This is a genomic window from Deinococcus sp. YIM 134068 (assembly GCF_036543075.1).
Classification (GTDB): Bacteria; Deinococcota; Deinococci; order Deinococcales; family Deinococcaceae; genus Deinococcus; species Deinococcus lichenicola.
Genome location: NZ_JAZHPF010000026.1, coordinates 1 through 44446 on the forward strand (window position 1 = coordinate 1; position 44446 = coordinate 44446).

Below are 44446 nucleotides of genomic sequence, written 5' to 3' on the forward strand. Positions count from 1 at the left end.
TCAGGAAGGGCGCAAACCAAGTGGGGAAGTGTCGGGTCCAGCGAGGAAGAGGACGAGCCATAGCACAGAGACCAGCATCTCGGATGCTGGCCTCTCCGTCCCCTCCCTGAATATCCCCGAAGTACAGTTAGAGGCTGGCGGCTGGTCGCTGGAAGCTGGCCGCTCCTCAAAACGGCAGAATCGCCGCCTGCTGCCACACCCCCTGCGCCAGCGTGTACGGCCCGAAGGTGGGCCGCCCCAGCACGCCGAGGTCGGCGGTGAAGGTCCCGTCCACCCGGTAGGCCACCTGCGTGCCGCGCGCCACCTTGAGGAAGGCCCCGGCGGTGCCCAGCGTGACGGGAATGGCGAGGTTCGCGTCCTGAAGCGTGCTGCCCCGCGCGGGCAGGCTCACGTTCGGCAGGTCGAGGCGGCCCACGTCCGCCCCGTCGATCAACAGCCGGGCGGCGAAGTTGGCGAGGCGCACGGGCACCGCGTTGGGATTGCCCACCCGCAGCCGCAGCGTCAGGTTCGCCACGGCGGGACTTGCACCGCTGGGAAGTGTGAGGCTCGTCAGCCGCACCTGCTCCACCTCGAAGGTGGGCACCTGAACGGCCTGCCGGGGGGCACACGCGCCGAAGCCGAGAGCGAGCAGCGGAACGAGCAGGAGACGCCTCATGCGGCCCACGTTACCCGCTTTGCGCCGGGGAGGTCGAAAGCCGGAGCAAGACACGAGGACCGCACCAACTCCTAACCCCTCCCCCCAAACCGGCTACGCTGCCCCCATGAAAGCCTTGTTGACGACCCTCGCCCTCGTGAGCGGCGGGACGGCGGGTGCCGTGAATCTGGAATTTGGCGTGACGTACCGCAGCGGCGGCGTGTCGCTCCGTGACGGCGGAATGGTGCGCTTCGGCGTGAGCGACGTGACGCTGGGACGGGGGAGCCTCGCCGCGAGCGTGTCGAACCGGGCGCTGGAGGTCGGGGTCACGCAGGGCCTCGCCGTTCCCCTTGCTGGGGCCGTGAGCGCGGGTGCCGACGCCGCCGTGACGTGGCGGGGAGGAGTGCGGGTCGCCTCGCGCGTGAGCGGCACCCTCGGCCCGGTCGCCCTCAACGTGGGCGGCACCCTCTTCACCACGGACGCGACGGCGGTGGACCCCCTCGCCGCGTGGACGCTCGCCCCGACCGACCTGCGGGCACACGGCGCGAACGCGGACCTGACGGCGCGGTATCGGGTCAGTCGTACGCTCGTCGCCGTGGCGGGCAGCGAACTCGGCGCGCAGCCCCACGCGCGGGCGGGGGTGGAGTGGCGGCGCGACCTCACCCGCGTCCTGCCCCCCGCCGAGGGCGACGACCCGGAGGCCGACCCCGCCACCGAGCGCACCGGGGCCGTCACCCTGCGGCTGGGGGCGCGGGCGGGCCGGGACATCCTCGGCGTGACGGGCGGCGTCACCTACGCGGCGGAGTCGGGCCTCACGCTGGGGCTGGACGCGCTGGCCGGACTGGGAACGTGGGGCGCGGTGGGCAGTGTCCAGGCCCCCGACCTCCTCGGGGAGGGCAGCCTCGCCCAGGTCTACGTCGCCTACGAGCCGTGGCGCACGGCGAGCGCGCCCCTGCGCGTCGGCACCGAGGTCCGCGTTCCCACCGGCAGCGGCACCCTCAGCGTGGACGTGCGGGGCGGAAGGCTGCAAGGTGGGGCAACCGGCTTCGGGGCGCGGGTGGGCTACACCTTCCCGCTCGGCGGCCCGCCCGAGGAGGGGCCGGGTGACGGGCCAATCGGCGGCCCAGCGGGGCCGTGAACCCCTCGTCAGCGTCCGCCCGCCCTTCTCATGAGAGGCGGTGGGAGACTGCGAACGTGAAGAAGACCCTCCCCCTCCTGACCGTGGCCCTCCTCGCGTCAGGTGCCCATGCACAGACCGCCCAGGACATCCTCAGCCGCGTGGAGGCCGCGCAGAAGGCCGCCCGCGACGTGACTTTCCGCCTCAGCGGCAGCGCCACGCTGGAGACCGCCGCCCAGAGGATCGATCTCACCGTCAAGAGCATCCCCGCGCAGAACGTCGCCCGCATCCAGTTCACGGCCCCCGACGCCCTCGCGGACAACGTGGTGGTGGCCGACCGGAACGAGGTGCGCCAGTACCTCTTCCTGACCAACCAGATCACCGTCACGCCGACCAAGACGGCCACCGCGAGCGCGGGTCTGGGCGGGCTGGACTTCACGGGCCTGACGAACGCCGCGACGCTGCTCAGCACCTACAACGTCAGGTTGCTCGGCACCACGACCGTGGCGGGCCGCAAGGTCTACCAGTTGGAGGCCACGCCCAAGAGCGGAGCCAGCACCGACCGCGCCCGCGTCTGGATCACCGAGGCGGGCTGGCGTCCCACCCGCGTGCAACTCGTGGGGAGCGGCAACCGGGTCCTCGCCGATCTCAACGTCACGAACTACCGCGTCAACAGCGGCCTGACCGTCTCCGCCCTCAAAGCCCTCCCGAAAGACGCCGAGATCATCAGACAGTAGGTCAAAGCGAAGGAAGGGGAGGAAGCCGACTCGGTGGCTCCTCCCCTTCCCCTTTGACGGTTAGACCGTTGGACGGTTAGACGGTCCGCCCGTCAGACCCTCAGCTCAGAATCCGCCGCGCCCCGACGTAGCGGTTGGCCCAGTACGCATTGCCGAACAGCGGCTCGATGACCGTGCGGCCCCGGTAGGAGTTGGCGTTCGCCATCAGGCCGTCGCCGAGGTAGATGCCGACGTGGCTGGCGACGCGCCCGGTCGTGTTGAAGAACACGAGGTCGCCCGCCCGCAGGTCGCGGCGGCTCACGCCCACGCCCGCTCTCCACTGGGCGGCGGCGGTGCGCGGCAGCCTCACCCCGAGTTGGCCGAAGACGCGCATGGTGAAGCCCGAGCAGTCCAGCCCGCCCGCACTCCCCAGCGCGTAGCGGATGCCGAGGAACCGGGTCGCCGCCGTTCGGATGAACGCGCTGCCCCCACGGGGAGCGGCGGCCTGCGGGGCGGGCGTGGGCGTGGCCTTCGGCAGCGTGGCGGTCGGGGCCGCCGGGCGTGGGGCGGGACGCGTAGCAGCCGGGGCCGTGGTCGCCGTCACTGGAGCCGCCGCCTCCGCGCCGCCCACTTCCAGCGTCTGACCGACCTGAAGGGTGGGGCTGGGCAGCCCGTTGAGCTGCATCACCTGCACCGGCTCCATGCCGAACTTCTGCGCGACGCTGTAGAGCGTGTCACCGGCCTTCACGGTGTAGGGAGCGGCCACGGAAGCCCCGCTCGTCAGGGCCGTGAGGGTCAGGAGGATTCGGAGCGCATTCATCGTCGGGGAGAAGTTTAACCCGTCTTTATTTTATTTGCCCTTCATACTTGAGAGAAGTGACATTATTTATGCAGCTATACGTTGTTTATGCTTCCTGATGGGGGCGTCAGAAAAGCGTGGAATTTGTCTCAGACTCAATTTTCTCAAAAACGACCTCACACGATGTCGTGGGACGAGGGCAGCGTCTCACACGCCTAAAAAGGTGTTCCAGAGGGGGTTACAGATCTCATCCTACTCATGAAGGTGGAGCGTGGGGAAGGGCCATGCCCGGCCACCTATACTCAGCGGCATTACCGGGTCGCGCCGCGTCACCTGTGCCGGAGGAGCCATGAGGGAACCGATGACCACCGACCAAATCCTGCAAGGTCTCAAGCACTACCGCCGCATCGCCCGCCAGGACATGCTGCGCGCGCCGGAAACGCCCCACCCGGACGCCTTCCTCCTGCACGCGGAGAGCCGCCGCGAGGTGTACGCCGAGCTGAGCGCCCACGCCGGGGAGCACGCGCCGGACGAGGTCATCGAGTACGCGCTGGACCTGTACCGCCGCCTGCCCTTCGTGACGGGCACGCCCGAGCCGGACCACGCCGACGTGAAGGGCCGCGAGAACGCGCTGGAGAACTTCTTCCTCCTCGTCGGCCTCGACCCCAAGACCCGGCGGGAGGCCCGGAGCAAACGGCCCCGGCTGGACGCGGCGGGCACGGCGGCGGCGAACTAGTTCCCACGTCAGGAGGCGATCCCGTGACCGTGGCGGACATGGCGGCCCTACGCGCGCTGGAGGCCCGCGCCAGAGCCTGCACGGCCTGCAAGCTGCGCCCCGGTGCCACACAGGTCGTCGTGTCGGACGGCAATCCGGCGGCGCGGCTCCTCATCGTCGGGGAGGGACCGGGTGGGGAGGAGGACCGGGTGGGCCTGCCCTTCGTGGGCCGGGCAGGGCAACTCCTCGACCGCATCCTCGCTGCCGTGGGCCTGACCCGGCAGGACGCCTACCTCACCCACGTCGTCCAGTGCCGCCCGCCCGGCGACCGCACGCCGCACGCCGACGAGACGGCCACCTGTACCCGGCTGTGGCTCGAACCGCAACTCTCACTCCTGCGCCCGCGCGTCATCCTCAGCCTGGGCAACACGCCGACCGGGTATCTCCTCGGCACCCGTCCCGGCATCACGGGGGTGCGCGGCCTCTGGCACCCCTACCGCCACGACGACGGGCAGGGCGGCACTTACGAGGCCCTGCTGATGCCGATGTTCCACCCCGCCTACCTGCTCCACCACGACACCCGCGCTCCCGGCGGCCCCAGGAGCCTGACATGGCGCGACATCCGCGAGGCCGCCGCCGTGTTGAGGGGCGAGAAGGAGCCGGAGGGGCTGGCCGCGTCTGCCCTGCCGGAGGGCGATCAGCCGACTTTGTTCTAGGGTGCGGGGAATGGCCACGCAGATCACGCGAATCATCGACCGGGCACACGAGGGGCGCGTTCGGGAGCTGGAGTCCGAATATTTTGCCTGGGTCAACGCGCAGCTTCAGGGCGAGTTCCAGATCAGGCTGGACGTGGAGAGGATGATCGCCGGCGACATGGAGCATCTGAACATCTACTTTCCCCCGGACGGGGGCCTCTTCCTCGCCGAGGCGGATGGCGGGTTGGCGGGCATGATCTTTCTGACCCGGCTGCGGGGGGACGCCGGACAGATCAGACGGATGTACGTGCGGGACGAGTACCGCAGGCGGGGCGTCGCGCGGGCCTTGTTCGGGGCGGCCATCCGGGAGGCCCGCGCCATCGGCTATGCCCGACTTCTGCTGGAAAGCCCAGTGTCGTGGAGGGGCGCGCACGCCCTGTACCGCGAAATGGGCTTCGGGAAAGTCGTCATGTACCCCGAAAGCGAGGTGCCGGAGCCTCTGCGCGGGTACTGGGTTTTTATGGAGAAGACGTTGTAGGCGTTGGGGAATGGGGACAGAGGCCCAGGCCCGACACGCCTTCGCCCCTCGCGGCAGAGGCGGTCAGGCAGATTCCCCCACCCGGCTCCACGGCCTACACTGCCCCCCATGCCCAACCAGGAACTCGTCGGACTCATCAACTCGCTCCAGGCGACCGCCGAGGCCGCGCTGGGGGACCTCAACGCCGCCACCGCCAGCGCCTCGCGCGACGGCCTGCTCGACAGCAATCGGGCGCGGCAGACCGCCGAACGCTCACTGCGGCTGCTGACCATGCTCGCCGAGAAGACGCGCGGCAACCTCGACTTCACCGAGGCGGAACTCCTGACCGACGCCATCGGCAGCCTGCGCGCCCGGCTGGGTAACTGAGTGAGGGGGACTTGAATGCGGGCGGTGCTCCAGCGGGTGACGCGGGCGAGCTGCACGGTGGAGGGCCGCGTGACGGGCGAGACCGGCCCCGGCTTCCTCGTCCTGCTGGGGGTGGCCCCGGACGACACGGCGGACACGGCCCGGCGACTTGCCGCCCAGATCGTGAAGCTCCGCATCTTCGGCGACGAGGCGGGCAGGATGAACCTCAGCCTGCTCGACATCGGCGGTGGGGTCCTCAGCGTCAGCCAATTCACCCTGTACGCCGACACCCGGCGGGGCAACCGTCCGGGCTTCACGGGGGCCGCCCCGCCCGAACAGGCCCGCGCCCTCTACGCCGAGTTCAACGCGGCCCTGCGCGCCCACGGCGTCCCGGTGGGGGAGGGCGTCTTCGGGGCGCATATGACCCTCGACCTGACGAACGACGGCCCGGTGACGTTGGTGCTCGATACGGGGCAGGGATAAATCCAGCACCCACATTTGCGCGTGTGGGCGCACGCCGCTGGGCCAGCGCCACGGTAGACCTTGCCTCCCCGATGCGGCTATTCTGCTCCTTATGCCCCCCCGTTCCCTCCTGCTCGCCGCCGCACTCCTGCTGGGTGTGGCGGGCGCGTACACCGTCAAACCCGGCGATACCCTCTACAGCATCGCGCGCCGAAACGGCACGACCGTGGAGGAACTCGTGCGCCTCAATGGGTTGAAGAACACCTCGCTGGAGGTGGGGCAAACGCTGAAACTGCCGGGTGCGGCGGCTCCAACGGTTCCAACGCCCACCCAGTCCCCCACGACGGCCACCCCCGCCCCGGCTCCCGGCTCGGCCCCGCTGCCCGGCCCGGTGCCCGTGGGGACGGCGCAGGTCGCGGGCGTGACGGTGGTCGCGCCCACCTCGCTGCGGATGGGCGACGCCTTCGTGCTGCGCCTGAGCGGGCCGCGTGCGGGGCAGGCGACGGTCCGGTTCCCCAGCGAGGTCGGCGAGGATGTGCGCCGCCCCGAGGAGTGGCTGACGCCCACGGGCGCGGCGGGGGAGTTCGTCGTGCTGGGGCGCGTGGTGCTGGGCAAGACCACGCCCGTCGTGTACGAGATTCGGGTGGGGGGCGATCAGGTGCGCGGCAGCATTCCCGTCACGGGCCTGACCCAGACCATCCAGTACCTCAACCTGCCTCCCGCCATCAGCAACAAGCTTCAGGACCCCGGACGCAAGGCCGAGGACGCCGCCGTGGAGCGGGCCTACAGCCGCCGCACCCCCCAGGTCTGGTCGCGGCCCTTCCAGCCCGCCGTCGCCGTGCGGGCGCAGAGCAGCGCCTTCGGGCAGCCGCGCACCTACGTCGCGGGCGGCCCCGTCCAGTACCACTACGGCACCGACTACCCCGCCCCCGTCGGCACGCCCGTCACCGCCATCAACGACGGCACCGTGGTCATCGCGGGCCGCTACCCGGTGCGCGGCGGCCTCGTCGTTATCGATCACGGTGCGGGCCTGACCAGCCTGTACTTCCACCAGAGCCGGGTCATTGCCAAAGTCGGCCAGAGGGTCCGGCGCGGCGACAAGATCGGTGAGGTCGGTTCCACGGGCCTGAGCGCCGGGCCGCACCTGCACCTCGAAATGCGCGTGCGCGGAGAGGGCACCAATCCGCTGGGATGGATCAACCGGGTGTGGCCGAGGTAGAGCGGCCAGCTTCCAGCGACCAGCAGCCAGCAAGGGAAACGCGAGAGCCGGAGCCTTCACCTCTCAGGGCTGACGGCTGACGGCTGACGGCTGACGGCTGACGGCTGACGGCTGATAGCTTACCCACCATGCCCGACCTTCCCACCCTTCAGGAACTCGACGCCTTCGGTGAGGGCCTGTTGCCCGGCCTCATCGGTATCCGCTTTACCCACGCGGAGCGGGGCCTGCTCCGGAGTGAGTTCACCGTGCGCCGGGAACTCCTCGCCCCCAACTCCTTCCTCCACGCGGCGTCCGTCGTCGCGCTGGCGGACACGACCTGCGGCTACGGCACGCGGATGCTGCTGCCCGAGGGCGCGAGCGGCTTCACCACCATCGAACTCAAGAGCAACCACCTCTCCACCGCCCGCGAGGGGGTCGTCACCTGCGAGGCTCGCGTCGTCCACGCCGGGCGCACCACCCAGGTCTGGGACGCCGAGGTGAGGAGCGAGGCGGGACGGGTGATGGCGCTGTTCCGGTGTACGCAGGCGGTGTTGTACCCGAGGTAGCCCGTGGCGTGTAGCTTGTGGCCCGTAGAGGCTCCTCCTCTCCTCCACAAGCGACGAGCCACATGCCACAGGCCTCTTTCTTCCTCCACCACCCCGACCCCCTGACCCGTGAGGTCGCGCGGGGGTATGTGGGGGGCGCTTTCCTGATGGACAACGGCGGCGGCGTGGAGTGGTACACGGTGGAGCGGCGGGCGCTCGTGCCGCTCACCGAAGCGGAGGGATTGCACGTGGCGCGGCGGCTGCGGCGGGAGCTGGGCCGCTTCGAGGTGCGGGTGGACACCGCCTTTCCCGACGTGGTGGAGGGGTGCCGGGGCCTCCTGCCCGGCTCGCCGGGGCGCGACGGCGAGTGGATCAGCCCGCCGCTCGCGCACCTGTACACGCACCTTCATGGGACGGGGCTGGCCCACTCTTTCGAGGTCTGGCGGGACGGGGAGCTGGCGGGAGGCGTTCTCGGCATGGCGCTCGGCGGCGCGTTCATCGCGGAGAGCAAGTTCCACCGCCTTCCGAACGCGAGCAAGGCGGCCCTCGTCCACCTCGCGGCGCACCTGTACGCGCGGGGCTTCTCGCTGCTGGACGCGCAGATTCAGAATCCGCACCTCGCCCGTCTGGGGATCTATGAGGTGGGCGGGGCCGAGTACCGGAGACGCTTGCGGGAGGCGCTGGAACGGGACGTGAGCCTGTAGGGAGCCGTCAGTTCAACTCGTTCGGATCGCGGGAGCGGAAGAGTCGAGGGTCGGCGTCCGGGTCCCCGTCCTCGGGCGTCCACCCAATCGGCGGTTCCAGGCCGTATCCGTCCAGCTCGGGCATCTGGTGGTGAATCAGGATGTCCGTCGCCGCCTGCTGCCGGGTATGCTCGTCGGTCCAGTCCGGCCAGCGGCCAGTCTCCAGCACGCTCACTGTCACGTGGCCCGTGTCGTCCTCCCGGTGGTCGGCCCCGGCGACGATTTCCAGCACGAGGCGGCGGGTGCCGGAGCGGGTGGCCCGCTGCCAGATGCCCGGCACCTCGGAGGGAAAGAGCCGCCCCCACGCCAGGCCGGGCGAGACGGGGCGGCACAGGTGGGCGGCCTGCACGGCGAGGGCGTGTGCCCGCTCGGTCGGCAGGCCGGATTCCTCCAGCAATTCGGCAATTCCGGCGGCCACCGGGTCCAGGTCGGTCACGCTGCCGCCTCTTCGGGAGAGGGAAGGATGGCGCGATACTTGCCGCCCTTCATGCGAGTGGGCGGCTCTTCCTCGATCAGCAGACCGGCGTCCACGAGGGCATTCAGAGCACGGGCCGGATAAACGCCCAGCGCCTTGTCCAGGCTGGCGACGCTGTGCTGTCCGGGGTACTGCCTCACATACAACCAAACGAGTTTCTCGACCGGCGTTCGTTCGCGCACGGCTTCAGGGAGGCGGCGTTCCATCCCTGCACTGTGGCAGCTCACCTGCCCCGTGGTGAACGCAAATGACGACTCCCCCCGACGCCTCCCCCCGTCGTCTACCCGAAGAATGCCCCCCACAGCAGATACCCGTTCAGCCCGATGATGAGCAGGGCGAAGGTCCAGCCCAGGAAGGTGACGACCGGGCGGCTGACGAGGACGCCCATCACGTCGCGGCGGGCGGTGAAGAGCAGCAGCGGCACGAGCGCGAAGGGCACGCCGAAGCTGAGGATGACCTGCGAGAGGATAAGCGTCTGGGTGGGGTCCAGCCCCGCGAGGATGACGGCGAAGGCGGGCAGCATGGTGATGGTGCGCCGCAGCCACAGCGGAATGCTGAAGTTCACGAAGCCCTGCATGATGACCTGCCCGGCCATCGTGCCGACCGCGCTGCTGCTCAGACCCGAGGCGAGCAGGGCGATGGCGAAGGCGACGGCGGCGGCGGACCCCAGCAGCGGCGTCAGCGTCTGGTACGCCACCGTCAGGTCCCCGGCGTTCTCCACGCCCTTGCCGAAGAAGGTCGCCGCGCTCACCGCGAGCATGCTCATGTTGATGAGACCCGCGAAGCCCATCGCCGCCACCACGTCCACCCGGTTCAGGCGCGACAATCGCAGCTTTTCCTCGTCCGTGCGGGTGGGCACGCGGCCCTGCGTCAGCGCCGAGTGCAGGTAGATCACGTGCGGCATGACCGTCGCGCCGATGATGCCGACCGCGAGATACACGCTGTCCACGCCCTGAAAGGAGGGGACGAAGCCGCGCAACGCCTCCGCGCCGGGCCGCGCGATGATGAACTGCACGAGGTACGCCATCCCGATGATCAGGACGAACGCGCCGATGGCGATCTCCAGAGGGCGGAAGCCCCGGCGCTGGAGGGTCAGCAGCCAGAAGGTGATGACGCCCGTGATGGCCGCGCCCCAGATCAGCGACAGCCCCGTCAGCAGGTGGATGGCGAGCGCCGCCCCCAGGAACTCCGCGAGGTCGGTCGCCATCGCCACGATCTCGGCCTGCACCCAGTAGAACCACACGAGGGGCCGGGGCCAGCGTTCGCGGATGACCTCCGGCAGATTCCTTCCCGACGCGATGCCCAGCTTCGAGCTGAGGTTCTGAATCAGCATCGCCATCAGGTTGGCCGCCAGGATCACCCACAGCAGCGTGTACCCGAACTGTGCCCCACCCTGAATGTTCGTGGCGAAGTTGCCGGGGTCCATGTACGCGATGCTCGCCACCACCGCCGGGCCGACGAACGGCAGCACGCGCGCCAGCCCCCGCCGTTGGGCGGGCCGGGCGAGGATTTCCGTGGCCCGCTGGGTCATGCGGGCGTCGAAGCTCTGCGCCGGGTCTGGGGGCAGGGCAACCGAGTCGGAAGAGGGGGGCGGGACAGACATGCCATATTTTAGGCATGCCTAAAAATAAAATCCAGTCCCCCGAAGAGGGGGAGGCAGCTTGGGGCCGATATGTCCCAGTCAGTTTTAAGAAACAGCCGTCACGCTGGCGTGTCTTGCAGGGAAGAGGAGGGAGGGCGTCTCCAGCGCAGGGGCTGTGGCGGTGCCAACCATCTCGTTTGCTTCATCTGTATTCGGTTGCTCGACGCTGAGTGGCTGATCGAGTGCAATCCCATGCTGCTTATATGATCAAAGATGATCGCTCCGGCGAGCAGCCCCACCGTGGCGCTCCCGTCGTCCCATTCGGTGAGGCGGTAGCCGAAGCCCCGCGTATGGAGAAGGGTGCGGAAGCGGCTGTAACTCCACGTTGATACCTTCCATGCCCACGGTGCCGCAAAAACGCCGGGCAGCCGCAGGTGCCTATGTCGCCATCGCTGCCACTTGTACCGCAGGCTGAGGTACTCCAGGATGCCATCGTTGAAGGTGAGTTCCAGCCAAGGCCCATACCCAAGGACTTCAAAGGGTGGAAGCACTGCTCGCGGATTACTCGTGTCTGTCGATTGGCCGAGAACATCAACCACCTGGCTACGCGTCATACCTGGTCTGACGGGACCGAGTTCGCCCCGTTCGAGGAACGCCAGGAGTGTGGCGAAGTCCCGTTCGTTCACAGCATTTGGTCGTGTTCTACGAGGAGCGGGGACATTCATGCCTCAAGGTACGATGTCTTGCGTCCTCACTGAACCGACCTTCTTCCACCTCGTTACTCAGTCCGCCCCCGCCCGTTGCCCTAGCCAATTCCCGCCCGCACGCGCCCGGCGGGCTTACCCTGACCGCATGACCGCCTCCCTCCCCGCCCACAGTGAAGCGGTGGCCGACCAACGCCCCGCCTTGCGCGTCCTGATCTGCGACGAGATGAACCCCGGAGAGCTGACCCATGCCGGATTCGAGATCGACTACGAGGGCAACCTCCCCCGCGAGGAGACGTTGCGCCGATTGCCGGGCTACGACGCCCTCATCACCCGCAGCCGGACGCGGGTGGACCGTGAGTTGCTGGAGGCGGCGGGCGAGCGCCTGAAGGTGATCGGGCGCGGCGGCGTCGGCGTGGACAACATCGACCTGGAGGCGTGCAGTCGGCGGGGCATCCTCGTCCTGAACGCGCCCGAGAGCAACAACGTCTCGGCGGCGGAACTCGCGCTGGCGCACCTGCTCGCCGCCGCGCGGGGCCTGACGCGCTCGGACCGCCTGACCCGCGCGGGCGAGTGGGACCGCAAGTTCCTGGGCGTGGAACTCAAGGACAAGACGCTCGGCATCGTCGGCCTGGGGCGCATCGGCTCCATCGTGGCGGACCGGGCGCAGGGGCTGCGGCTGAACGTGGTTGCCTACGACCCCTACGTTCCCGAGAGCAAGTTCGAGCGCCTGGGCGTGGCCCGCGCCGCTGGCTTGGACGAGCTGCTGGCCGGAGTGGATTTCCTCAGCGTCCACACGCCGCTCACCGAGGAGACGAACGGCATGATCGGCGCGCGGGAACTCGCGCTGCTGCGGCCCGGTGCCATTGTCGTCAACGCGGCGCGCGGCGGCATCGTGGAGGAGGGGGCGCTCGTGGAGGCGCTGCGGAGCGGCCACCTCTTCGGGGCGGGGGTGGACGTGTTCGTGGCGGAGCCGCCCGCGCCGGGTCACGTCTTCCTTGATGCTCCTAATCTCGGCATCACCGCGCACCTGGGCGCGAATACCCGCGAGGCGCAGGAGCGGGTGGGGGCGGAGATCGTGGGGCGGGTGCTCGCCGCCCTCCACGGCGACGTGAGCCGGGGCGCGGTGAATGCCCCGGCGCTCGACGCCAAGACGCTCGAAGCCCTGGGCGGCTACCTCGACCTCGGCGAGAAGCTGGGGCGCATCCTCGCGCAACTGCTGCCCGGCGCGAACGACCTGGAGGTGACGTTCCGGGGCGAGTTCCCCGCCGACCCCGCGCCCGTGGTGACGGCGGTGCTCGTGGGCTACCTCAGCGGCAGCACCGACGAGCGCCCCAACCTGATCAACGCCCGCGCGCTGGCGAAGGAGCGCGGCCTGAACCTCGCCGTGCGCGAGGAGACCGACAGCCCCGACTACCAGACGGAGGTCATCGTCAAGGTCACGAGCGGCGTCCCCGGTGAGAAGCAGCGCACCCGCACGGTCGGCGGCACCGTCTTTGGCCGCAGCCCGCGCCTCACCCGGCTTCGGAACTTCCGGGTGGAACTCGCGCCGGAGGGCTTCATCCTCATCGCCTCCAACGAGGACCGACCCGGCGCGGTCGCCAAGCTCTCCAACCTGCTGGGCACGTGGGGCGTCAACATCGCGGGCATGGCGCTGGGCCGCGCGGAGAAGGGTGGGCAGGCCCTCTTCACCCTCACGCTGGACGACGGCCTGACGCCCGAGCAGCTTCAGGCGATCCGCGACCTCGACGTGATCGAGTCGGCCTTCCTCGTGCGGGTGTAGGGGGAGTCAAGACGAAGAACGAGGGCAAGCTTCGCTTGTCACCCCCCACCCGGCCTCCCCCGCAAGGGGGGAGGAGGAACAACGCCTCACACGCTCAACTGCACGACCAGCCGTTCCAGCGTCGCGGAGGGGTCCAGCCCGCGTTTCATCGCCACGTCCGCGTCGAGGATGCGGGCGAGGTGGCCGCGCACCCGGTCCTCCGAGAGGCGGCGGGCCACGTCGAGCGCCTTCTTCGCCGGATAGGGCTTGACGCCGAGGCGACTGGCGGCGGCGGCCTCGGTCACGCGCCCCTCCTCCTGAATCAGCGCCACGCAGCGCGCGACGAGGCTGTATTGCCACACCACGGCCCCGAGGAGCTTGAAGGGGTCCTCGCCCCCGGCGAGCAGGCGGCGCAGTTGGGTCACGGCCTCGCCGGGGTGCCCGGTCGTCGCGGCCCCGAGCAGGGCGAAGGAGTCGCCGGGCGGCTCGCGGCCCACCACCCGGCGCACGAGGTCGGCGGTGTGGGGCGGGTCGAGCAGCGTGAGCTTGTTCAGCTCCCCCGCGATGCCCGTCAGGTCGGGGCCGAACACTTCAGCGAGGTAGGCGGCGGCGTCCCGGTCAAGCTTCAGGCCCAACTTCCGCGCCCTCTGCGTCACCCATCCGGCGACCTCCCCGGCCTTCTGCGGCGCGGGCGAGGGGTGGAGTTCGCCGCGCGACTCGTACAGCTTGAGGCGGGTGGCGGGCGGGGCCTCGTCCAGCACGGCGACGGTGACGGGGGCGGAAGCGAGCAGTTCCAGCAAAGCCTTATCCGGCTTGACGCCCGCGAGGTCCACGATCACCCCGCCGTCCCCGAAGAGGCCGGGGGCGAGGAGGGGGGCCAGCGCCTGCGCCGTCACCTCCTCGCCCGCGAGCCGGGGCAGGTCGCGCACGCTCAGGCCGCGTGCCGTGAGGGTCCCCCGCATCGTCTCCTCCGCGAGGAAGCGGTGGCCGCTGAAGGCGAGCAGGGTCATGTGAGGGGCGGGCAGGGGTCGGGCGGCCTCAGCGCGTCCTCGGCGTTCTTCAGCGCGGCGAGCATCTCCCCGGCAGAGGCGGGGCGGTCCTCCGGGTCGCGTTGCAGGGCGGCGCGCATGATGGGATGGACTTCGGGCGGACCGGGCAGGGGCGCGAGGTCGTCGCTCAGGCCGACGAGCCAGCCCAGCGCGTCCTCGTAGGGGGGGTGGCCCGCCAGACAGTCGAAGAGGAGCACGCCCACCGAGTACAGGTCGCTGCGGGGGTCGCCGCGCACGCCCCGGAACTGCTCGGGGGCCATGAAGTGCGGGGTGCCCATGCGGGTGCCGTCGTGGATGTCACTGGGCAGCGCCCGCGAATGGCTCATCCCGAAGTCCACCAGCCGCACGGCCTCGCCCCGCGCCCGGTCGTCCCGGAGCAGCACGTTCTCCGGCTTGAGGTCGTGGTGGGTCACGCCCCGCGCGTGGAGATGTCCCACCGCCCGCAGGACGCCGCTCACCACGCACAGCGCCGCGTCGGTGGAGAGGGGGCCGTCCTCGATCACCTCGCGCAGGGTCCGGCCCGGCACGAACGGGAAGATCAGTTGCCGGGGCGTGCGCGCCAGCAGCGGCACGACGAGCGGGTGGTCGAGTGAGGCGGCAATCTCGCCCTCGTGGCCGAAGCGGAGGGTCGCCTCCGGGGTGCCCGCCAGCAGGGTCTTGACGAACACCTCCTGCCCCCGCCACTCCCCGACCACGCTCTGAACCCCACCCCGCGCGGTGAGCACGCGGGGACGCGCGATGGGTTGGGAGGCACGAAGTTCCTGCACGCCCCGTATTCTAACCCGGCAGTGGCGCGCGTCCGTCACGCCCGCCGGGTTTTGATGCAAATTGGTGCGGGAAGAGGACCGCTCCACACAGTTCGAAAAGCCCGTCTGGGAAAAGTTTTTGGGTGAGACACGCTGTATGCCGACGGTGTGCCCGTTCCCCCGTCCCCGCCCCCGCAATGAGGAAGGGCCGGGGAGACTCTGGTCCTTTCCCTGCCGAAACCATCGAGACGACTGTTCAATCACGCTTCGGGCCGAGACGAGCGGGTCAGACCCGTTCGAGCGGATGATGCGGTTCGGGCGGGAACTCGACCTCGATTCCGTCCCCGGCCTTGACCTCTCCGCCGTGCAGGACGACGCCCATGATGCCCGCCTTGCGGACGAGCTGGCCCCCCTCGTCGCGGTCCAGCACCGCCGTGAGGAGTCCGGGCCGGAAGGCGTCCAGTTGGGCGCAGGGATTCCGCAGCCCCGTCACCTCCACCACCGCCCCCGTCCCGAGGTGCAGCCGCGTCCCCCGTGGCAGGGCGAGGAGGTCCAGCCCCCGCGTGGTGACGTTCTCGCCCATCTGCCCGGCAGACACCTCCAGTCCCCGCGCCCAAAGGTCGTCGTGCAACTCGGCGTGGAGGAGGTGGACCTGCCGCAGGTTGGGCTGGGTGGGGTCCGCCGCCACCCGCGAGCGATGCCGAACGGTCGTGCCCGCGTGCGCGTCGCCCTCCACCCCGAGTCCCGCGAGCAGCCGGATGCTCGGGCGGTTGGCCTTGCTGAAGCTGTGGGTCACGCTCACGCTCACCGCCGTCACGGTCGCCGTCATGGGGGCAGCTTAAGGGTCCAGCGTCCAGACATGCGCCTTGAGGTGAGTCGCGCCTGGGTAGTCCTCGCCGGGGGAGAGCTGCGTGTCCAGCCGGGCCGACCGACCCGCCCGCGCCAGCCCCGCCACAACCTGACGTTCGAACGCGCCCGCTGTCAGCCCCGCGTGGTTCGTCATGGCGAGGAGGCGACCGCCCGGCGTGGTCACGTTTGCCGCTGCAACTGCCAACTCCGCGTAATCCCGCTCCGCCCGCCAGACTCCGGCCTTCCCCCGCGCGAAGGACGGCGGGTCGAGAATCACGAGGTCGAAGGTGTCCCCGCGTTTCGCCAGCCGCGCGAGCCAGTCGAACACGTCGCCGTACAGGAAGTCGGTATCGGGCGCTGAAAGGCCGCTCAGCGCGTAATTCTCCTGCCCCCACGCGAGGACCTTGCGCGAGAGGTCCACGTTCTTGACCACGCCAGCGCCTCCTAACGTCGCGTTCAGCCCAAAGCCGCAGGTGTAGGCGAAGGTGTTCAACACCCGGCCTCCCGGCGGTGTGTTCTCCCGCACCCATGCGCGGGCCGGGCGGGCGTCCGTGAACAGGCCGATGCTCAGGTCCGCGCCGGGCCGGATCAGGAAGGGGACGCCGTTCTCCAGCCCCACGACCTCGGGCCGAGCCTCACCCCAAATGGACTCCGATGGCGAGAGCCACTCCCGCGCCACATTCGCCGCGTGCCGGGCCTCCACCGGGCGGCGCTTGAGGTAGACGCCCGCCAAGCCGCCCGCCTCCGCACAGGCTGCTGCTAACTCCTTCTCTTCCTCTGGAGAACGCTCCACATACAGGCTGAGCACCCCCACATCCCCCGCCACGTCCAGCGTGAACCGCCCGCCCGTCTCGGTCGTGTGCGCGGCCCGGTAGACGGTCGTTCCCTCGCTGGGCAGATGGGCGCGGCGGGCGAGGAGGGAGGGGAGACTGAGGAACACGGGAGGAGTGTATGGGATCGGTGGGGAGTAGAAAGAGGAAAGAGAAGGGAGACAGAAGCTCGGGCCTAACTCACTAGCTCTACGGTTGCTCATTTGGCGGTTTGAACGTGTCGTCCCACTGGTAGAGTAGTGCTGTAGTCATTTAACGGCATCAGAAAGGCGGCTATGAGTCGAATTGTTTTCAGAAAGACCTTCGAGAACGCGTTGAGTCTTCTGGAGGAAGACGAGTCTGTTGTGGCTCAGAACGTTTGGTTCAACGAATTTGATTCAGGTGCGCCAAAATACATGTTGCTTGAAATTAACTATACGAGCGTCGAACTATATAACGCCACTGCTGAGGAATTTACAGCATAGGGCTATGTCGAGGCCATGCCCTTTGGCGAGCTGGCCTACTACTTCAAAGTTCTCCATCCGTCACCGACAAACGAGGAGGTAGATCAAGTCGTCCGTTTCTACTTGGAGAATGACAGTTGGCCTGACTGAAATGATCTCTTCAACGCGTCCATGACAAGACAACATCCAACCGCCGTGTTCCTCCGCTACGGTCTTCCCCCCAGCACCCACCACACCGCCGCCGTCGCCACCGCCGTCACCACCCAGAAACGCAGCGTCACGTGGGTCTCCGGCCAGCCGCTCAGCTCGAAATGGTGCTGAATGGGACTCATCTTGAAGATGCGCTTGCCCCGCGTGCGGAAGGACACGACCTGAAGGACGACGCTCAGCACCGCCACCACCGGGATGATCGCCGCGAGGGGCAGCAGCCACACGTCCGCGTACAGCACGTAAGCGCCCGCCGCAATCGCCCCGATGGCGTGACTCCCCATGTCGCCCATGAACACCCGCGCCGGGTGCGCGTTGAACCACAGGAAGCCCAGCAGCGCGGCCACGAGCAGCGCCGAGACGGGCGAGAGCGCCAGCAGCGGCAGCAGCACGATCATGGCGACGCCCGCGAGCAGTCCGTCCAGCCCGTCCGTGAAGTTGAAGGCATTCACCGAGCCGACCATCACGAGCGTCAGCAGCACGATGTCGGGCACCAGGCCGAAATTTGGCAGGACCTCGTGGCTGGCGAGCGGCGCGGCGAAGAAGGCGAAGGCGAGCGCCACGAGGATTTGCAGCGGGAACTTCTCGCGGGCCAGCAACTCCTTCTTGCCGCGCCCCAGCATCCGCGAGCGAATCTTGAGCAGGTCGTCGATCCCGCCGATCAACCCCATCACCAACGCGGTGAGCATCAGCAGCAGCTCGCGCCCGTCACCCGCCCGGCCCGTGAGGTACAGGGGGAAGAACACCACGGCGAGCGCCAGCACGAAGGCCACGCCGCCCGCCGTGGGCGTCCCCTCCTTGACGAGGTGCGTCTGCGGACCGTCGCGCCGCACGGGCTGGCCCCACCCGCGCGCCCGGCTCAGCCGAATGAACAGGCCCACCAAGAACCACGACAGCAGCGCGCAGAGGACCGTCACGCGCGGCTCCGGGACTTGAGGGGATATTGGTCCGTCAAAATACGGCTGGGAACCGTTTCCCATTCTCCAGCGAGGTTGAGCGGCGGCAAGACGGGAGTTCCTGTCTTCCTCGACCGCTTGACGAACAGGGGCTGACTTCCCCCCGCCCCTTCCGGCGACTGGCGACTGGCGACTGGCGACTTCCCAAACGCTCCCAGGAAACTTCCCAACCACGCCCTGAAGACAACTGTGAAGGAGGCCCGCATCTCAAGCGGGGAGCCTACCACGCCCTTCCCGCACGGGCGGGGCGAGGCGGGCGGCGTTCGCCCGGTCCGCCAGCCTCCCGAACACCTCCCGCAGCTCCGGCGGCTCCCGCACGACGACCGCGCACCCCTGGCCGAGCAGCAGCGCCGCGAACTCTTCCAGATACTCCCGCGTGCAGCGCAGCCACGTTCCCCCGCCCTCTCCGCCGGGGTCCAGGGTCACGCGCCACGGGGCGAAGCGCCGCGCGGCCTCCTCCGGCGCGAGGTCCAGCCACACCTCCACCGCGTGGGGCGCGTGGACGAAGGGGAGGGTGGAACGCAGGTAAGCCCGCGCGTCGAAGCCGGGCGGACGGGTGAAGGTGGCCTCCCCCTCGGTGGGGTCTAGGATGCGGTCGAGGCGGAAGCTCCGCAGCGCCTCCCGCCAGCGGCAGCGGCCCACGGCGTACCAGCGGCCCTCCAGGTGGACGACCCCGTAGACCTCCACCTCCCGCCGGGTGTCGGCCCCCGTGCGCGAGCGGTAGGCGAAGGCCACGACCCGCTCGGCCTGCATCGCCCCCAGCAGGCAGGCGAGGACCGCCGCGTCGGTGGGCACGGTCCACGGCAGGGTATCCAGTTGCACGGCGTCCTCCAGCGCCCCCACCCGGTCGCGCAGGGCGTGGGGCAGCGTGCGGGCGAGCTTGGCCCCTGCCCCCGCCACCGCCGGGGCCAGCGCGGTCAGCCCCAGGTGGTGCAGCGCCCGCAGCCCCAGCGCGAGGGCCAGCGCCTCCTCCGGCGCGAACATCAGGGGCGGGAGACGGAAGCCGGGTTTCAGGCGGTACGCGCCCCCGACGCCCCGCGTAGACTCCACCGGAATCCCCAAATCCTGCAAGCGGGCCACGTACCGCTGCACCGTGCGAGGGCTGACCTCCAGCCGCCGCGCCAGCTCCGCGCCCGTCACCCGCTCGTGGGCCTGGAGCAGTTCGAGGACGGTGAGCACCCGCATGGAGGGGTCGTACATGGGGCCAGTGTGCCACGGGAAAGCGACAGGTCCTGACGGGAATTGCCCCTACCCTGGAGGTGGGAAGCCCGAGGCTCCCGACGGAGGAACCATGACCCAGGCCACCGCGACCGCCCAGCCCGCCGCCCTGCTGACGCCCGAGCACCTCCTCACCCACTGGCAGGGCCACCGCCGCCTGACCCGGCGCATGATCGAGGCGTTCCCGGAGGATCAGCTCTTCACCTTCACGGCGGCCCCGCCCATGCGGAGTTTCGGGGCGCTGGCGTGGGAGCTATACAACGTGTCGGCCTACATGCTGGATGGTCTGGTCAGCGACGAGTGGCCGAACCCCGACTCGTCCGCCCCGGAACCGCAGGACCGGGCGGCCCTCCTCGCCGCATGGGACGAGTTGACGGCGAAGATAGACGAGGGCCTGCCCACTATTCCGCCCGCCCGCTACGGCGAGGAGAAAACCCTCTTCTGGGGCGTTATGCTCGCGCTCGACGCGGCCCTGTACGCCATCGACAACGAGATTCACCACCGGGGGCAGGGGTACGTGTATCTGCGGGCGCTGGGCATCGAGCCGCCACCGTTCTGGGAGCGTTGAGCGGGAGAGTCGAGGAGTCGAGAGGTCGAGGAGCAAGGGGAAGGGACCGGACAGCCTGCCTCCGGTCCCTTTCTTTTAGCTCCTCCCCCTTGAGGGGGGAGGCTGGGAGGGGGTGAACGGGCCTGGCAATCAAGAAAACTCGCTGGTCGCTCCCCCTGCCCCTCAAAGCTTGGCGATCACCGCGTCCGTGAACTCCTTCGTCCCCGCCGTGCCGCCGAGGTCGCGGGTGCGCGGCCCCTCGGTGAGCACCGTGTTCACGGCGTTGTCGATGCGGCGGGCCACGTCGCTCTCTCCGATGTGGTCGAGCATCAGCACCGAGGCGAGGATGGTCGCCGTCGGGTTGCTGATGCCCTGCCCGGCGATGTCGGGGGCCGAGCCGTGGACGCTCTCGAAGATGCCGAACTGGTCGCCGATGTTACCGCTCGCCGCGATGCCCAGCCCCCCCACCAGCCCGGCGGCGAGGTCGGAGAGGATGTCTCCGAACATGTTCGTCATCACCATCACGTCGAATTGACCGGGGTTGCGGACGAGCTGCATCGCCGCGTTGTCCACGATCATCGTGTTCGTGTTCAGGCCCTCCACGGTCCCGGTGTGTTCGAGGATGGTGTTCAGGAAGAGGCCCTGCGTGACGGGCAGGACGTTGGCCTTGTGGACGACCGTGAGCTTCTGCCGCCGCTTGAGGGCGAGGGTGGCGGCGTAGCGTCCGATGCGGTCGCTGGCCCCCCGCGTGATCACCGTGTCGGCGATGGCGGTGTCCCCGTACAGCCGCTCCTGCTCGACGTACAGGCCCTGCGTGTTCTCGCGCACGATCACGAGGTCCACGTTCTCGAAGGCACCGGGCACCGGGCGAGTGCGGGTGGGGCGCACGTTCGCGTACAGGCTGTACTTCTGGCGCAGGTGACGGATGGCCCCGAAAAAGCCCTTCGGCTTCTCGCCGCTGGGGCTGGTCGCCGCACCGAAGAGGGTCGCGTGCGTGTTCTCGACCGCGTGGTAGGTCTCTGAAGGAACGCTGGTGCCGTGGTCGAGGTAGTACTCGTACCCGGCCTCGGCGGTCACGTACTCGGCGTCCAGCCCGGCGGCCTCCAGCACGCGCCGCGCGGCGGGAATGACCTCGTGACCGATGCCGTCGCCCTCGATGAGGCAGATGCGGTAAGTTGCCATGCCGCCAGTGTAAGCGACCTCTGCCGCACGGGTCACATTCCCAACCCTCGCATCACGTCACCCGCCATGTGACGCGCGAGGAGGGGGCCGAGCAGAAAGCCCTTGCTCCCCAGCCCGGAGAGCCGCCACACGCCGTCTGTCTCCTGCCCGACCGTCAGCCCGGAGAGGCGCGTGCCGCTCCACCGCCCCACGACCCGCGCGCCGCTGAGGTCCGTCAGGGCGTCCGCCTTACTGAGCAGCCAACCTAAAGAACGTAGGGGAAGGAGAGGTCGTTCCCAAGTTGAGGTGGGTGCCTCGAACGTCGCGCCGAGGACGCCACCCACGGCAGCCGGGGTAAGGTAGGCCCCGAAGCTGACGGGCACGCTCGTCACGGTCCGGTCGAGGGTGAGGAGTGTGCCCGCGCGGTGGGTGGCTTCTTCGCCCGCCCAACTCGCGCCGACGCTCCCGCCGCACCACACCACCGCATCACCAGTGAGAACCTTCCCGTCCTCCAGCGTGACCGAGCGTGCGTTCCGGCGGACTGCTCGCGCCCGCACGACCTCCGACCCGGACGCGGCGACCAACCCTGCCGTGAACGCCGCGCCGTCCAGCCAGCCCCCTTCCGGCAACCAGAGGGCGTGGTCCCAGCCGGGCGCGAGGGGAACAGGTACGTCCTCGGGGTGGAGCCAGGAGTGCGGCAACTCGGAAGGCAAGTTCCGCTCGAACCGTCCCCGCGCCCGCTCGTCCGGCACGGGCCGCAGCACGCCCGTCCGCCCGTGGGGAGTAGCGTGGCCCGCCGATTCCAACATTTCCACCAGTTGCCACGTCAGCCGCAGCCCCTCCACCGCCCGCGCGTCCACCGCCCCCGACTGGCCCCGCACCGGGTTGACGAGAGCGGATGGTACACCGCTCGCGGCATGTAACCCCGCGTCCACCACCGTCACCCGAGCGCCGAGGCGGGAGGCGAAGTGGGCGACGGACGCGCCCGCCACGCCGCCACCGATCACGAGGACGTGGGGGACGTTCACGGCTCCCGCACCGCCCGCAGGCACTCCCGCTTGCCCGGTGGCCCCGGCCTCTTCTCTACCCTCAGCCCCGCCGCCTCCAGCGCACGGCGCACATGCCCGGCGGCGCTGTAGGTGGCGAGGACACCGCCCGGAGTCAGCGAGCGGGCCAGCCGCGCCACGAACTCGGGCGTCCAGACCTCCGGGTTGCGGGCGGGAGAGAAGCCGTCGAGGTAGAGCGCGGTCGCCCAATCGTCGGGCAGGGAAGCCGTCAACACGTCCGCGAAATGGACTGTGAGGGAGACATCTCCCGCCTGCACGGTCAGCGGCGACTCCCGCTCCCACCCGTTGAGAAGCGCGTCCCAGGCGGAATGTCCATACCCCTCACCGCCTGCCCCCACCTCGTGCAGCACGCTCACCGGGGCCGGGTCGAACTCGTAGGCGACGTACTTCAACGCCACGCCACGCCGCGCCGCGTCCGCCAGCGTCGCGCGGAAGTTGACGCTCACCCCGAAGCCGACCTCCAGCACGCGCGGGGCCGGGTGCTCGTGTGTGCCCGTCCCCTCCACGAAGACGTGACGGGCCTGCGCCGCCGCCCCGTGCCGCGAGCCGTACGCCTCCCCGAACCGGGTACTCAGCGCCGTGCGTGAGCCGTCCGGCGTGAGGAGGATGCTGCCCACCGGGCTGCTGGGGCCGTCGTTCATGGAAGGTCAGGATACGCGGGGCTTTTCATCCGTGGGGGGCGACCATCACAGGAGAGGGGCCGGGAGGGCAAACAACTCCACCCCCGGCCCCCTCGGTGCGACGATCAACGCTGCGGCTCGCTGCCCCCCGGCATCGTGCGGTCGCGGACCAGCCCCTGCGGGTCCTCCACGTCGAGTTCCTCGCGGCGCAGGGTGAGCGTCTCGACCTGCTTGTACGTCTCCCGCTGCTTGGCGATGGTCACGTCGCTCAGCGGGAAGATTTCCTTGTTGATCAGGGCGCGCTCCTCGTAGATCGGCACCTCGTAGGTGCGGCCCACCTCCATCACCTCGCCGTTCATGGTCACGCGGCCCCCCACGCCCTCGCGCACGGTGATCTCCAGCCGCTCGCTGCTGAGGGTGATGGGCACGACCTCCTGCCGCTCGGTGACGACCCGGCGAATCGTGACGGCCCCCAGCGATTCGGGCACGACCTCGACCACCGCGCGTTCCTCGTGCAGCCGCAGCGTCTCGACGACCTTCCTGAAGTCGCTGATCTGCTCGGTGGTGACGGTTCGCCCCGTGCTTTCCGTGGTCGTTTGCGTCTCCTCGCCCTCTTGCCGCGTGTCCTTGCCCTGATCGTCCATACGCCCCCTCCTGCCTCACCCCAGTGTGGAAGAAAAAAGGCGGGGTTGCCCCCGCCCGCGCCCTCCGCGTCCTTACATCTTGCGGTTGGTGTCGGTGCTCGTCGTGCTGGTGCTCGTCGTGGTCGTCGTGGTCCCACCGTTCATGTCCACGTCGCCGGTCTTGTTGACCTCCAGCACCTCGCGGCCCACCGTCTCCGTCACCTGCTGGGTCTCGGTCACGGTGCGCTTGCCGATCTCGACCTCCTCGGTGACGTACGCCTGCTTGGAGACGTTGGCGCGCTCGGCCTCCAGGTCCACGCGCATCGTCTCGGTGGCCGCGCCCAGCACCGCACCCTCGACCGGGCGGGCGTCCGTGACGGCGTGGCGCTCGATGACGACCTCCTCGCGCTCCAGGTTCACGTTGACGTTCTCCTGGTGCGTCTCGACGCGCTTGCCGATCTCCACGCTGCCCGCGCGGAAGCGGTCCTTGTTCACGACAAGGCGCTCTTCGAGCAGTTGCAGGCGGTCGGGCGTCTGGAAGGCGCGCTCGCGGTAGCCGCTCACGTCCGTGTCGGTGGTCGTGGTCGTCGTGCTCATGCCCGCCGCGCCCGTGCCGCGCAGCACGCGCTCGTCACTCTCGAAGGACTGGTCGGTGTACGCCTCGCCGTAGCGGTATTCGCCGAGGTCACGCGCCTGATCTTTGGTCAGGTTGTCGAAGTACACGCCGTCGTCCGTGAAGCGGGCGTGGCCCACGGGCACGAGCACTTCCTTCGAGGAGAACCAGCCGCCCACGTCCACGATCAGGTAGCGGATGCGCCCGGTGGAGGGGTCCACCATCGCGTCGCGCACGGTGCCGATCTTCTCGTCGCCCGTGCCGTAGGCCGTGTTGCCGGTGGGGTTGTACACGCCCTCGCCGCCGAGGTTGTACGTCTCGTCGCGCGACAGGTCGGACAGCCGAATCAGGTTGCTCTGCGTCATGAAAGTACCTCCATGGAATGAAGTCGGATCACGTGAGGCCGGGTGGCCCAACACCGTGCAGTGTGCGTCCGCTTCCTGTCTTATTGCTGAGTATCAACCCAACCCATTCCTGACGCGAGTTTACGGGGAGGTTCACTCTGTAGGACGGGTCACAAAGCTGGGGGGACGGGGACGCTCTCAACGCTCAGCCGTCAGCCGTCAGCCGTCAGCCGTCAGGCGGAAGGGAAAGTGGAGGTTGCCCTTCTCGCAGGGGAGAGACTGCACTTCCCGTGTCGTAGAGGGCAGAGGGCGAATCTCACGTCTGACCTCTCCGTTTCTCCCCGCTGATCGCTGGCCGCTCCCCCGCCACCCCTTCCCCGCCGGGTGTATGCTCCGCTCACTCACAACCCCTCCCCGCCCGCCCCGGTGGTCGTTCGCACGCCTCTCTTCTCTAGGAGTCCGGGTCTGGAACACGGGCGCGTCCCGCTGGTCGGCTGGCGACTGTTCTCTGGCGACTGGTGACTCTCCCCGTTTCCCCGCCCGGCGAAAGGGTCTGGTGATCTGTCGTGCCCGTTCGGATCGTGAGTGTCGCCGCGCACAGCGGCGCGGGAAAAACCATGCTGGCCGAGGCCCTGCTCTTTCACGGCGGGGCCTTGCCGCGTATGGGGAGGGTGGAGGACGGCACCACCCAGAGCGACCACACCGACGCGGAAAAGGCGCACGGCTTCTCGGTGACGACGGGCGTGCTGCGGCTCTCGCACCGGGACACGCAGATCACCCTGCTGGACACACCCGGCTACGCTGACTTCGTGCGCGAGATCAGGGGCGGCATCCGCGCGGCGGACTCGGCCCTCATCCTCGTCGGGGCGGTGGGTGGCGTGGAGGTCGGCACCGAGCGCGTGTGGGCGACCGCCGACCGCTTCGCCATGCCCCGCATCGTCGCCGTCTCCAAGATGGACCGCGAGCGCGCGAACTTCTCTGCCGTCCTCGCCGACATCCGCGCCAGCCTGCGGGGACCGGTCGCGGTGGCCTTCCTGCCCGTGGGCGAGGGACCGCACTTCCGGGGCGTGGTGGACGTGCTGGCAGCGAACGAGGACGAGGTGCCCGGCGAGCTGCGCCCGGCGCTGCGCGAGGCCAGAGAGCAGCTCGTGGACGCCATCGTGGAGACCGACGACGACCTGATGAACCGTTATCTGGAGGGCGAGGAACTGGGCGAAGGCGAGTTGCGCGCCGCCTTCCTCCGCGCCGTCCACGCGGGCACCCTCTTCCCCGTAGTGCCCGTGAGCGCCGAGACGGGCGTGGGCGTGCCCGAACTCCTCGGCCTGATGGTGGACGGATTGCGGAGCGCGTCCGAGCGCGGCCCCCTCATGGGCTTGGACGGGCAGACGCGCGAGCCGACGCCGAGCGCCCCGGCGAGTGCGCGGGTGTGGCGGGTCAGCGTGGACCCCTTTGTGGGCAAGCTCGCGTATGTCCGGGTGTGGAGCGGCACCATCCGCCCCGGCGACACCCTGCGGAACACGACGCGCGGCGTGGACGTGAAGCCCGCGCACCTCTACGTCGTGAGCGGCAGGGAGCTGACCGAGGTGCCCGAGCTGTCGGCGGGCATGATCGGCGTGCTGACGAAGCTGCCCGACCTCCACACGGGCGACACGCTGGCGGCCCCCGCACACCCCATCGAGTACGACCCGCTCCTCCTGCCCGACCCGGCGCACACGGTCGCCCTCCACCCGAAGACGCGGCAGGACGAGGACCGCCTGAGCGCCGCGCTCGCCCGGTTGCTGGACGAGGACCCGACCCTGCACTTCACGCGCGAGGCGCAGACGGGCGAACTCCTGCTCTCCGGCATGGGCGACATGCATACGGGCATCGCCGTGGAGAAGCTCGCCGGGCTGGGGGTGCGGGTGGAGACGGGCACCCCGCAGATTCCCTACCGCGAGACCATCCGTACGCAGGCGCAGGCGCAGGGCAAGCACCGCAAGCAGTCGGGCGGGCACGGCCAGTACGGCGACTGTCACATCCGGCTCGACCCCGGCGAGGGCACGGCCTTCCGCTCCGGCGTGGTGGGCGGCGCGATTCCGGGCAAGTACCTCCCCAGCATCGAGAAGGGCGTGGGCGACGCGATGCTGCGGGGGCCGCTCGCGGGCTATCCCATGCAGGATGTCCACGTCACCGTCACCCACGGCTCGTACCACGATGTCGATTCCAGCGACCTCGCCTTCCGCACCGCCGGGGCGCTCGCCTTCCGCAACGCGGTGGAGGGGGCGAGGCCCACCCTCCTCGAACCCGTCATGCTCCTCAAGGTCCGCGCGCCCGCCGGATTTACAGGCGACCTGATCGGCGACCTCCAGACGCGCCGCGCCCGCGTGCAGGGCATGGAGCCGGAGGGCACCGTCATCACCGTGACGGCGGTGGTGCCGCAGTCCGAGTTGCAGACCTACTCCGCCGACCTCCGCTCGCTGACGGGCGACCGGGGAGCGTTCAGCGTCAAGCCGCACGGCTATCAGGACCTGCCCGAGCATCTGGCGAAGAAGGTGATCGAGGCGAGGAAGGCGGCGGCGGGGTAGGGGAGGGGTCAGGGCGAGGGTGAAGGCTCGCTTTCCCCGATGACGCGACCCCCCTCGAAATAGAGGGTCCAGTCCCCCCGTCCGGGCGGGCCGAACCGCGTCCATTCATCCGTCTTCAGGAGCGTGTCCCTGTCCGTGAGAGGCGACTCGGGGGCACCGTTCAGCCATAGCACCTGCCGCTGGGTCAGGCCCTTAAGGGAGATTGATTGGCCCGGTGACACGACTCGGAAGCGACGCACGACCTCTCGCACATCGTCGGGCGGGGGCGTGAGGCTGAGTTCGCGGCTCAGGTGCGCCTCATCCGCGTACAGTTCGGTGAACTCCTGGCAGGTGTCGCTCTGGGCGAGTTTATGCCAGTCCTCCACGCTTCCGCCCGTGGAGCCGGACGACACCTCGTAACTTTCCGGCACTCGCACGCGCAGCAGGATGGGCGTGTCCACCTCCTGCGGCAGGATGGTGCCGCCCCGCAGCGGCACGCGCGTTCGCTGCCGCACCCGGCTCAGGCCCACCACCCGTATCGGGGTCAGGGGCGAGCCGCTGTAATCAACGCTAGCTCCCCCGCTGTGGCAAGTCAGGGGACCGCCGCCGTACACCCAGACCTCCCGTCCCTCGTACCGCTTGCGGAGCGCCTGGGTCGTCTCGTCTTCCAAGAATTGTGTGGCCTGTTCCCCGGAGGTTGCGGGAGAACGGCAGGCCGTCAACAGGGCGAGACCCAGCAGCCCTGCCCCCACCATCCGCCGGAGGGTCAACGTCATCGTTCAACCCTACGCCGCCTGACTGACCATCCACTGAACGTTTCCCTCCAACCGCGTACCATCCTCCCCATGACCGCCACCCTGCCCGACACCACCCGCCCCCGCGTGATCGCCGACCTCCGCTCCGACACCGTGACCACCCCGACCCCCGAGATGCGGGGGGCGATGGCGGCGGCCCCCGTCGGCGACGACGTGTACGGCGAGGACCCGACGGTGAATCAGCTTCAGGCTGAAGTTGCCCGCCTGACCGGACATGAGGCGGCCCTCTTCATGCCCAGCGGCACGATGACGAACCAGGCCGCGATTGCCCTCCACACCCGCCGGGGCGAGGAGGTCATCTGCGCCGAGGGGTCACACATCTACGAGTGGGAACTCGGGATGATGGCGACCTTCTCGGGCGTGGTGCCGCGCTTCGTGCCCGCGCCGCTGGGGGTGCCCGATCCGGAAGGCGTGCGCCTCGCCGTGCGCCGCTCAATTCATCAGTCCCCGACCGGGATGATCAGCCTGGAGAACACCCACAACAAGGCGGGCGGGACGGTCCTGCCGCTGGAGACGCTGGCCGCCATCCGCGCGGTCGCGGACGAGGAGGGGTTGCCCCTGCACCTCGACGGGGCGCGGGTCTTCAACGCCGCCGCCGCCCAGGGCGTGCCGCTCTCGGAGATCACCCGCCACTTCGACACGGTGAGCGTGTGCCTGAGCAAGGGACTCGGTGCCCCGGTGGGCAGCGTCCTCGTGGGCAGCGCCGCGCAGATGCGGCAGGCGCACCGCTACCGCAAGATGATGGGCGGCGGGATGCGCCAGGCCGGAGTCCTCGCCGCCGCCGCCCTCGTCGCCCTGCGGGATGGCCCCGCCCGGCTGGTGGAGGACCACCGCCGCACCCGCGTTCTCGCCGAGGCGCTCGTGAACGCGGGCTACCGGGTGGACCTCGCCGCCGTGCAGACGAACATCATCTACGCGACGTTGCCGGATGCCGCCGCCCGCGCCGGGAAGTGGGCCGAGGCCGGGGTGCTGGCGAACGCCCTCGGCCCCGACTCCGTGCGCTTCGTGCTGCACCACCAGATCGGCGACGAGGCGCTGGAGGAGGCGATCCGGGTGCTGACGGCGTAGGGGCGGCCAGCGGCCAGCTTCCAGCCGCCAGCGGGACGAGGGTGGGAGTGAGGAGGGGGAACCGCCGAGAGGACGCTGTGCTCCCAATAAAGCTCCCGCCTCTTGCTGACGGCGCAAGACGGACTGCCCCCGGCACCCCTTCACGGCCCCTTCGTCCACCCTCCATCCACCTTCCGAATGAGGTTTGTCCGCCGTACCCCGCGCTAGGCTGACCCCATGACGGCCCCCGACTCCCCCACCCGCCTCAGCCCCGATCCGGTTCCCACGCCGTTCACGCGGGGGGTGCGGGCGGTGTCCGGCAACCGCGCGGCGCTGGTGCTGCTGGTGACGCAGAACGTGGCGTCGGCGGTGCTGATCGGTCTTGGGCTGCCGCTGGGGACATCCCTCCTGGGGGCGTTCGTGGCGGTGGTGCTGGTGGGACTGGTCGCCTTCCCGAAGTCGCTGCGTGCCCTCGTGCAGGACTCCCGCTGGCGCACGCCGCCGTCCTGGGGGCTGGCGATTGCGGCCTTCGTGCTCGCGTTTCTCGCGTCGCGGGCCTTCGCGCTCGTGTTCGTGGCGCTGTGGCCGGGGAGCGCGGAGGCGATTCCGCAGTTTCTGAGCCGGGGCGCGGACCTGTGGGTGCTGCTGCTGGCGGCGGGGCTGCTCGTGCCCTTCGCGGAGGAGGTCGCCTTCCGGGGTCTGATGATGCGTGGGCACGAGCGGGCGGCGGGGTTCACGGTGGCGGCGGTGACGAGCAGCCTCGCCTTCGCGGTGGCGCACGGTGTTCCGGCGAGCGTGGCGGGCATCCTGCCGCTCGCCTACGCGCTGGCCCGCCTGACCCAGCACACGGGCAGCCTGTGGAACGCCGTCATCGTCCACGCGTTGAACAACACCCTCGCGGTGACGGCGGGAGCCTTCCTCGCGGGCCGCGACCTCGGCGACCGGGGACAGGCCACCGACATGCTGGGAAACCCGGCGCTCGCCGTGCCGCTCGCCCTCGGCGCGGGATTGTTCGGGGTCGCCGTCCTCGTTGTGCTGCACCTGTGGCTCACCCCGAGGCCCGACCCGCAGGAACGCGCGGCCCCCGGCCCGTGGCTCAGCGGCGCGTTCGTGGCCGTCGTGTTGTTCGGCGTGGTCGCGGCCCTCTTCACCCTGCCCGGCTTCCAGCAGATGATGTCGGACGTGCGCGGGATTATGCGCTGACCCATGCTCGCCCGCCTGCGTGCCCTCGCCCGCCGATTGAAGGCCGATCTCCTCGCCCTGAGCCTCGCCGCCCGCGATCCGCGCACGCCCTGGCCCGCCCGGATGATCGCCCTGCTCGTCCTCGCCTACGCGCTCAGCCCCCTCGACCTCATCCCGGATTTCATCCCGGTCCTCGGGCTGCTCGACGACCTGCTCCTCGTGCCCGCCGGGTTGTGGCTGGCCCTGCGGCTCATCCCGCCGCCTGTACTGGCCGAGGCGCGGAAGCGGGCCGCCGCCCACCCGGCCCGGCTGGGGCGCAGTGGCTGGGGACTGGCGTTGATGCTCGCCCTCTACGCGCTCGCCGTGTGGCTGGTGTGGCGCTGGGTGGCGGGAGCCTGAGCGTTGGCGCTCCCGCGCCCGCTACAGTGGCCACGTATGGCCCGCCGTGACCGCCCTGCCCCCCCGCCTCCCCCGCCGGACGCGCCTCTGGCCGCCGAACTGCTGGCCGGGCCGGGGGCCTTTTTCGCGCGGCTGCGGGCGTGCGAGCCGAGGGCGTGGCGCTACCTCGCCCCGGTGGGGCTGGCGGCGCTGCTGGCGGGGGTGGTGTATGCGCTCCTCGTGCGGTCCACCGTGGGGCTGGGGGGCGAGGGCGGCGGCCTTACCGTCCACGCGACCAACGTCTTTGGCAACGTCTTCCTGACGGTCTTCGCCTTCGGCCTGATGGCGGGGCTGGGATATCTGGGGGCCGGGCGCGGGGGCCGCGCGGTGGAGGTGTACGGCGCGACCTTCGCCCTGCTGCCGCCCCTCTACGTCCTCCTCATCGTCCTGCTGCTGGTCGTGCCCGCACCCGAAGTGCCCACCTCCGGCGCAACCCCGCTGGACGTGCAGCGCGTCGCCCTCCGCACGCTGGGGCAGTGGTCCCTCTCCCGCGCCGCCGTCGTGCTGACGGTGCTCGCCACCCTGGCCCAGTTCGCCCTCGCCTACCGGGGTTTCCGAACGCTGACGGGCAGCCGCCGCCGCGCGTGGCTCGGGGTCCTGTCGCCGCTCGTGCCCGTGCTGCTGCTCACGGTGATCGGGTTCGGGCCGCTGATCGCGGGGATGTTCTAGGGGAGCGGTCAGCCGTCAGCCGTCAGCCGTCAGCTCTCAGCCGTCAGCTCTCAGCCGTCAGCTCTCAGCCGTCAGCTAGAAAACGCTCTTCGCGGGGTCCCACAGCCGCCACAGCTCGTAGACGCCGATGAGGAGGTGAAGCACGAGTTTCGCCGCGAGGCCTGTGAGGAGGCCAATGAGGGTGCCCCACGCGGCGCGGGCGGCGTCGAGCGGTGGCTTACGGACCACGAACAGCTCGGCGATCAGCGCCCCCCCCAGCGGCCCGAGAATCAGCCCGAAGGGGAGGAAGATACCGACCAGCCCGCCGATCAGCGCCCCCCACCCCGCCTGTTTGCTGCCGCCGTAGCGCCGCGCCCCCCACGCCGAGGCCACGTTGTCCACGAGGCCGATCAGGACCGTGATGACCGCGAAGGTGAGGAGGAAGGGCAGGTCCGGCCACACCTGAAAGCCGTCGATGAAGGTGGCCGCGACCGTTCCGGCGAAGATGATGAGGGTGGCGGGCACCACGGGCACGAAGGTGCCGATCATGCCGATGATCCACGCGACGAGGAAGACGAGGAAGGCAAGACTCATACAGGGTCAGGGTACGGGGTGGGGGCGCGGGAGGTTCCGCCCCAGCCTACCTAACGCCCGTTAGGCACCGCGCGGTAGACTGCCCCCATGACCACAACCCAGCCCGAGACTGGCACGAACCGCATCTCCTTCCTGCCCGTCCCCGACGAAATTGAAGTGCCGGAGGCCGTCCGCAAGCTGTGGGGCAAGGCGGAGGCCAACCTCGGCTTCGTGCCCAACGTCTTCCGGGCGCAGGCGGTGAACGGCGAGCAGTTTCTCGCGTGGTGGGGCTACTTCAACCTCCTCCTCAACAAGGAGGGTTTCCTGAGCAACGCCGAGCGCGAACTCGTCGCCGTCGCGGTGAGCGCGGCCAACCGCTGCGTGTATTGCGCGGTCTCACACGGGGCGGCCCTGCGTGAATACTCCGGCGATCCCATCAAGGCCGACGCCGTGGCCGTGAACTGGCGACAGGCCGACCTCACCGAGCGGGAGCGCACGCTGGCCGCATACGCCGAGAAACTGACCCTCCGCCCCGCCGAGGTCACGGAGGCCGACCTGACGCCCCTGCGCGCCGCCGGACTGGACGACCATCAGATCATGGAACTCGTGCAGGTCATTGGGATGTTCAACCTCACGAACCGCGTGTCGAGTGCGCTGGGCTTCGTGCCGAACGCGGAGTACCACTCGCGGGGCCGGTAGGAGAGGCGAGCGTATCAGGCTCAGCCGGGGGGCTGCCTCCTTTCAGCGAGCCTTGAGGCTGTGCCCGCCGCGCCCCAACCGGGGGCTAGGATGACCCGGAGGCCGGAGCGGTCCGGGCAGACGCCCCGCACAGCCAACGGAGGTTCGACATGACGGGTCCCAAGGAACAGGAAGACGTTCAGCTCTCCGAGTCGGCCCGCTCGCCGTCCCCGCAGGATGAGCAGGCCCAAACGGACCAGGCCGCCCCCACGGACGAGCAGGCCGGGAATGACGGCAAACACGGCAGGCCCTCGGACGACGCCGACCCCGGCCACAGCTAGCGTTGCAAGGAATGAAGAAGGAGCGGGGGCAGGAGCCTTCGCTCCTCTGCTGAAAGCTGACCGCTGACGGCTAATAGCTGTAGAACCCCCGCCCGCTCTTGCGTCCCAGCAGCCCCGCCTGCACCATCTTCCGCAGCAGGGGAGAGGGGCGGTATTTGTCGTCGCCCAACCCCCGGTGCAGCACCTCCATGATGCTCAGGCAGGTGTCCAGCCCGATGAAGTCGGCGAGCGTCAGCGGTCCCATCGGGTGATTCATGCCGAGCTTCATGATGCCGTCAATCGCCTCCGGCTCGGCCACGCCCTCCATCACGCACTGGATGGCCTCGTTGAGCATGGGCATCAGGAGGCGGTTGGAGACGAAGCCGGGAAAGTCGTTGCACTCGATGGGAGTCTTGCCCATCGCCCGCGCCGCGTCCGTGACCCGCCGCGCCGTCTCGTCCGACGTGCTGTACCCGCGAATGACCTCAACGAGCGCCATCAGCGGCACCGGATTCATGAAGTGCATCCCGATGAACCGCTCGGGCCGCCCGCTCGCCGTGGCGAGGCTGGTGATGGGGATGGAGGACGTGTTGCTCGCCAGGATGCCCTCCGGCTTGACGATCTGGCCGAGTTGCCGGAAGAGGTCGGCCTTGACCGCCTCGTTTTCCACGACCGCCTCCACCACGAGGTCACACCCCGCGAAGTCCTGAAGGTCCGTCGTGAACCTGATGCGGCTCAGCACGTCGGCGGGCGTCTCCGTCAACCTGCCCTTCTCGTGCAACCTGGCGAGGCTCTTCTCGATGGTCGCCTGACCGCGTGCCAAAAACTCGTCCTTCACATCCTGCACGGTGACGGTGAAGCCGCTCTGGGCGGCGACCTGGGCGATGCCTGCGCCCATCTGACCTGCTCCGATGACGCCGAAGTGCATAGGTATTCCTTTCCTTAAGTCGTTGTGAACCAGTGAACGGCCAGCCACAGCCCCTCACCTTCACCGACAAAAACGGCATCATCCCAATCGTCGTTGAGTTTCCAGCCCCTCTGAACCCAGCTCAGATCGAAGGTGGGTGCGTATCTGGGAAGGGCCAGGAAAGCATGGAGACGTTCAAGGACTGCCTGTTTTGACACTTGCTCAGCATCTGTGAGCGTTCCATCCCATCCTTCGGATTCGAGCCAGCTCTCCAAAGCTCCTGGGTTCCGACACAGATGAATTTCTAAATGCTGCTTGCTGTCTTCAGGCTCAAAATCTGTGGGTAAGAACTTCAAGTACACAGCGACTCACTCCACCAGCGCCACGCCTTCAAGCATCAGCGCCCGCCCCCGCTTGACCGGCGTGAAGGCCGTGTACGTGTACTCCGAGCAGCCCTCCAGCACGAAGGGATCGTCCTTGAAGACCTCCTCCAGTTGCTCCTGGCTCTCCGCCTGCGCGAGCAGCACGCCGCCCGTGCCGTCCACCTTGCGGCCCGACACGAGGAAGAGGCCAGAGCGGTAATGCTGGTCCAGCCACACGCGGTGCCGGGGCGTGACGGCGGCGAGGTCGTCCCCGGCCTTGAGGTACGTGCTTTGGATGATCCACAGAGTTGGCATGAGGGTAGTTTAAGCCGGAGGTCTAACGGTCTGACCGTCAAACCGTCTAACCACATGGTGGGCCATCTCTTTTAGACCATTCGACCTTTTGACAGTTAGACGCGCGTTCAAACGCGCTTCACCGCGAGCGCCAGCCCGTTGCCCCCGCCCATGCACAGGGTCGCCACGCCCGTCTCCTTGTCCTGCTGCTTCAGCGCGTGCAGCAGCGTCACGAGGATGCGTGCGCCGCTCGCGCCGATGGGATGGCCGAGGGCGACCGCGCCGCCATTCACGTTCACCCGCTCCGGGTCGAGGCCGAGTTCGCGCTGGACGGCGAGACTCTGGACGCTGAAGGCCTCGTTCAGCTCCCACAGGTCCACGTCGCCCAAGCTCATGCCGCTCCTCTCCAGCAGCTTGCGCGTGGCGGGCACGGGCGTCATCATCACCCACTCGGGGGCGAGGCCGCCCATCGCGTAGGAGGTGATCTCGGCCATCGGCGTCAGCCCATGTGCCCGCGCCGCCGCCTCGGACATGAGCAGGAGGCTGGCGGCCCCGTCGTTCAATCCGGGGGCATTGCCCGCCGTGACCGTGCCGTCCTTCTTGAAGGCGGGCTTGAGCCGTCCCAGCGTCTCCGGGCTGGTATCGGCACGCGGCCCCTCGTCGGTGTCCACGGTCACGTCACCCTTGCGGCCCTTCACGGTGACGGGGGCGATCTCGTCGCTGAATCGCCCGCCCCCCTGCGCGGCAATCGCGCGCTGGTGGCTGCCCGTCGCGTAGGCGTCCTGCTCCTCGCGCCCGATGCCGTACTTCTCGGCCACGCGCTCGCCCGTCAGACCCATGCCCTCGTCGTTGATGGAACACCACAGGCCGTCGTGCGTGTTGGCGTCGAGGACCTGCGCGTGACCGAGCCGGTAGCCCTTCCTCGCCTGCGGCAGGAGGTGGGGCGCGTTGCTCATGCTCTCCATGCCGCCCGCCAGCACGACCGACTGGTCGCCCGCGCGGATGCTCTGCGCCGCCAGCATCACGGCTTTAAGGCCCGAGCCGCACACCTTGTTGATCGTCAGCGCCCCGACCTCCGGGGGTAAGCCCGCCCGCAGCGCCGCCTGCCGCGCCGGATTCTGGCCGCATCCTGCCTGCACGACCTGCCCAAGAATCACTTCCTCCACGAGTTCGGCGGGAATCCCCGCCCGCCTCAGCGTTTCCCGCAGGGTGGTCGTGCCGAGTTCGACGGCATTCGCGTCCGCCAGCGTGCCCAGAAACCTGCCCGTCGGCGTGCGCGACGCCGAGACGATGACCGCTTTTTCCATGCCCGGAGTCTAGCGCGGGGGAGACTAACGGGCGTTCGTTTTATCGTCTTCCAGCCACACCCGCCCGGCCAGCCCTGCACGTTCCGCCGCCTTACGCGCCCGCAGTATCTCCAAGTCGTCCGGCGTCAGCCCATGCAGGGCCGCCAGCGCGTGCAGCACCTCCAGCACATCGGCCAGTTCCTCCGGCGTGCGGTCGGGCAGATACTTGCAGACTTCCTCCCCCAGCTTGGCGCGGAGGGCGTCGGCATACTCCGCCTCGCTGAGCGTGCGGTCACGGTTCTCGGGGAACAGCTCTGGGATGCGGTCGCGCACGAGTTTCGGCATCGGTGCAAGCTACACCAAGCCTTTTTTGCCCGCGTGCTAGCCTCCCCCCATGTTTGAGGCGCTCGGGAACAAGTTGCAGGACATCCTCGACCGCGTGGGCCGGGAGAGCAAACTCACAGGCGAACAGGTCAAGGCCGCCATGCGCGAGATTCGGATGGCGCTGCTCGAAGCGGACGTGAACTTCACCGTCGCCAAAGATTTCGTGGCCCGCGTGACCGAGAAGGCGGTCGGGCAGGAGGTGCTCGGCTCCCTCAACGCCGGGCAGACGGTGGTGAAGCTCGTCCACGACGAACTGATCGAGACGCTGGGTGGACAATCCGCCCAACCGACCCTCAAAACCGACGGCAACGTCTGGTTCATGGTCGGACTTCAAGGCGCGGGCAAGACGACGAGCACGGGCAAACTCGCCGCCTTCTACAAGGGCAAGGGCCGCCGCGTCCTCCTCGTGGCCGCCGATACCCAGCGCCCCGCCGCGCGCGACCAGCTCGAAGTGCTGGCGAAGCAGGTGGGCGTGCCCGTCCTCAAGGTGCAGGACGGCGAGACCCCGCCGGAGACGAAGCGCCGCCTCGACGAGTTTCTGCGGGCCGACTACCGCGACCTCGTGATCGTGGACACGGCGGGCCGCCTCCAGATTGACGAGGCGCTGATGGGCCAGCTCGCCGACCTCCAGCGCGAGCTGATCCCCACCGAGTCGCTGCTCGTGGTGGACGCGATGACGGGGCAGGAGGCGCTGAACGTCGCGCGCACCTTTGACGAGCGGGTGAACCTGACGGGCCTGATCATGACGAAGATGGACGGCGACGCGCGCGGCGGGGCGGCCTTATCTGCGCGCAGCGTGACGGGCAAGCCGATCTACTTCGCGGGCACGAGCGAGAAGCTCGCGGGGCTGGAACCCTTCTACCCCGACCGGGTGGCGGGGCGCATCCTCGGCATGGGCGACGTGCTGGGGCTGATCGAGCGGGCGCAGCAGGCCGACCTCAAGGCGATGGAGGTCAAGAAGCCGGGCGACTTCGACCTGGAGGACCTGCTGACCCAACTGCGCCAGATTCGCAAGATGGGGCCGCTCGGCGACCTGATCAAGCTCATTCCCGGCATGAGCCGCGCGCTGCCCGAGGGTTTCAACGTCGATGAGGGGCAGATTCAGCGCATCGACGCGATGATCTCCTCCATGACGGCGAAGGAACGCCGCAACCCCAAGATCATCGACGGGCGGCGGCGCAAGCGCATCGCGGCGGGCAGCGGGCATACGGTGCAGGACATCAACCGCCTCCTGAAGATGCATGAGCAGATGAAGGACATGATGAAGATGTTCCAGCGCATGAGCGGCCCCGGCGGGGCAGGCAAGGGCATGAAGCCGCCGAAGCTGCCGCCTATGCCTCCCACGCGGGGCCGCTGAGGCGGGCGCGTTGACACCCCCTGGGGCGCTCCCTATACTCAGGCCCGCTGAGAACGCCCTCGGGCGCAGCGCAGCCGGGCGGGTCGTTAGCTCAATCGGTAGAGCAGCTGACTTTTAATCAGCGGGTTCCGGGTTCGAGTCCCGGGCGACCCACCAAGAAAAGCCCCGTCCAATGCGGGGTTTTTGCACTTATTTCTACCTCCGCAAACGCCACAATCAGGTCGATTGCCACAACCGTGCCACAACGACCCCATCGGTCCAGATCGAGCGATGCCCGATGTGGCCGGAGGAACATGGAGGAGGTGATTTTGTTCGGTAGCTCCGCACGCAGGCCTTCTGGCGAACGGGGACGTGTCACCAGGCGACCTGACCGGGAGTGCTCCTGCTGACTTCATGCAGAAGACTTTCGCTGGCGTCATACGTCATTCGGCACCTCTCGACCTCGCGGCTCTTATGTGCTCACGTCGAGTGCAACCCAACCTGGGTGTACCAATCACGGAAAACGACCGCTCCATCGCGCACTTGCTGCATCTTCGTGAAGTCCTGACGGAAGACGAACTCGTCACCCCGTTTAGGGCCTGAGTTTCCCGTACCAGACAGCAAAGCTCCCAAGAATGCCCTGTACGCTGGATTTTGGCTCCACAGCCTCCCAGCCGTGACTCTCAACGATCCGACATGACCGTGCCCAACTACGGCGTGAGCAGGGAGGCCGATGAACACGGCATTCCAAGCCCTAAACGGCGTTCGTGGTTCAGCGTCCCGTTGGCCCGGTCCAAAATTCCCATGCCGTCCCGTTAAGACACCTTCGCCCTCACCCAGTTCCCTGCCTGCCGGCATGTCTCCTGAACAACGCCTGAGGTGAAGTCTGAACTGCCCTCCGTCATCACCAGCACGTCTTCCCGAATCCCGAGTACAGCGCGGACACCGCACTGCTCGCGGATAGACTGCACACGACGTGACTGTGCAACAGGCTGCGGGACGCCACATCCAACACCAGGTACGCCCAGCGCACGCCATCCCCAAGACTGAAGCGTGTGGCGTCCACCTGCCCTCGGCGGCCTACGGGCCACAGAGTCTCACATGCGGCAGGAACGGCTCTTTTGCGGATATTCCGGGCGGCGGGAGGTTGCAGTTCCAGCTCCCGAAGCGCCAGACGAACGGGAGGCAGGCCCAGGTGCCCAGGAGCAGCCTGTTCCTGGGCACGCTCACCAAGAACCTGATGAACCCGGCGAGAGCCAGAGGTGGGATGCTCCAGTGCCACCTCCCGAACACGTTCCAGACGAGCGTGCTGTCTCGCCTCCCGCTGAGCGTGCTGGGCCAGGTGCTGCCGGGCATCACGGAGCTTCCAGGCCGAGGAGCTGAGCCGCACTCAGAGACCCCGGGCTTTTGTTGCGATGTGGAGGGCCGATTCCTTCTCGCCGGCCAACGCCCCCCGTCGCTCGTTCTCGCGTTCCAACTCGGTCTGCCGGTCGCCCTGGTGGTCCCCCGCGAAGCGGGCACGGCCCGTCTCCAGGAACTGCGCCTTCCAGGTGTGGATGAGGCTTTCGTTGACGCCGTGTTGTCGGGCTGCCTCAGCCACGCTAGTTGACCACCAGGCACCGCCAGGACGATCTGCTGTTTGGTGGCGGTCGGCCACTTCTTCCGCTGCTTGCCCATCAGCTCCCTCCAGTGTGCCCCACCCTCGCAAGTGGGCGGGTGTTTTTGGAAGGATTTCTTGGAGCATTACCAGGCTCCTGGCACGACCCAAGCGGAGCAGATCAGGGAGCACATAGTGGTGGTATATGCGGACGGCAAGGAACACGGCCAAGTCGACCGTCTGGGCGGCGAGGACATCAAGCAGACGGAAGACGAGCGGGGTCAGCACCACTGGTTGCCGCTGAGCGCCGTGGACCACGTGGACCTGCTGGTCCACCTAAACCTGAGCCACGAGCAGATGCATGGGCAGATGCTCAGCCAGGACCCCACCCCGAACCCTGGGGCTGAATCTCACGGTGGGGCGGGATCAGGCTTACCGCCTCCTCTCCTGATGTTGACAGCTCCATCATGTGCGACGGTGGAGCTTATTGATGTGCCCCCTGCACTTCGGCCCATTCATCCTGAACGCCCTGTGAACACCTGCTGCCCATACGGTCAACAGGGCGCTCATGGCTTCCCCCCTGCGGCCTGCTCCAATAGCCGCACTGACCGCCCGGAGGGTGGTGAGGGGGAGGCAAGCATGTTCTATTACGACGGCAAGCTGCAATACCAGGTCCGGGTTGACACGCCCGATCCCCGCTTCGCCCGTGCTCTTCAACAGGCCATCGGTGGCGTCGAGGGCGAGATTCGGGTGATGATGCAGTACCTCTTCCAGGCCTTCGGGGCGCGCGGCCCCAAGAAGTACCGCGACATGCTGCTCTCCACCGGCACCGAGGAGATCGGCCACATCGAGATGCTGGCGACCGCCGTCGCAATGAACCTGGAAGGAGCGCCGAGCAGCCTTCAGGAGTCGGTGGCAGGGGCCAATCCGCTCGTCGAGGCCGTGATGGGCGGCGGGGACCCCCGGCAGTACCTCTCGGCGGGCATGGCGGCCCTGGCCGCCGACGCCAACGGCGTGCCCTTCAGCGGCTCGCACGTGTACGCCAGCGGCAACCTCGCCGCCGACATGTACGCCAACGTGACCGCCGAGGCGACGGGCCGGGCGCTCGCCTGCCGCCTGTTCGAACTCACCGACGACCCCGGCATGAAGGACATGCTGCGCTTCCTGATCGCCCGCGACACCATGCACCAGCAGCAGTGGCTGGCCGTGATCGAGGAACTGGGTGGACACCAGGGCACCCTGCCCATCCCCAACTCCTTCCCGGTCGAGCAGGAGTTGCGCGACGTGAGCTACGACTACTTCTTCACCGGCGTGGAGGGCACGCAGCCCCCGATGGGCCGCTTCACCGAGGGACCCTCGCTCGACGGGTTGGGAGAGTTCCGCATCCGCGCGGTGCAGCCGATGGGACAGGAACCCAAGCTGGCCCCGCCTCTCCCCGAGGCTTACGCCGAACAGCAGCAGATGACGCAGCCCGTGATCGAGAACACGACGTTGACCTGACCCTGCCTGAGCTGATTTAGAGCGTCCGGCGGCCCGCGAGCCACCCTTCTCGCGGGCGCACTTCATGAGGATGCCATAACACGCGGAACATGCCTGGTGTGAGCCGATCACTCCGGCAGGCATTTTCGTGCCTGAATGCGGCGGGAAGCGGATGGGGTAGGGACCGCCTATGCCCCACGATCACGCCCCCCTCGCCGCCCCGCCCCAGCCTGTTCCCACGCGCAGACCCTCCCGGTACTGGACCGGCTTTGTGCTCAGCCTCCTGTTTCCCGGCTCGGGCCTGGCCTTCATCCACCGCCCCGGCCTGGCTGTGGCCTTCATCCTGATCACCACCGCCCTGACCTCCGGTCCCGTCGCCCGGCTGGTCACCGGCAGTTTCGCGGACACCTGGGGGGTGTTCCTGGGCCTCGCCGCCATTCCGGTGGGACTGATCCTCTACCGCCAGGTGTATGTCGCGCAGGACCGCCAGGACGCCCCTGCTCCCCGCAAGGTCCCGATGTTCTGGCGGCTGCTGGGCGTATGGCTCCCGTTGCTGCTGCTGGGGGTCTACGAACTCGGCTACGCCCAGGGGTGGTTGCCCCGGGCACCCGGCAGTCAATCCCTGGGGCGGTGACGTTCGATGTCGATCTGCCGGGCTTCAGTTCACCTCGTCGCCGTCGAGAAGAAGCGCGCGGCGTGCCCCGGCCATGTCGGGCTACGCTGTCCCGAGTGAACCGCCTGCTGTGGGTCCTTCCGCTGCTCCTCACCGCCTGTCAACCACACAACAGCCTGTTCGAGCGGGCCTGCGGGCTGGCGGTGGAGCGCAGCTATCCCGAGTGGAAGGTGGAGTCGGTCCGGCTCGGGACACGGTTCCAGCGGGAGGGAAAGACGACGACGGCCAGGGGACAGGTGGACGTCGAGGTGGCCCCGTCGGTGACCCGCACCCGGAATGTGGAATGCGTCGACGTCAATGGAAGCACACGGGCGGTGGTCGGTGCCCAGAGCGTCCAACGCAGGGACGTGAAGTGACGCGTATGCCGCGACATACACCGCAGCCTGGCCTCGCTCCGTCAAAAATATTCGAACTCCCCTTCAACCTCTCAACTGACGCCCCCCTGAAACGGGCGCGGCACATCAGCCAGCATGCGCGCTCCTGCCCTGGCGGCCCTCGCCCTGAGCCTCTCTCTGACGGCCTGCGTCCGCTCCGGCATGCCGGACAGGCCGCTCGTCACCACGCTGAACTTCACGGCCTTCGACGCGCGGCAGGACACCCTGGGCCTGCGTGGCGGCACCCCCAGCGGCCTGCTCTCAAAGGACGCCGAGCCGGAGTACATCGCCGCCACGCCGGACGGGAAGACCGCCTACGTGACCCTTCAGGAGAGCAACGCCGTGGGAGCAACGCCGTGGCGACCCTGGATTTGACGACGGGCACGGTGATCAGACTGTCCAACCTGGGGTTCAAGGACCACGCGGCGGCGGGTGCCGGGCTGGATGCCAGCGACCGGGACGGCGGGATCAACGTCCAGTCCTGGCCGGTGCGGGGCGCGTACATGCCCGACGCCATCGCCTCCTTCACGGCCCAGGGCCGGACGTACCTCGTCACCGCCAATGAGGGCGATGCCCGCGACTCCGCCGCCTTCGGGGACGAGGTGCGGGTGGGCGACCTGACCCTCGACCCCACCGCCTTCCCGAAGGCCGCCGCGCTTCAGGCGAACGCGGCCCTGGGCCGCCTCACCGTCAGCCGGGTGGACGCCGACCGGCTGGTGGCCTTCGGGGCGCGTAGCCTGAGCGTCTGGAGCACCGACCTGACCCGCGTGGCCGATACGGGCGACCTCTTCGAGCGCAGAACCGCCGAACTCGTCCCCACGGCCTTCAATTCCAATGGCACCGCCTCGACCTTCGACACCCGCAGCGACAACAAGGGGCCGGAGCCGGAGGGCGTCACCGTCGCCACGCCACCGTCGGCGGGCGGCCCCTCGCCTTCGTGGGGCTGGAGCGCACGGGCGGGGTGATGGGCTGGACCCTGACCGACCCGGCGGCCCCCGCCTTCCTGTCCTCCACGAACACCGTGGACGTGACGGCGGCCCCCGAGGGCGGCAGCGCCGGGGACCTCGGGCCGGAGGGCCTGCTCTTCATTCCCGCCGCCGACAGCCCGGACGGCCAGCCCCTGCTCGTGGTGGCGAACGAGGTCAGCGGCAGCACGACCCTCTCCCGGGTGGGGGAGACGGGCACCCTGACGCGGGTGGGGCGGTCTCAGACCACGCCCTTCACCTACGCCGAGGGTGCCGCCGAGATTCCCACCTACGACCCGGCCACCAGACGCCTGTTCGTGGTGGACGGCGCGACGAACGGGCTGGACATCCTCGACCTCGCTGACCCGACCCGGCCCACGCTCGCCGGGCAGGTGGACCTGGGCCGCTACGGGGCGTCGGCCAACAGCGTCGCGGTGAGGAACGGGGTGGTCGCGGTCGCGGTGCAGGCGGAGGAGAAGACCGACCCCGGCGTGGTCGCGTTCCTGAACCCGGACGGCAGCGAGCGGGCACCTGCGGTCCCGGTGGGGGCGCTTCCCGACATGCCGACCTTCACGCCGGACGGCACCCTGCTCCTCACCGCCAACGAGGGCGAGCCGAACGACGACAGCTTGGACCCGGTGGGCAGCGTGAGCATCATCGACGTGGCGGGGGCGCTCGCGGCGCGGTAGGTGGGGGCCGCTCACAGCGCCAGACCGCCGACCAGAGCACCCAGCCCCACGACCACCCACGGCGGCCACCTGAGCAGCTCCAGCAGCGCGAAGGCCGCCAGCACGAGGGCGAAGTCCAGGCTGGACTCCACCGCCGCCGTGAAGACGGGCGAGTACAGCGCGGCGAGGAGCAGCCCCACCACCCCCGCGTTCACCCCCCGCAGCGCCGAGCGCGTGGCGGCGTGGCCGCGCAGGGACGCCCAGAACGGCAGCGCCCCCGTGACGAGCAGGAAGGCGGGCAGGAAGAGGCCCACGAGCGCGAGGAGCGCCGCCGTCAGCCTCGGCAGGCCCACGTCGCTCACCGCGCCCAGGTATGCGCCGAAGGTGAACAGCGGCCCCGGCACCGCCTGCGCCGCCCCGTACCCCGCCAGAAAGGCGTCGCGCGTCACCCAGCCCGGCGGCACGACCTCCGCCTCCAACAGTGGCAGCACCACGTGCCCGCCCCCGAAGACCAGCGCCCCGGCCCGGTAGAAGCTGTCCAGCAGCGCCAGCGCCGGACCCCCGACAGCTCCACGCAGCAGGGGCAACCCGGCGAGCAGCAGCGCGAAGACGGCCAGCAACGCGGCCCCCAGACGGCGGGAGAGGGCCGACGGCCACGGCACTGCTCCGGCGGTGGGCACGTCGGCGGCCAGCAGGTGCCAGCCGATCAGCCCGGTTACGAGGAGGACGGCCACCTGCGCGGGCGCTCCCGGCAGCAGCAGCGCCGCCACCGCCGCCCCGAGGGCCGCGAGCAGGCGGGGCACGTCCGGCGTCAGCGTGCGCGCCATGCCCAGCACCGCCTGCGCGACGACGGCCACGGCGACGATCTTCAGGCCCGACAGCCACCCGGCGTTCCCCAGGTCGCCGCCCGCCGCGACCCCGAGGGCGAGCAGGACGAGCAAGACCGCGCTCGGCAGCGTGAAGCCCAGCCACGCGGCGAGGGCACCCCACAGCCCCGCGCGGCCCAGCCCCAGCGCCATGCCGACCTGCGAGGACGCCGGACCGGGCAGGAAGTGGCACAGGGCGACGAGGTCCGCGTATCCCTGCTCGTCCAGCCACCGCCGCCGCTCCACGAACTCCGCCCGGAAGTAACCCAGGTGGGCGACCGGACCGCCGAAGCTCGTCAGCCCCAGCCGCAGGAAGACCACAAACACCTCGAGGACGCGCGGCATGCCACATGGTAGGGGGAGAAAGAAGAGTCGGCGGCGCGTGTTCGGCGTCGTCTGGCTTGCCGGAGCGGAGCTTGACCCGCAGGTGACGAAGCCCGCCGAAGATGGGGACACCCGTGACGGGGCCGGGGTCCACTGTGAACCGGGCCGACTCTCGGGAGTTCAGGAAGGGAGGCGTCCACCTTCTCAAAACGGACGCGCGAGCGGGGCGCTGTCGGCCCCAGACGGGTTCGAGGCCCGTCCCCCGCGCCCACAGAGGGGGAGGACTCCCTCCCCCCCCCCCCCCCATCGCGGTTCTCCTCCTTCCTGCTTTTGTCTGACTTGCCCCTGTCCGGCCCCCCTCCCACCGTCCCGCGCCCGGCTGCC

Annotated in this window: 51 protein-coding genes, 1 tRNA gene and 1 pseudogene; 28 read left to right on the plus strand and 25 right to left on the minus strand. The window is 69.3% G+C overall.

Annotated elements, in window-relative coordinates:
- Nucleotides 1-166: 166 nt before the first annotated feature.
- Complete coding sequence (locus V3W47_RS17175) at nucleotides 167-655, minus strand: LEA type 2 family protein (RefSeq protein ID WP_331826454.1); 489 nt, start codon at nucleotides 653-655, stop codon at nucleotides 167-169.
- A 106-nt stretch (nucleotides 656-761) separates the two neighbouring features.
- Between V3W47_RS17175 and V3W47_RS17180 the strand changes: the two genes are divergently transcribed.
- Nucleotides 762-1772, plus strand: coding sequence for a hypothetical protein (locus V3W47_RS17180; RefSeq protein WP_331826455.1), 1011 nt, complete (start codon nucleotides 762-764; stop codon nucleotides 1770-1772).
- Nucleotides 1773-1828: 56 nt separating this feature from the next.
- Nucleotides 1829-2488 carry an outer membrane lipoprotein carrier protein LolA gene (locus V3W47_RS17185; protein WP_331826456.1) on the plus strand — a complete coding sequence of 220 codons (660 nt, stop codon included), beginning with the start codon at nucleotides 1829-1831 and terminating at the stop codon, nucleotides 2486-2488.
- A 100-nt stretch (nucleotides 2489-2588) separates the two neighbouring features.
- On the opposite strand, the gene V3W47_RS17190 is transcribed toward V3W47_RS17185, so the two are convergent.
- The gene (locus V3W47_RS17190) at nucleotides 2589-3287 is read right to left on the minus strand and encodes an NlpC/P60 family protein (protein ID WP_331826457.1); all 699 of its coding nucleotides are present in this window, start codon (nucleotides 3285-3287) and stop codon (nucleotides 2589-2591) included.
- Between the two features lie 328 nt (nucleotides 3288-3615).
- Here V3W47_RS17190 and V3W47_RS17195 point away from each other — a divergent pair, with 328 nt between their 5' ends.
- From V3W47_RS17195 to aat, 8 genes are all read left to right on the plus strand, one after another.
- Nucleotides 3616-4002: a hypothetical protein gene (locus V3W47_RS17195; protein WP_331826458.1), complete on the plus strand. Its 387-nt coding sequence runs from the start codon at nucleotides 3616-3618 to the stop codon at nucleotides 4000-4002.
- A 38-nt stretch (nucleotides 4003-4040) separates the two neighbouring features.
- Nucleotides 4041-4697: a uracil-DNA glycosylase gene (locus V3W47_RS17200; protein ID WP_331826503.1), complete on the plus strand. Its 657-nt coding sequence runs from the start codon at nucleotides 4041-4043 to the stop codon at nucleotides 4695-4697.
- A gap of 10 nt (nucleotides 4698-4707) precedes the next feature.
- A complete protein-coding gene (locus tag V3W47_RS17205; RefSeq protein ID WP_331826459.1) occupies nucleotides 4708-5214 on the plus strand; it encodes a GNAT family N-acetyltransferase in 507 nt (168 codons plus the stop codon).
- Between the two features lie 108 nt (nucleotides 5215-5322).
- A complete protein-coding gene (locus V3W47_RS17210; RefSeq protein ID WP_331826460.1) occupies nucleotides 5323-5580 on the plus strand; it encodes a DUF1844 domain-containing protein in 258 nt (85 codons plus the stop codon).
- A gap of 15 nt (nucleotides 5581-5595) precedes the next feature.
- Complete coding sequence (gene dtd / locus V3W47_RS17215) at nucleotides 5596-6042, plus strand: D-aminoacyl-tRNA deacylase (protein ID WP_331826461.1); 447 nt, start codon at nucleotides 5596-5598, stop codon at nucleotides 6040-6042.
- Nucleotides 6043-6133: 91 nt separating this feature from the next.
- Nucleotides 6134-7240 carry a LysM peptidoglycan-binding domain-containing M23 family metallopeptidase gene (locus V3W47_RS17220; RefSeq protein WP_331826462.1) on the plus strand — a complete coding sequence of 369 codons (1107 nt, stop codon included), beginning with the start codon at nucleotides 6134-6136 and terminating at the stop codon, nucleotides 7238-7240.
- A gap of 128 nt (nucleotides 7241-7368) precedes the next feature.
- Complete coding sequence (locus V3W47_RS17225) at nucleotides 7369-7785, plus strand: PaaI family thioesterase (protein ID WP_331826463.1); 417 nt, start codon at nucleotides 7369-7371, stop codon at nucleotides 7783-7785.
- A 62-nt stretch (nucleotides 7786-7847) separates the two neighbouring features.
- A complete protein-coding gene (gene aat / locus V3W47_RS17230) occupies nucleotides 7848-8468 on the plus strand; it encodes a leucyl/phenylalanyl-tRNA--protein transferase (protein ID WP_331826464.1) in 621 nt (206 codons plus the stop codon).
- A 7-nt stretch (nucleotides 8469-8475) separates the two neighbouring features.
- Here aat and V3W47_RS17235 read toward each other — a convergent pair whose 3' ends face one another.
- From V3W47_RS17235 to V3W47_RS17245, 3 genes are all read right to left on the minus strand, one after another.
- Nucleotides 8476-8943 carry a hypothetical protein gene (locus V3W47_RS17235; RefSeq protein WP_331826465.1) on the minus strand — a complete coding sequence of 156 codons (468 nt, stop codon included), beginning with the start codon at nucleotides 8941-8943 and terminating at the stop codon, nucleotides 8476-8478.
- Nucleotides 8940-9188 (minus strand): hypothetical protein, encoded by a 249-nt coding sequence (locus tag V3W47_RS17240; RefSeq protein WP_331826466.1) that lies wholly within the window; start codon nucleotides 9186-9188, stop codon nucleotides 8940-8942. The genes V3W47_RS17235 and V3W47_RS17240 overlap by 4 nt, the downstream gene beginning before the upstream one ends.
- A gap of 74 nt (nucleotides 9189-9262) precedes the next feature.
- A complete protein-coding gene (locus V3W47_RS17245) occupies nucleotides 9263-10513 on the minus strand; it encodes an Nramp family divalent metal transporter (protein WP_331826504.1) in 1251 nt (416 codons plus the stop codon).
- Between the two features lie 903 nt (nucleotides 10514-11416).
- Between V3W47_RS17245 and serA the strand changes: the two genes are divergently transcribed.
- A complete protein-coding gene (gene serA, locus V3W47_RS17250; protein ID WP_331826467.1) occupies nucleotides 11417-13051 on the plus strand; it encodes a phosphoglycerate dehydrogenase in 1635 nt (544 codons plus the stop codon).
- A gap of 86 nt (nucleotides 13052-13137) precedes the next feature.
- Here the strand turns inward: serA and holA are convergent, their stop codons facing one another.
- From holA to V3W47_RS17280, 6 genes are all read right to left on the minus strand, one after another.
- Entirely contained in the window at nucleotides 13138-14040 is a 903-nt protein-coding gene (holA, locus tag V3W47_RS17255; protein WP_331826469.1) for a DNA polymerase III subunit delta, read from the minus strand.
- Nucleotides 14037-14846 carry a serine/threonine-protein kinase gene (locus V3W47_RS17260; RefSeq protein ID WP_331826470.1) on the minus strand — a complete coding sequence of 270 codons (810 nt, stop codon included), beginning with the start codon at nucleotides 14844-14846 and terminating at the stop codon, nucleotides 14037-14039. Before V3W47_RS17260 ends, holA begins: the two co-directional genes overlap by 4 nt.
- A gap of 265 nt (nucleotides 14847-15111) precedes the next feature.
- A complete protein-coding gene (locus V3W47_RS17265; RefSeq protein ID WP_331826471.1) occupies nucleotides 15112-15654 on the minus strand; it encodes an MOSC domain-containing protein in 543 nt (180 codons plus the stop codon).
- A gap of 9 nt (nucleotides 15655-15663) precedes the next feature.
- Nucleotides 15664-16614 (minus strand): class I SAM-dependent rRNA methyltransferase, encoded by a 951-nt coding sequence (locus V3W47_RS17270; RefSeq protein ID WP_331826472.1) that lies wholly within the window; start codon nucleotides 16612-16614, stop codon nucleotides 15664-15666.
- Between the two features lie 539 nt (nucleotides 16615-17153).
- Nucleotides 17154-18071, minus strand: a complete 918-nt coding sequence (locus tag V3W47_RS17275) for a phospho-N-acetylmuramoyl-pentapeptide-transferase (RefSeq protein ID WP_331826473.1) — start codon at nucleotides 18069-18071, stop codon at nucleotides 17154-17156.
- Between the two features lie 246 nt (nucleotides 18072-18317).
- Nucleotides 18318-19310, minus strand: coding sequence for a helix-turn-helix transcriptional regulator (locus V3W47_RS17280; protein ID WP_331826474.1), 993 nt, complete (start codon nucleotides 19308-19310; stop codon nucleotides 18318-18320).
- 91 nt (nucleotides 19311-19401) lie between these two features.
- Between V3W47_RS17280 and V3W47_RS17285 the strand changes: the two genes are divergently transcribed.
- Complete coding sequence (locus tag V3W47_RS17285) at nucleotides 19402-19896, plus strand: DinB family protein (protein WP_331826475.1); 495 nt, start codon at nucleotides 19402-19404, stop codon at nucleotides 19894-19896.
- A gap of 162 nt (nucleotides 19897-20058) precedes the next feature.
- On the opposite strand, the gene V3W47_RS17290 is transcribed toward V3W47_RS17285, so the two are convergent.
- From V3W47_RS17290 to V3W47_RS17310, 5 genes are all read right to left on the minus strand, one after another.
- The gene (locus tag V3W47_RS17290) at nucleotides 20059-21057 is read right to left on the minus strand and encodes an isocitrate/isopropylmalate dehydrogenase family protein (protein WP_331826476.1); all 999 of its coding nucleotides are present in this window, start codon (nucleotides 21055-21057) and stop codon (nucleotides 20059-20061) included.
- Between the two features lie 32 nt (nucleotides 21058-21089).
- The gene (locus tag V3W47_RS17295) at nucleotides 21090-22064 is read right to left on the minus strand and encodes an NAD(P)/FAD-dependent oxidoreductase (RefSeq protein WP_331826477.1); all 975 of its coding nucleotides are present in this window, start codon (nucleotides 22062-22064) and stop codon (nucleotides 21090-21092) included.
- Nucleotides 22061-22744: a tRNA (5-methylaminomethyl-2-thiouridine)(34)-methyltransferase MnmC2 gene (gene mnmC2, locus V3W47_RS17300; RefSeq protein WP_331826478.1), complete on the minus strand. Its 684-nt coding sequence runs from the start codon at nucleotides 22742-22744 to the stop codon at nucleotides 22061-22063. Before mnmC2 ends, V3W47_RS17295 begins: the two co-directional genes overlap by 4 nt.
- 104 nt (nucleotides 22745-22848) lie before the next feature.
- Entirely contained in the window at nucleotides 22849-23367 is a 519-nt protein-coding gene (locus V3W47_RS17305; protein WP_331826479.1) for a YsnF/AvaK domain-containing protein, read from the minus strand.
- A 72-nt stretch (nucleotides 23368-23439) separates the two neighbouring features.
- Nucleotides 23440-24324, minus strand: coding sequence for a PRC and DUF2382 domain-containing protein (locus tag V3W47_RS17310; RefSeq protein WP_331826480.1), 885 nt, complete (start codon nucleotides 24322-24324; stop codon nucleotides 23440-23442).
- A 545-nt stretch (nucleotides 24325-24869) separates the two neighbouring features.
- On the opposite strand from V3W47_RS17310, the gene V3W47_RS17315 reads away from it, so the two are divergent.
- Nucleotides 24870-26867: an elongation factor G gene (locus V3W47_RS17315; protein ID WP_331826481.1), complete on the plus strand. Its 1998-nt coding sequence runs from the start codon at nucleotides 24870-24872 to the stop codon at nucleotides 26865-26867.
- A gap of 8 nt (nucleotides 26868-26875) precedes the next feature.
- On the opposite strand, the gene V3W47_RS17320 is transcribed toward V3W47_RS17315, so the two are convergent.
- Entirely contained in the window at nucleotides 26876-27622 is a 747-nt protein-coding gene (locus tag V3W47_RS17320; protein ID WP_331826482.1) for a hypothetical protein, read from the minus strand.
- 69 nt (nucleotides 27623-27691) lie between these two features.
- Between V3W47_RS17320 and V3W47_RS17325 the strand changes: the two genes are divergently transcribed.
- The 4 genes from V3W47_RS17325 (at nucleotide 27692) to V3W47_RS17340 (ending at nucleotide 30997) form a co-directional block, all read left to right on the plus strand.
- Nucleotides 27692-28729 carry a threonine aldolase family protein gene (locus V3W47_RS17325; RefSeq protein WP_331826483.1) on the plus strand — a complete coding sequence of 346 codons (1038 nt, stop codon included), beginning with the start codon at nucleotides 27692-27694 and terminating at the stop codon, nucleotides 28727-28729.
- 216 nt (nucleotides 28730-28945) lie between these two features.
- A complete protein-coding gene (locus V3W47_RS17330; RefSeq protein WP_331826484.1) occupies nucleotides 28946-29911 on the plus strand; it encodes a CPBP family intramembrane glutamic endopeptidase in 966 nt (321 codons plus the stop codon).
- Nucleotides 29912-29914: 3 nt separating this feature from the next.
- Entirely contained in the window at nucleotides 29915-30289 is a 375-nt protein-coding gene (locus V3W47_RS17335) for a YkvA family protein (RefSeq protein ID WP_331826485.1), read from the plus strand.
- Nucleotides 30290-30325: 36 nt separating this feature from the next.
- The gene (locus V3W47_RS17340; protein ID WP_331826486.1) at nucleotides 30326-30997 is read left to right on the plus strand and encodes a hypothetical protein; all 672 of its coding nucleotides are present in this window, start codon (nucleotides 30326-30328) and stop codon (nucleotides 30995-30997) included.
- Nucleotides 30998-31072: 75 nt separating this feature from the next.
- On the opposite strand, the gene V3W47_RS17345 is transcribed toward V3W47_RS17340, so the two are convergent.
- Nucleotides 31073-31570, minus strand: coding sequence for a DUF456 domain-containing protein (locus V3W47_RS17345; protein WP_331826487.1), 498 nt, complete (start codon nucleotides 31568-31570; stop codon nucleotides 31073-31075).
- A gap of 87 nt (nucleotides 31571-31657) precedes the next feature.
- On the opposite strand from V3W47_RS17345, the gene V3W47_RS17350 reads away from it, so the two are divergent.
- Both V3W47_RS17350 and V3W47_RS17355 read left to right on the plus strand, forming a co-directional pair.
- Entirely contained in the window at nucleotides 31658-32248 is a 591-nt protein-coding gene (locus V3W47_RS17350) for a peroxidase-related enzyme (RefSeq protein WP_331826488.1), read from the plus strand.
- 149 nt (nucleotides 32249-32397) lie between these two features.
- Nucleotides 32398-32568: a hypothetical protein gene (locus V3W47_RS17355; protein ID WP_331826489.1), complete on the plus strand. Its 171-nt coding sequence runs from the start codon at nucleotides 32398-32400 to the stop codon at nucleotides 32566-32568.
- 70 nt (nucleotides 32569-32638) lie between these two features.
- On the opposite strand, the gene V3W47_RS17360 is transcribed toward V3W47_RS17355, so the two are convergent.
- From V3W47_RS17360 to V3W47_RS17380, 5 genes are all read right to left on the minus strand, one after another.
- Nucleotides 32639-33475, minus strand: coding sequence for a 3-hydroxyacyl-CoA dehydrogenase family protein (locus V3W47_RS17360; protein ID WP_331826490.1), 837 nt, complete (start codon nucleotides 33473-33475; stop codon nucleotides 32639-32641).
- A gap of 14 nt (nucleotides 33476-33489) precedes the next feature.
- Nucleotides 33490-33816, minus strand: coding sequence for a hypothetical protein (locus V3W47_RS17365; RefSeq protein ID WP_331826491.1), 327 nt, complete (start codon nucleotides 33814-33816; stop codon nucleotides 33490-33492).
- 6 nt (nucleotides 33817-33822) lie between these two features.
- Nucleotides 33823-34131: a YciI family protein gene (locus V3W47_RS17370; protein WP_331826492.1), complete on the minus strand. Its 309-nt coding sequence runs from the start codon at nucleotides 34129-34131 to the stop codon at nucleotides 33823-33825.
- 107 nt (nucleotides 34132-34238) lie between these two features.
- Entirely contained in the window at nucleotides 34239-35417 is a 1179-nt protein-coding gene (locus V3W47_RS17375) for a thiolase family protein (protein ID WP_331826493.1), read from the minus strand.
- A 24-nt stretch (nucleotides 35418-35441) separates the two neighbouring features.
- The gene (locus V3W47_RS17380; RefSeq protein WP_331826494.1) at nucleotides 35442-35741 is read right to left on the minus strand and encodes a nucleoside triphosphate pyrophosphohydrolase; all 300 of its coding nucleotides are present in this window, start codon (nucleotides 35739-35741) and stop codon (nucleotides 35442-35444) included.
- Between the two features lie 49 nt (nucleotides 35742-35790).
- Between V3W47_RS17380 and ffh the strand changes: the two genes are divergently transcribed.
- Both ffh and V3W47_RS17390 read left to right on the plus strand, forming a co-directional pair.
- Nucleotides 35791-37137, plus strand: coding sequence for a signal recognition particle protein (gene ffh / locus V3W47_RS17385; protein ID WP_331826495.1), 1347 nt, complete (start codon nucleotides 35791-35793; stop codon nucleotides 37135-37137).
- A gap of 80 nt (nucleotides 37138-37217) precedes the next feature.
- A tRNA-Lys gene (locus V3W47_RS17390) sits at nucleotides 37218-37293 on the plus strand.
- A 1213-nt stretch (nucleotides 37294-38506) separates the two neighbouring features.
- On the opposite strand, the gene V3W47_RS17395 is transcribed toward V3W47_RS17390, so the two are convergent.
- Nucleotides 38507-38860: a transposase gene (locus tag V3W47_RS17395; RefSeq protein ID WP_331826496.1), complete on the minus strand. Its 354-nt coding sequence runs from the start codon at nucleotides 38858-38860 to the stop codon at nucleotides 38507-38509.
- 51 nt (nucleotides 38861-38911) lie between these two features.
- Between V3W47_RS17395 and V3W47_RS17400 the strand changes: the two are divergent.
- From V3W47_RS17400 to V3W47_RS17430, 7 genes and pseudogenes are all read left to right on the plus strand, one after another.
- Nucleotides 38912-39013: pseudogene (locus tag V3W47_RS17400) on the plus strand (DUF2171 domain-containing protein); the annotation flags it as partial.
- A gap of 339 nt (nucleotides 39014-39352) precedes the next feature.
- Entirely contained in the window at nucleotides 39353-40213 is an 861-nt protein-coding gene (locus V3W47_RS17405) for a manganese catalase family protein (protein ID WP_331826505.1), read from the plus strand.
- A gap of 169 nt (nucleotides 40214-40382) precedes the next feature.
- Nucleotides 40383-40826 (plus strand): hypothetical protein, encoded by a 444-nt coding sequence (locus V3W47_RS17410; protein ID WP_331826497.1) that lies wholly within the window; start codon nucleotides 40383-40385, stop codon nucleotides 40824-40826.
- A gap of 95 nt (nucleotides 40827-40921) precedes the next feature.
- On the plus strand, nucleotides 40922-41221 hold the full coding sequence (locus tag V3W47_RS17415) for a hypothetical protein (protein WP_331826498.1): 300 nt from the start codon (nucleotides 40922-40924) through the stop codon (nucleotides 41219-41221).
- 114 nt (nucleotides 41222-41335) lie between these two features.
- The gene (locus tag V3W47_RS17420) at nucleotides 41336-41614 is read left to right on the plus strand and encodes a choice-of-anchor I domain-containing protein (protein ID WP_331826499.1); all 279 of its coding nucleotides are present in this window, start codon (nucleotides 41336-41338) and stop codon (nucleotides 41612-41614) included.
- The gene (locus V3W47_RS17425) at nucleotides 41596-42204 is read left to right on the plus strand and encodes a choice-of-anchor I domain-containing protein (RefSeq protein ID WP_331826500.1); all 609 of its coding nucleotides are present in this window, start codon (nucleotides 41596-41598) and stop codon (nucleotides 42202-42204) included. The genes V3W47_RS17420 and V3W47_RS17425 overlap by 19 nt, the downstream gene beginning before the upstream one ends.
- Nucleotides 42177-42893, plus strand: coding sequence for a choice-of-anchor I domain-containing protein (locus V3W47_RS17430; protein ID WP_331826501.1), 717 nt, complete (start codon nucleotides 42177-42179; stop codon nucleotides 42891-42893). The genes V3W47_RS17425 and V3W47_RS17430 overlap by 28 nt, the downstream gene beginning before the upstream one ends.
- Nucleotides 42894-42904: 11 nt before the next feature.
- On the opposite strand, the gene chrA is transcribed toward V3W47_RS17430, so the two are convergent.
- Nucleotides 42905-44083: a chromate efflux transporter gene (chrA, locus tag V3W47_RS17435; RefSeq protein WP_331826502.1), complete on the minus strand. Its 1179-nt coding sequence runs from the start codon at nucleotides 44081-44083 to the stop codon at nucleotides 42905-42907.
- Nucleotides 44084-44446: the final 363 nt, after the last annotated feature.

Coding starts and splice junctions, on each gene's coding strand:
- ffh (WP_331826495.1), top strand. CDS start 35,791: ATGTTTGAGGCGCTCGGGAACAAGTTGCAGGACATCCTCGACCGCGTG.
- V3W47_RS17405 (WP_331826505.1), top strand. CDS start 39,353: ATGTTCTATTACGACGGCAAGCTGCAATACCAGGTCCGGGTTGACACG.
- dtd (WP_331826461.1), top strand. CDS start 5,596: ATGCGGGCGGTGCTCCAGCGGGTGACGCGGGCGAGCTGCACGGTGGAG.
- V3W47_RS17285 (WP_331826475.1), top strand. CDS start 19,402: ATGACCCAGGCCACCGCGACCGCCCAGCCCGCCGCCCTGCTGACGCCC.
- V3W47_RS17195 (WP_331826458.1), top strand. CDS start 3,616: ATGAGGGAACCGATGACCACCGACCAAATCCTGCAAGGTCTCAAGCAC.
- V3W47_RS17240 (WP_331826466.1), bottom strand. CDS start 9,188: ATGGAACGCCGCCTCCCTGAAGCCGTGCGCGAACGAACGCCGGTCGAG.
- V3W47_RS17355 (WP_331826489.1), top strand. CDS start 32,398: ATGACGGGTCCCAAGGAACAGGAAGACGTTCAGCTCTCCGAGTCGGCC.
- V3W47_RS17395 (WP_331826496.1), bottom strand. CDS start 38,860: ATGCTCCAAGAAATCCTTCCAAAAACACCCGCCCACTTGCGAGGGTGG.
- V3W47_RS17205 (WP_331826459.1), top strand. CDS start 4,708: ATGGCCACGCAGATCACGCGAATCATCGACCGGGCACACGAGGGGCGC.
- aat (WP_331826464.1), top strand. CDS start 7,848: ATGCCACAGGCCTCTTTCTTCCTCCACCACCCCGACCCCCTGACCCGT.
- V3W47_RS17370 (WP_331826492.1), bottom strand. CDS start 34,131: ATGCCAACTCTGTGGATCATCCAAAGCACGTACCTCAAGGCCGGGGAC.
- V3W47_RS17325 (WP_331826483.1), top strand. CDS start 27,692: ATGACCGCCACCCTGCCCGACACCACCCGCCCCCGCGTGATCGCCGAC.
- V3W47_RS17305 (WP_331826479.1), bottom strand. CDS start 23,367: ATGGACGATCAGGGCAAGGACACGCGGCAAGAGGGCGAGGAGACGCAA.
- mnmC2 (WP_331826478.1), bottom strand. CDS start 22,744: ATGAACGACGGCCCCAGCAGCCCGGTGGGCAGCATCCTCCTCACGCCG.
- V3W47_RS17335 (WP_331826485.1), top strand. CDS start 29,915: ATGCTCGCCCGCCTGCGTGCCCTCGCCCGCCGATTGAAGGCCGATCTC.
- V3W47_RS17280 (WP_331826474.1), bottom strand. CDS start 19,310: ATGTACGACCCCTCCATGCGGGTGCTCACCGTCCTCGAACTGCTCCAG.
- V3W47_RS17375 (WP_331826493.1), bottom strand. CDS start 35,417: ATGGAAAAAGCGGTCATCGTCTCGGCGTCGCGCACGCCGACGGGCAGG.
- V3W47_RS17210 (WP_331826460.1), top strand. CDS start 5,323: ATGCCCAACCAGGAACTCGTCGGACTCATCAACTCGCTCCAGGCGACC.
- V3W47_RS17265 (WP_331826471.1), bottom strand. CDS start 15,654: ATGACGGCGACCGTGACGGCGGTGAGCGTGAGCGTGACCCACAGCTTC.
- V3W47_RS17345 (WP_331826487.1), bottom strand. CDS start 31,570: ATGAGTCTTGCCTTCCTCGTCTTCCTCGTCGCGTGGATCATCGGCATG.
- V3W47_RS17340 (WP_331826486.1), top strand. CDS start 30,326: ATGGCCCGCCGTGACCGCCCTGCCCCCCCGCCTCCCCCGCCGGACGCG.
- V3W47_RS17220 (WP_331826462.1), top strand. CDS start 6,134: ATGCCCCCCCGTTCCCTCCTGCTCGCCGCCGCACTCCTGCTGGGTGTG.
- V3W47_RS17180 (WP_331826455.1), top strand. CDS start 762: ATGAAAGCCTTGTTGACGACCCTCGCCCTCGTGAGCGGCGGGACGGCG.
- V3W47_RS17320 (WP_331826482.1), bottom strand. CDS start 27,622: ATGACGTTGACCCTCCGGCGGATGGTGGGGGCAGGGCTGCTGGGTCTC.
- V3W47_RS17310 (WP_331826480.1), bottom strand. CDS start 24,324: ATGACGCAGAGCAACCTGATTCGGCTGTCCGACCTGTCGCGCGACGAG.
- V3W47_RS17380 (WP_331826494.1), bottom strand. CDS start 35,741: ATGCCGAAACTCGTGCGCGACCGCATCCCAGAGCTGTTCCCCGAGAAC.
- V3W47_RS17175 (WP_331826454.1), bottom strand. CDS start 655: ATGAGGCGTCTCCTGCTCGTTCCGCTGCTCGCTCTCGGCTTCGGCGCG.
- V3W47_RS17410 (WP_331826497.1), top strand. CDS start 40,383: ATGCCCCACGATCACGCCCCCCTCGCCGCCCCGCCCCAGCCTGTTCCC.
- holA (WP_331826469.1), bottom strand. CDS start 14,040: ATGACCCTGCTCGCCTTCAGCGGCCACCGCTTCCTCGCGGAGGAGACG.
- V3W47_RS17350 (WP_331826488.1), top strand. CDS start 31,658: ATGACCACAACCCAGCCCGAGACTGGCACGAACCGCATCTCCTTCCTG.
- V3W47_RS17330 (WP_331826484.1), top strand. CDS start 28,946: ATGACGGCCCCCGACTCCCCCACCCGCCTCAGCCCCGATCCGGTTCCC.
- chrA (WP_331826502.1), bottom strand. CDS start 44,083: ATGCCGCGCGTCCTCGAGGTGTTTGTGGTCTTCCTGCGGCTGGGGCTG.
- V3W47_RS17190 (WP_331826457.1), bottom strand. CDS start 3,287: ATGAATGCGCTCCGAATCCTCCTGACCCTCACGGCCCTGACGAGCGGG.
- V3W47_RS17360 (WP_331826490.1), bottom strand. CDS start 33,475: ATGCACTTCGGCGTCATCGGAGCAGGTCAGATGGGCGCAGGCATCGCC.
- V3W47_RS17225 (WP_331826463.1), top strand. CDS start 7,369: ATGCCCGACCTTCCCACCCTTCAGGAACTCGACGCCTTCGGTGAGGGC.
- V3W47_RS17200 (WP_331826503.1), top strand. CDS start 4,041: ATGGCGGCCCTACGCGCGCTGGAGGCCCGCGCCAGAGCCTGCACGGCC.
- V3W47_RS17290 (WP_331826476.1), bottom strand. CDS start 21,057: ATGGCAACTTACCGCATCTGCCTCATCGAGGGCGACGGCATCGGTCAC.
- V3W47_RS17420 (WP_331826499.1), top strand. CDS start 41,336: ATGCGCGCTCCTGCCCTGGCGGCCCTCGCCCTGAGCCTCTCTCTGACG.
- serA (WP_331826467.1), top strand. CDS start 11,417: ATGACCGCCTCCCTCCCCGCCCACAGTGAAGCGGTGGCCGACCAACGC.
- V3W47_RS17245 (WP_331826504.1), bottom strand. CDS start 10,513: ATGACCCAGCGGGCCACGGAAATCCTCGCCCGGCCCGCCCAACGGCGG.